Consider the following 57144-nt stretch of genomic DNA (forward strand, 5'->3'; position numbering starts at 1 on the left):
CTTCGTGCGCTGGCTGACCGGCCAGCCGGCGAGCCTGTTCGGCCTCGGCATCCCGCCTGCGCAATATATTGCACTGGCTGGAGACGAGCCCGACGGCATGGCCGCGGTGCTGCGCCAGCGGCTCGAAAAGCTCTCCTGCGACTTCGACATCCGCAACAATTATTTCGCCTGGCAGGCGTTCGGCCGCGGCTATGGCAAGGGGCCGGAAGCGCCGCTGCCGCCCTATCTGCAGCCGGACAATTATCGCGCGGTGGTCGACCGGGTCGATCGCGTCGAGGTGCGGCACCAGAATTTCATCGATTTCCTCGAAAGCCAGCCGGCCGGCAGCCTCGATCGCTACGTGCTGCTAGACGCGCAGGACTGGATGACGGACGCAGTGTTGACCCGGCTGTGGCGTGAGATCACCCGCACCGCGCGCCCCGGCTCGCGGGTGCTGTTCCGCACCGCCGCCGAGCCGACCCTATTGCCCGGCCGCGTGCCGGAGGAGATTCTCGGCCGCTGGCACTATGCCGAGGCTGAATCGAAGGGCTTCACGGCGGCGGATCGGTCGTCCATCTATGGCGGCGTGCATCTCTACACGCTGAAGGACTGATCATGGCTACCACCGTCGGCACCCATGCCGAGCGGATGGACGGGGTCTACCGCGTCCAGCGCCATTTCTATGATCTGACGCGCAAATTCTACCTGCTGGGGCGCGATGCCTGCATCGCCGGCATGGCGCCCCCGCCGGGCGGCTCGATCCTCGAGGTCGGTTGCGGCACCGGCCGCAACCTTATCCTCGCCGCGCGCCGGCATCCCGGCACGCAGTTGTTCGGCGTCGATATTTCGGCGGCGATGCTGGAAACCGCGGACAAGTCGGTGGCGCGCGCGGGTCTCGGGCAGCGCGTGATATTGGCGCAGGGCGATGCCACCGCGTTCGACGCGCAGGCGCTGTTCGGCCGCCCGGCGTTCGACCGCATCTTCATGTCCTACACCTTGTCGATGATCCCCGACTGGCAGGGCGCGCTCGACCAAGCTGCGCGTGTTCTAGCGCCCGGTGGCGCGATCCACGTCGTCGATTTCGGGCAGCAGGAACGGCTGCCCGGCTGGTGGAAGCGCTTCCTGTTTGGCTGGGTCGCGATGTACCAGGTCACCCCGCGCGCCGCCCTGAAGGACGCGCTGACGCGCCTCGCCGAGGCGCACGGGATGATGATGGAGTTCAAGCCGCTGCTGCGCGGCTATGCGTGGAGCGCGGTGCTCCGCAGGCCGGTCACCGGCGCCTGAACGCCGGCAACCGCGCGATCGTTCAACCGATCAGGTCGGCGACGATCTTGCGGAGTTCGCGGCGCGACAGCGTGCCGCGCTTGGGTGCCGGGGGCGTCTTGCCGAAGGCCAGTCCGAAGATCGGGCTGAACAGCGACATGCCGTTGGCGGTGGGATTCTGAACGCTTTGGATGTTCATGGTTCCGTTTCTCTTTATCGTTGCTTTGCCCGCGCCCTATGCGCGGACGGACGTGCAGGGGACTATGCCTGTCGGCTTGCGGCCTGCTGCATCGCTGATGTGCGAAATCGGTGCCCATCGATGAGCGCCGGGATGGCAGCTTGTGCTTGAGAGGGCCGGAGGTACCGGACCAACCGGATAGGGCGGTGTCACCCGCTATGTCCCATATGATGGGCAATCATGGTGATTTCAAGGCGGCGGTGAAATGATTGTCCGGAACGGCGGCAATGGCTATTTTGCTACCCGGATGAACAAGCCGCCCGCCCCAATGACTCCGGAGTCGGCCGCAAAGGCACGCTTCAGCAAGGAAGAGTTCCTTGCGATGGCGTCCCTCGGCGCGTTCGACGATATGAGTATTGAGCTTGTCGATGGAGAATTGGAGCGGATGAACCCGCCGATGAGCGAGCATGGCCGGCTGCAGGGTGAATTGACTTATCTCCTGCGCCACGCGCTTGCGGGCACCAGCATGGTCGTGCTGGGTGAGACCGGCATCGATCTTGGCGAGCAGACGGTGCGGAGCTGCGACGCCGCGGTGCTGTCCGCTCCGCTCGATGCGAATCGGTTGCTACGTCCGGAAGATGTGGCGCTGCTCATCGAGATCGGGTTGACGACGATCGAGCGCGACATGGGCGCGAAACGGATCGATTACGCCCGCGCCGGCGTGCCGCATTATTGGGTCGTCGATGGCGAACGGCGCGTTGTGCACCTCTTCGCCGAGCCACTGAACGGCGATTATGCCGATGTCCTTTCGATCAAGTTCGGCGCGCCGCTGACGGTGCCGGGCACCGATCGCGTGCTGATCCTATGATAGGCTGTACGCTGGTACGTCGGAACCAGGTCCAGTCCCTGCATGCGATCGAGGCGCGCGAAGCGAAGCTATCGGCGTTGCGTGACATGTTGAACGGCTCGATCGCAAGAGGCGGAGCCTATAGCGCGGCCGACATGAGGCGGCATCTCGACGCCGTTGCGGCAGAGCTGCGGTAGCGCGGCGCCGAGTAGCGACCGAGCGCGGCACTGTTGCCGAAGGCAGGCTTGGCGATGTGGATCGACAGGCCAGTACGGCGCCTGGCCCGGTGATAATCAGTTGGACAAGCTCAGTGATTTACGGGCGGAGCGAGCGAGGCAATTCGCTCGCAAGCTCTCGCCCTCACGCCGCCTTGCGCATGTCCAGCCGGCCCCAGATTTCCACCAGCGCGTTGGTCAGTTCGACCATCATCGCTTCGGTATGCGCGGGGCCGGGGGTGAAGCGCAGGCGCTCGGTGCCGCGTGGCACGGTGGGATAATTGATCGGCTGCACATACACGCCATATTCGGCGAGCAGGATGTCACTGATCCGCTTGGCCTTCACCGGATCGCCGACCATCAGCGGCACGATGTGCGTGGTCGACTCCATCACCGGCAGCCCTGCATCGCGGAACTTGGCCTTCAGCATCGCGGCGGACGCCTGCTGGCCATCGCGCTCCTCGCTCGACGATTTCAGGTGGCGGATGCTGGCGAGCGCGCCCGCGACGAGCACGGGCGACAGGCTGGTGGTGAAGATGAAGCCCGGCGCATAGCTGCGGATCACGTCGATGATCACCTGGTCGGCGGCGATATAGCCGCCCATCACGCCGATCGCCTTGGCGAGTGTGCCCTCGATGATCGTCAGCCGGCTCGCGGCCTCGTCACGGTCGGAGATGCCGCCGCCGCGCGGGCCGTACATGCCGACCGCGTGAACTTCGTCGAGATAGGTCAGCGCATTATATTTGGCAGCAAGGTCACAGATGCCGTGGATCGGCGCGACATCGCCTTCCATCGAATAGACACTCTCGAACGCGATGAGCTTGGGCACCGCGGGGTCGTCGGCCGCCAGCAGTTCCTCGAGATGCGCGAGATCATTGTGGCGGAACACGCGCTTCTCGCAGCCCGCGTTGCGGATGCCGGCGATCATCGAGGCGTGGTTGAGCTCGTCCGAATAGACGATGCAGCCGGGCAGCAGCTTGGCGAGCGTGGAGAGCGTCGCATCGTTGGAGACATAGCCGCTGGTGAACAGCAGCGCGCCTTCCTTGCCGTGCAGATCGGCCAGCTCGGCCTCGAGATCGACGTGATAGTGGGTGTTGCCGCCGATGTTGCGGGTGCCGCCGGAGCCGGCGCCGACATCGTGCAGCGCCTCTTCCATCGCCGCGATCACCTTGGGGTGCTGGCCCATCGCGAGATAGTCGTTCGAGCACCAGACGGTGATCGGCTTCGGCCCGTTATGGCCGGCGAAGCACCGCGCGTTGGGGAACATGCCCTTGTTGCGAAGGATGTCGATGAACACCCGGTAACGTCCTTCGGCATGAAGCCGGTCGATCGCCTGGGTGAAGATACGCTGGTAATCCAAGTCCAATCCCCGCGGGCCGTTGACTGTCGCGCCCCCAATTTATCTTTGATGGAGGCATATATCCGTGTGGGCAGATACGCCAGCGCAAACGATTCTCAATGGGACGGATTGTCCAACCCTGTGTGATCGGCTCAGTCGATCACAGCTCGATCAGCATCTCCAGGCCGAAGCGCGCGAGCGAGGGGGCAAGCTTACGTTCAGCCTCTCCCAACCGCGTGAACACGGCGATGCCGGGCGCCGGCTCGGTCGGCCAGGGCTGGCCCGCGGTCAGGAACGCGACGCGCCGGGCGATGCCTTCGCCGCCATGGACGAAACCCAGCGGGCGCGGGCTGGCCGCGGCGAGATCCTCCGCCACAAGCGGGAAATGCGTGCAGGCGAGTACCACCGTATCGATGCGGTCGCCGCCGGGCTGCGACAACAGGCCGTCCAACGCCGCGGCGAAAGCGGCCGCCGGCGGCGATTCGCCGCGCAGCCGCGCCTCGGCGAGATCGACGAGCGCCGCCGAGCCATGGCGCAGCACCAGGCAGTCCGCGGCCCACTCGGCCGTGAGATTGTCGACATAGCGCTGGCGCACCGTGGCATCGGTACCGAGCACGCCGATCGCGCGGGTCTTGGAAGCAAGCGCGGCGGGCTTGATCGCGGGGACGGTGCCGACGATCGGCAGGTCGAGCGCGGCGCGAACATGCGCCAGCGCGATAGTGGAGGCGGTATTGCACGCGATCACCACCAATAGCGGGTGAAAGCGCTCGACGAGGCGGCCGAGCAGCGCCGGCACGCGCGCGGCGATCTCGGCTTCGCTACGCGTGCCATAGGGATAGCCGGCCGAGTCGGCGGCGTAGACGATCGGTGCATGCGGCAGCAGCGCGCGTGTCGGCGCGAGGACCGAAAGACCGCCGACGCCCGAGTCGAAGAACAGCAGGGGGCGGCGGGCATCCATCGGCGCGGCTGTAGGGCGATGCGTGCGATGTTTGAAGCCCTTGGCCGCGCGAATGTCATTGCCCGGCCTTTCGATCAGGCTAAGACGAGCAGCACTGGATGCCGGCAAACGACTGCGCCGGCGCTGCCTTGGGGTGTTCGCGTTGTTGTCTCAACCTTGGTTCGGCGCGGCCCTCGCGCTGATCGTCGGCTATCTGCTGGGTTCGATCCCTTTCGGTGTGCTGCTGACGCAGTTCGGCGGCGCAGGCGATCTGCGCAAGATCGGTTCGGGCAATATCGGCGCCACCAACGTGCTGCGCACCGGCCGCAAGGGTTTGGCCGCAGCGACCTTGATCCTCGACGCGGCTAAGGGCGCGGCGGCGGTGCTGCTGGCGGCATGGCTGCTGCCGGGGACGGAGAATCTCGCGGCGATCGGCGCCTTTTTCGGCCATCTCTATCCGGTTTGGCTCAAGTTCCACGGTGGCAAAGGCGTTGCGACCTTGCTCGGGCTTGCGCTGGCGCTGAACTGGATGGTGGGGCTGGTCTATGCGGTGGCCTGGCTCGGCGCGCTGGCGCTCTCCCGCATCTCGTCAGTGGGCGGCATGTCCGCGGCGATCGCGGCGCCGATCGCCGCGGCAGCGCTGGGCGCGTTTGGCCTCGCCGCATTGCTGCTGCTGTTCGCACTGATGGTGCTGTGGAAGCATCGCGAGAATATAGGCCGGCTGATCGACGGAACCGAACCGAAAGTGGGCGGCGCCAAGCGTGGCTGATGGCGGGCCCGACGAGGATCGGATCGCGCGGCTGCGGCTGGCGCGCACAGCCAATATCGGCCCGGTCAGCTACCGGCAGTTGCTTCGTCGCTTCGGCGACGCGGTAACGGCGCTCGCGGCGATTCCCGATCTCGCCGCGCGGGGCGGCGGCCGTGCCCCGGTGCTGTGCCCGCGCGAGGATGCGGAGCGTGAATTCGCGCGCGTCGCGACGATCGGGGCACGCCACCTGTTCCTTGGCGAGCCCGACTATCCGGCACCGCTCGCCGAACTCGACGATGCGCCCCCGGGGCTGATCCTGCGCGGCAGCCTCGCGCTGCTCGATCGCCCGGTGGTGGCGATGGTCGGCGCGCGCAATGCGTCCGCCGCCGCCTGCCGCTTCGCGCGGATGCTGGCGCGCGGTCTGGCCGACGAGGGGGTAACGGTGGTTTCGGGGCTTGCGCGCGGCATCGATACCGCGGCGCATCTGGGTGCGATCGAAGGCGGTACCGTGGGCATCATCGCGAGCGGCATCGATATCGCCTATCCGCCCGAGAACGCCGAGCTGCAGGAGCGGATGGCACGCGAGGGGCTGGTCGTGGCGGAACAGCCGCCGGGGCGCGAGCCGCTGGCGCGCCATTTTCCCCGCCGCAACCGCATCATCGCCGGGCTGGCGCTGGGTACGGTGGTGGTGGAGGCAGCGCCCAAGTCTGGATCGCTGATCACCGCGCGGATGGCGGCGGATGTCGGGCGAGAGGTGATGGCGGTGCCCGGTTCCCCGCTCGACCAGCGCGCGCAGGGCTGCAACCTGCTGATCCGCGAGGGCGCGACGCTCGTCCAGTCGGCCGCGGACATCATCGAGGCGGTGCGCCCGATCGACCCGCGCATGCGCCAGGAGCGCGCGGCGTGGAGCGGCCCGCCTGCGATCTATGATGCCGGGGCAGCGGACCGCACGGTGGTCACCGAACTGTTGGGTCCGGTGCCGGTGCCGGTCGATGAACTCATCCGCCTGTCCGGCATCGCGCCGGCGATCGTGCAGCTCGTGCTGCTGGAACTCGAACTGGCGGGGCGGCTGGAACGCCATGCGGGGAGCCGTGTGAGCCTCAACTGAGGGGTGGGGATGGACGTATTGCGGATCGATGCCAGCCCGGTGCTGGCGCAGACCTGGGACATGTTGCGCCAGTCGCCGATGCGGGCGCTGGTTGCGCTCGCGATTCTCGGCACGATCGACGCGCTGAGCGTGGCGCTGGGCGACGCCGCCGTGCTGCTGAGCTTTGTCAGCGGCGTGCTCGCGCTGGTTTTCCAGGTGCAGATCATGCGCGGCCTGCTCGATACGCTTGGCCTGCGCGATCCGCACGCGAGAGGCGGGCTTGCGGCATTGTTCGGCCTCGGCATTCTCACCAACGCCTGCATCCTGCTTGGCCTCGTCCTGCTGGTGGTACCGGGGATCTTCCTGTTGGTTCGCTGGTCGATGTCGGCCGCGGTCTTGTTTGCCGAGGATGTCGGCCCCAGCGGGGCGATGAGCCGGAGCTGGGCGCTGACCGACGGCAATTTCGGCGGGGTGCTCGGCGCGCTTGCCGTCGTCTATGGTCCGATCCTTCTGATCGCCGTCCCGATCGTGGTGGTGAGCGAGCTGCCCTGGCCGGTGGAAGCGGCGCTCAACGTGGCGCTGGATGTGGTCATCATCGCCGGCTGGCATCTGCAGGTCGCGCTCTATTCGGCTACACAAATCGGCCAAGTGGGCAATCGCGGCATCGTCGATATCTTCGCCTGAGGTGCAACCATCCGTTCCGCCATTGCGTCGCAACCACTTGACGCCCTAGAGACCGCGCCGCCACCCTCGCGCGTACGTATGAAGGAAAAGCGCGACTGATGAATCTCGTGATCGTCGAATCGCCCGCCAAGGCGAAAACCATCGAGAAATATCTGGGCCCGGGGCATCGCGTCCTGGCGTCCTACGGCCATGTCCGCGATCTGCCGGCCAAGGACGGATCGGTGAATCCCGATGAGGGATTCGCGATGGAGTGGGAAAATTACGCCGACAAGGCGAAGCAGCTGAAGGCGATCACCGACGAGGCGAAGGACGCCGACACGCTGATCCTCGCCACCGACCCCGATCGCGAGGGCGAGGCGATCAGCTGGCATGTGCAGGAGGTGCTGAGGAAGCGCCGCGCGCTGCCGAAGGACGTCCGCCGCGTGACCTTCAACGCGATCACCAAGCCCGCGGTCACGCAGGCGATGGCGAATCCGCGCGCGCTGGACGAGGATCTGATCGACGCCTATCGGGCGCGCCGCGCGCTCGACTATCTCGTCGGCTTCACGCTTTCGCCGGTGCTGTGGCGCAAGCTGCCCGGCGCCAAGTCGGCCGGTCGCGTGCAGTCGGTCGCGCTGCGGCTGGTGGTGGAGCGCGAGCGCGAGATCGAGGCGTTCGTCGCGCAGGAATATTGGTCGGTCACCGCCGACATGGAGCAGGACGGCACCGGCTTTGCCGCGCGCCTTGTCCGCTGGAACGGCAACAAGGTCGATCGGCTGACGATCGGCAAGGCCGGCGATGCCGAGGCCGCGAAGAAGGCGGTCGAGGACGGCCGCTTCAGCGTCGTCTCGGTCGAGACGAAGCCGCTGACGCGCAACCCGCCGCCGCCCTTCACCACCTCGACACTGCAGCAGGAAGCCGCGCGCAAGCTCGGTTTCTCCGCCAGCCACACGATGCGGCTGGCGCAGGCGCTCTACGAGGACGGCTCGATCACCTATATGCGGACCGACGGCGTCCAGATGGACCCGAGCGCGATCTCCGCGGCGCGCGGTGCAATCGCCAACCGCTATGACGCCAGCTACGTGCCGGACAAGCCGCGCCAGTATCAGGCGAAGGCGAAGAACGCGCAGGAAGCGCACGAAGCGATACGCCCGACCGACTTCAACAGGGATCGCGCGGGTTCGGGCGACCATGCGCGACTCTATGATCTCATCTTCAAGCGCGCGCTCGCCAGCCAGATGGCCTCGGCGCGGCTGGAGCGGACCACCGCGGAACTGGAGGACGGCTCCGGCCGCCACGGGCTGCGCGCCACCGGCCAGGTCGTGCTCTTCTCCGGCTATCTCGCGCTCTACGAAGAAGGTCGCGACGACGAGGCGGATGAGGACAGCAAGCGCCTGCCCAAGCTTTCCACCGGCGATACGCCGGCGAAGAAGGCGGTGCGTGCCGAACAGCATTTCACCCAGCCGCCGCCGCGCTATTCGGAGGCCAGCCTCGTCAAGAAGATGGAGGAACTCGGCATCGGCCGCCCCTCCACCTACGCCTCGATCCTGCAGACGCTGAAGGATCGCGACTATGTGACGGTGGAGAAGAACCGCTTCACGCCCAACGAGAGCGGGCGGCTGGTGACGGCGTTCCTCGAGCGTTTCTTCGAACGCTATGTCAGCTACGATTATACCGCCGGGCTCGAGGAGAGCCTCGACGATGTGTCGGGCGGGCGGGCCGGCTGGCAGGAAGTGCTCGAAGCCTTCTGGCGCGATTTCAAGCCGAAGACCGCGCAGGTGATGGAGCAGAAGCCGTCCGAAGTGACGGCAGCGCTCGATGAGTTCCTCGGACCCTATCTGTTCCCGGACAAGGGCGACGGCAGCGATCCGCGGCTCTGCCCGAACTGCGGCGAAGGCCGGCTGTCGCTGCGCGGCGGCCGCTTCGGCGCGTTCATCGCTTGCTCCAACTATCCGGAATGCAAATTCACCCGCCGCTTCGCGCAGGCCGGTGCGGATGGCGCCGGTGCCGATACCGGCCCCGAACTGATGGGCACCGATCCGGAAACGGGGCAGGAGATCAGCAAGCGCTCCGGCCGCTTCGGTCCCTATATCCAGATGGGCGAGGGCAAGGAGGCCAAGCGCGCCTCCATTCCCAAGGACATCCCGGGCGACGATTTCGATCTCGACTGGGCGGTCAAGCTGCTGTCGCTGCCGCGCGAGGTGGGCAAGCATCCGGAAACGGGCAACCCGATCACCGCGAGCATCGGCCGCTATGGCCCCTATCTGGCGCATGACGGCAAATATGCCCGTCTGAAGTCCACCGCCGAGGTGTTCGAGACCGGCATGAACGCCGCGGTGGTCAAGCTGGCGGAGGCCGCCGCGGGCGGCCGCCCGGCCCGCGGCGCCGCGCGCGAACCGCTCCGCATGCTCGGCAAGCACCCGCGCACCGAGGCCGAGATCAAGCTGATGGAAGGCCGCTTCGGCCCCTATGTGACCGATGGCGAGACCAACGCGACTCTGCCCAAGACGGTCCAGCCCGAAGCGCTGACGCTTGAGGAAGCCGCGCAACTGATCGACGCCCGCGCGGCAGCCGGCCCGTCAAAGGGCAAGGCGAAGAAGAAGCCGGCGGCGGCAAAGAAGGCACCGGCGGCCAAGAAAGCGGCACCGAAGAAGGCCGCACCGAAGAAGAAGGCAGCGGAGTAGGGGGCGGGGAGCGGGTCTCCGCTCCCCTACCGTTTACCCCGAGCGGGTCTCGTGTTCTCGGCTGCGCTCGAACACCCCCTCGACTTCGCTCGGGGCGAACGGAGAGGGTGGGAGGCGCGGCGTGGAGCTGGATGGTTCGGGACAGATAAGGCTGCTCCACACCCTCCCCGTTCGTCCCGAGCGAAGTCGAGGGATCAGGTCGAGCGAAGCCAAGACCGCGGCGCCCAAGTTTCGGGGACACAATACTAAACTCGATCTCAATGCGAAGCCGCCGATCCGTATGGATCGAGTTTAGTATTATGTCCCCGAAACTTGCGAGCGTTCCGCGCCTACAGCGCCACCAGCCGCGCCTCACGGTCCGCCGCCAGCGCGCCCAGCAGCCCGCCGGCCTCCACCCGCGGGTCAAGCCGGTCGGCATCGAGCCCGATCAGCGCCAGCCCGCTCTGGCACGCGATCAGCACCACGCCCGCGTCCAGCGCTTCCTCATAGAGCAGGCCCAGGGTCGGCAGGCCTTCGGATGCGTACCATTCGTCGGCGGGATCCGTCGGCGGCACGCCGAGCAGCGCCACCGCGGCCTCGCTGAAGAAGATCCGCGCCGGATCCCCCAGCACCGCGCTCGCCGCCGCGATCATCAGCGCGGTGCGGAATTTCGCGCCATCGGGCGTCGCGAGGATGATGGTGACGCCGCTCATCGCGTCCCGCAGGCCGGGCAGCCGGGATCCTTGGGCAATGTGAGGGTGCGGAAGCGGAAGGCGAGCGCGTCGACCAGCAGCAGCTTGCCGGCGCTGTCCTCCCCGAAGCCGGTGATCGCGCGTACCGCCTCCAGTGCGGCGAGGCTGCCCATCACCCCGGTCAGCGCGCCGAGCACGCCCTGGTCGGCGCAGGAGATATCGGGCCGGTCGGGATTGCCGCCGACGAAGCAGCGATAGCAGGGCCGCTCCGCCTCCCAGCCGCGGAACAGGCCGAGCTGCCCCTCGAACTGGCCGACCGCCGCCGAAACCAGCGGCACGCGCAGGGCGAGCGCCGCATCCGCCACCACGAGGCGGGTGGCGAAATTGTCGCAACCGTCCAGCACCACGTCGGCGCCGGCGAGCAGTGCCGCGGCGTTGTCGGCCGTGATCCGCTCGCGCACCGTGACGACGCTGACATCGGGGTTGAGCCGCGCCACCGCAGCGGCGGCGGTTTCCACCTTGGGCGCGCCGACATCGGCGGTCGCGAACAAGGTCTGGCGCTGGAGGTTGGAGAGCGAGACGATGTCGTCGTCGATCAAGGTCAGCCGCCCGACCCCGGCCGCCGCGAGATACTGGATCGCCGGGCTGCCGATCCCGCCCGCGCCGATCACCACCACATGTGCGCCGAGCAGCGCCTGCTGGCCCGCGCCGCCAATCTCCTTGAGGATGATATGGCGCGCGTAACGGTCGAGCTGGTCGTCGCTCAGCGCCATGCGATCAGAACCCGATCCCGGTCGATCCGAAGCCGCCCGCGCCGCGCACGGTGTCGTCGAGATCGGCGACCTCTTCGAACTCGGCGGTGAGCACGGGTCCGGGGACGAGTTGCGCGATGCGGTCGCCGCGCGCGATCGCGAAAGGCTCGGTGCCTAGGTTGATCATGATCACCTTCACCTCGCCACGATAATCGGCGTCGATCGTCCCCGGCGTGTTGGCCAGCGAAATGCCATGCTTGAGCGCCAGCCCCGACCGCGGCCGCACCTGCACCTCATAGCCATTGGGGATCGCGATCGCGAAGCCGGTGGCGACCGCATGGCGCGCGCCGGGCGCGAGGGTAAGATCCTCGGCGGAGACCACGTCCAGCCCGGCAGCACCCTCGGTGGCGTAGGCGGGGAGGGGGAGGCCTTCGCCGTGGGGGAGGCGCTTGATGGCGATGGTGATGGTCATGGGGTTCCCTAACTTTCCCTCGCCCCGGAAGGGGAGAGGGTTGCGCAGACTTGGGCGGTGCGAAGCAGCGCCCTGGTCGGAGCTGGGTGAGGGGTAAGCGGCGCCGCATGCGCCGCGCGCGCCTCCGGCGCGCACCCTCATCCAACTTCGTCTATTCCGCTTCGCTCATAAGGCTCCGTATCCTTCTCCCACAAGGGGAGAAGGTTTAGCCGAGCGCCGCCGCGATCCGCTCCGCCAGCCGCGTGGCGACCGCACCCTTGGGCATCCGGTCCCAGCTCTCCACGCCATCGGCGGTCACCAGATGCACCGCATTCTCGGCGCCGCCCATCACATCGCCGGAGACGTCATTGGCGACGATCCAGTCGCAGCCCTTCCTCGCCAGCTTGGCGCGGGCATGGTCCAGCACATGGTCGGTCTCCGCCGCGAAGCCGACGACCAGCGCCGGCCGCCGCGGCCCGGCCGCCGAGACGCGTGCGAGGATGTCCGGATTCTCGGTGAGCGCCAATGTCGGCGGCGCATCGCCGGTCTTCTTGATCTTGTGCGCCGCTGCCGCCTCGGCGCGCCAGTCGGCGACCGCGGCGACCATCACCGCGGCATCGGCGGGCAGCGCGCCATCCACCGCCGCCGCCATCTCGCGCGCGGTTTCCACATCGATCCGCTCGACCCCGGCGGGCGTCGCCAGCGAGACCGGGCCGGCGACCAGCGTCACCCGCGCGCCCAGCGCAGCGAGTGCGCCGGCGATGGCGAACCCCTGCTGGCCCGAACTGCGATTGGCGATGTAGCGCACCGGATCGATCGGCTCGCGGGTGGGGCCGGCGGTCACGACGATATGTCGGCCGAACAAGGCGCGGTGCGCATCGGGCGCGAAATCGGGCTGGCCGGAAGGGTCTTCGGCTTCGTGCAGCGGCGAAAGGCCGGCGCTGGAAACAGCGGGCGCCGCTGCGCGCACCGTGCCCGCGAAATGCGCCTCGATCGCCGCCATGATCGCGACCGGCTCGGGCAGGCGGCCGGGGCCGAACTCGCCGCACGCCATCGGCCCCTCGTCGGGGTCGAGCAGGATGATGCCGTCCGCCTTCAGTTGCGCGACGTTGCGGCGGGTGGCGGCATGCTGCCACATCCGCACGTTCATCGCGGGGGCGGCGAGCACCGGCTTGTCGGTGGCGAGCAGAAGGGTGGTGGCGAGATCGTCGGCGATGCCGGCGGCCATCTTCGCCATCAGGTCCGCCGTCGCGGGCGCCACCACCACCAGATCCGCCTCGCGGCTGAGCTGGATATGGCCCATCTCGGCCTCATCCTTCAGATCCCACAGACTGGTATGGACGGGCTGTTCGGAAAGCGCCGCGAGCGTCATCGGCGTCACGAAATGCTGGCCGCCCGCGGTCACGACGCAGCGCACGGACATGCCCGCTTTGCGGATCAGCCGGATCAACTCGCACGCCTTGTAGGCAGCGATACCGCCGCCGATGATGAGCAGGATCTTGCGCTGGGTCATGCATCAGGCTCCGCGGCCTTCTCCTTCGCGAACCAGGAATATTCCGCGAGCGGAAGGCCGTGCTTCTCGACATAGTCATTGGAGGACTGAAGTGAATGGTCGTTCTCGGCGAGCCAGCGTGCCTGCCAGTCAGCGGAGCGATCGGTCGGCGGAGTCTTGCGCTTGGTCATCGATCTGCCTCCCGAGGTTGCAAGTCTTTTTAGCCCCGCTCACTCACCATTGTCCGGAAAAGCGCCTCCGCGTCCGCCTTTGCCTCGGCGGACAACCGGTTGGGGCGCTTCTCGAAATGCTGGTGGGCGGTTTCGAACTCCGCGTCGATGAAGATGCGGATCGGATCCGGCAGCGGGCCGGCGCCCAGTTCGCGTGTCACGGCCTTGCGTGCGATCAGTTCGCCCGCGATCTCCCGCACCTCCGCCGGCGGCTCGCATTCGTCGAGCAGGGTCGGGAAATGCATCGGCGCGATCCGGGCATCGGGATGCAGCCGCAACCAGCGCAGCGCGGCGGCCGGTCTCAGCGAATAGAACAGTTTCTTCAGCGCGACATGCTTGTGATCGGCGAAATAGGTGTTCCGCTGCCGCTCCCCCAAGTGGAGATAGTGGCGCGCAATCGCGACGCGATCGGTATGTCGCTCGGCCAATGCCAGCATCCCGTCCCGGAAGGTGGCATCGCCGCGATAGACGATCGGCGACCTCAGCCACTCGATCACCACCGCATTGCCCTTGAGCAGCAGCTTGAGCGCCTTGCCCAATTCCCAGCCGTTCAGATCCATGTCGTCGACCAGCGGCGTCTCGATCACGTCGCGCTTCTGCCAGGGCGACAGATAATCCTCGGCCCGTCGCACGAACAGGAAGCGGCAATCATAGTCGCTGTCGGGCGAGGGGAAGCCCCAGGCGCGGCTGCCGCTCTCGATCGCGAGCCGGATGTCGACATGCTCGTCGGCCGTGATGGCGTCGAGCCGGCCGTCGACCTCGGCCAGCTTGCCGCGATCGAACGCGTCGGGAATCGTCCGCAGCATCGCCGCTGGGTGCCCTAGCCCACCAGCCACATCGCAGCGGCCCCCACGACCGCCGCGACCACGGCCACCGCGCCATAGCGCCAGCCGCCGCCCAGCCGCACCACCTGCACCTCGGCCAGCGGCGGGGAGGGCGGGGCACCGCCTGCGGGCGGGAAGCGCGCCTCGATGCGGCGGATGAGGTCGGGCAGGCGCACCAGCGTCTTCACATCCTCGCGCAGCCGGTCGGCGATGGCGGCTTCGGGGCCGAGCTCGTCGCGCAGCCATTGCTGGACGAACGGGGCGGCGGTTTCCCACATGTTGATGTCGGGATCGAGCGCGGTCGCGACGCCCTCCACCATCACCATCGTCTTCTGCAGCAGCAGCAGATGCGGCTGGGTCTGCATGTCGAAGTCGCGGGTGATCGCGAACAGCCCGTCGAGCATTTGGCCGACCGACAGCTCCTTCACCGGCCGCCCGCGCATCGGCTCACCCACTGCGCGCAGTGCGGTTGCGAACTCAGCGACATTGTGGTGCGCGGGCACATATTGCGCCTCGAAATGAATCTCGGCGACGCGGCGATAATTGCCGGTGATGAGCCCGTACAGGATCTCGGCCAGCCACAGCCGCGCGCGTCGGTCGATGCGGCCCATGATGCCGAAGTCGATCGCCGCCAGATTGCCGTCGGGCAGGGCGAAGAGATTGCCCTGGTGCATGTCGGCATGGAAGAAGCCCTCGGCGATCGCCTGGCGCAGGAAGGCGCGGACCAGCCGGTGCGCGAGCGCCGCAGGGTCGTGCCCTGCCGCGATCAGCCCCTCGCGGTTGGAAAGCTTGATGCCGTCCAGCCATTCCAGGGTCAGCACCTTGCCGGTGGTGCGCTGCCAGTCGATCGCGGGAATGACGAAGCCGGGCTCCGCCTGCATGCCTTCCGCCAGTTCGGAGGCGGAGGCAGCCTCGCGGCGCAGGTCGAGCTCACGCGCGGTCCAGCGCTTGAAGGTGGCGATGACGAGGCGGGGGCGCAGACGCGACGCCTCGCCGCCCATCGCCTCGACCTGCGCGGCGGCCCACTCATAGGTGTCGATCGCGCGCGCAAAATCCTTCTCCACGCCCGGACGCAGCACCTTGACCGCCACGTTGCGGCCATCGGTGGTGACAGCGCGGTGGACCTGCGCGATCGAGGCGGCGCCGACCGGCGCCGGATCGAGGCTGGCGAACAGATCCTGCCACGGCCGGCCGAAGGATTGCACGATCTGCTGCTCGATCGCCGCGAACGGCAGCGGCGGCAGCGCATCCTGCAGCCGCAGCAGGTCGTGCGCGGCTTCCTCACCGACGAGGTCGGGGCGGGTAGCCAGCGTCTGGCCGAGCTTGATCGCGGCGGGGCCGATCGCCTGGAAGGCGTCCGCATAGGCCGGCTGCGCAGGCACCCGCGCGCCGAAGCGGGCGATGCGCGCCAGCCGGCGGACCGGCGGCGGGGTCAAGGGATCGCGCTCGATGCCCTGGAGCGCGCCGTGGCGCGCAAGGATGCGGCCCCATTTCAGGAGGCGCCAGACGTGGACGGCAGGACGAGTCAAGCGGATGCGCCTCCGGCGAAGGACACGCGCATCAGATCTTCCAGCCGCTGTGGATCGCGACGAGGCCGCCGAGCAGCGGCTCAACCTGCGTGTTCACGAAGCCGGCCTTGCCGATCATGCCCTCGAAGGTCGGCATGTCGGGAAAGCGGCGAATCGATTCGATCAGATAGCGATAGCTGTCCGCATCGTTCGCCAGCAGCTTGCCCAGCTTGGGCACCATGTGATGCGAATAAGCATCGTAGACTTCGGCGAAGCCCGGCCACAGCGTCGTCGAGAATTCGAGGCAGAAGAAACGGCCGCCGCGCTTGAGCACGCGATGCGCCTCGCCCAGCGCCTGCTGAATATGGGTCACGTTGCGGATGCCAAATGCGATCGTATAGGCGTCGAACTGGCGGTCGGGGAACGTCAGCGTCTCGGCATTCTGCTCGGACCAGACGAGACCGGTGAGGCCCTTCTTCTGCGCGCGCTTCATGCCGACGGCCAGCATGTCCGCATTGATGTCCGACACGGTTACCTGCGCGCCCGATTTCTGGATGCGGAAGGCGATGTCGCCGGTGCCGCCGGCCATGTCGAGAATCTGCTCGCTAGCGCGCGGCTTCAGCCGGCGCACAAAGCGATCCTTCCACAGCCGGTGCATGCCGCCCGACATGGCGTCGTTCATCAGGTCATAGCGGCGGGCGACGTTTGAGAAGACTTCACCGACGCGCCCGGTCTTTTCCGAAGCGTCGATATTCTCATAGCCGAAGGATACGGTGTCGGTCATCGCATGCCCTTAGCCGTGCGCGGGACGGGCGGCAAACCGAACCTTGCGCCTCTCTTCCCTCAGCATGCCCGGATCGGCTAGCGCTGCGCGATGCCCGAGCTTCCAGAAGTCGAAACCACTGTCGCCGGCCTGCGGTCGGTGCTGCTGGGCGAGCGGCTGGCGCGCGTCGAGCCGCGCCGTGCCGATCTGCGCCGCCCGATCCCCGCGGACCTGCGCCAGCGGTTGACCGGTGCCACTGTCACGTCGCTCGGCCGCCGTGCCAAATATGGGCTGATCGATACCGATCGCGGCGACACCTTGATCTTCCACCTCGGCATGTCGGGTCGCTGGCGGGTCGAGCCCGAGGAGATCGGGCGACACGACCATTTGCTGATCGAGACGGACAGCGGCCGCCGCCTCGCGCTCAACGATCCGCGCCGCTTCGGCTCGCTCGACATCGTCCGTACCGATGCGCTGGCGGATTTCGCGCCGTTCGCCGCGCTCGGCCCCGAGCCGCTTGGCGACGCGTTCGACGCCGCGCATCTGGCCGATGCCTTCGCCGGCCGAATCGCGCCGGTGAAGGCGCTGCTGCTCGATCAGCGAATCGTCGCGGGCCTTGGCAATATCTATGTCTGCGAGGCGCTGCACATTGCGAGGATCGCGCCGGACAAGGCGGGCGGGCTGATCCCGCGTGCAAAGCTCAAGGCGTTGGTGGTAGCGGTCCGCCAGGTGCTGGAAGCGGCGATCGCGGCGGGCGGATCCACCCTGCGGGATTATGCCCGGCCCGACGGCGAACTGGGCTATTTCCAGAAGCAATGGCTCGTCTATGGCCGCGAGGGCGAGGCGTGTGCGTGCGGCACGATCGTCAGTCGGCGCGTGGATAGCGGGCGATCGACCTTCTTCTGCGCGAAATGCCAGCGCTGATGGTTGACCGAATCTCTCAAAGCTGCCAATAGCGCCGCCTTCACGGTGTGGGTGCTTCCCGCGCCGCTCCCATTATTGTGAAATTTGAGGACGAGCATGGCGAACACGCCCCAGGCAAAGAAGCGTATCCGGCGCAACGGGCGTCGCGCGGTGGTCAACGGCAATCGCGTTTCGCGTATCCGCACCTTCGTGAAGAAGGTCGAGGCCGCGCTGACCGCCGGTGACAAGACCGCGGCGGTCGCTGCTCTGTCGGAAGCGCAGCCGGAGCTGGCGCGCGGCGTCGCCAAGGGCGTGCTTCACAAGAACACCGCGTCGCGCAAGTTCGCGCGGCTGACCAAGGCGGTCGCCGCACTCGGCTGACCTCTTCGTCTTTCGTTAAGAATTAAGCCCGTCGGCACGCGCCGGCGGGCTTTTTTCGCATGTGCAGCATGAAATGCGCTGCCGCGATGCCTGTCATAGAGGCAATTCGTACCGAATCCCGAAACCCTAGGTTTTCCCGCGATTCGGACGTCACCGATCCGAAACGTTAGTGAAATAATCTAGTGTTTTCAGGGAGATGAGGTGCTTTTCTAGGACTTACTAGGGGTTGAACGAGTCAACCGCCTTTATTTCATTTTTTTGACCGGAAGGCCCCTTGATCGGGGGTCGTTTGGCTCACAGAAATCGGAAGTACCCGCGGCAACGACTCACTTCGCGGGGGACAGCAGTATAGCGCGACCGGCTTTTCCGAAGGCACTGTCTTCGGTGGGGGAAGTTTTTGCGCATTTTCGAAGCGGGGATCGCGCACGTTCCGGCGCGGCAACGAGGGGGTAAATTGAGGGTGGCAGAGTTGCGTAGCGTTGTCGTCGAGCCATCCGAAGAAGCGGAGCTGGCACGCGCCTGGTCCGTGATCCGCGAAGGGTTGCGGCGTGACTGCGGTGCGCGCCTGTTCGATCATTGGCTCAAGCCGCTGGCGCTCGCCGGCTTCGCGTCCCCTGGCGTGGTCCGACTCGTCGTGCCGTCGGACTTCATGGCAAACTGGGTGAACACCCATTATGCGGAGCGGCTCGCGCTCGCATGGCGCGCGGCGAACCCCGCGGTGCGCGACGTGCAGATCGAGCGTGCCTCACCCTCCGCGACCCGGCTCTATTCGGTCGAGGCCGAGGCGGCTCCCATGGTGGAAGCATCAACGCCGGCCGAAGCGGAGCGTCCGCGCCTCTCCTCCACCTTCGATGCGCGCTACACTTTCGAGCGGTTCGTCGTCGGCGGTTCGAACCAGGTCGCGCGCACCGCGGCGGAGACGATGGCATCGTCCGCACGGCTGCCGTTCAGCGCGCTCTACCTCCAGGGCGCGACGGGTCAGGGCAAGACCCACCTGATGCACGCGATCGGCAACGCCCGTCTGGCGCATGATCCCGATGCGGTCGTTCTCTACATGTCGGCCGAAAAATTCATGGTCGAGTTCATCGCCGCGATGCGCGCGAACGACACGCTGAGCTTCAAGACGCGGCTGCGCTCGGCGGATCTGCTGCTGATCGACGATATCCAGTTCATCGCCGGCAAGGATTCGACGCAGCAGGAATTCCTGCACACGATCGACGAACTGATCGCGATGGGCAGCCGGCTGGTGGTGAGCGCCGACCGCAGCCCGCATGCGCTGGCCGATATCGACGCCAAGCTGCAGTCGCGGCTGACGCAGGGGCTGGTGGTCGACGTCAAGCCGGCCGACCTCGAACTGCGGCGCGCGATCCTGGCCGCGAAGGCGGCGACGCTGCCCGGTGGCACGATCGTGCCCGATATCGTGCTCGACAGCCTTGCACAGCGCATCTCGTCCAACGTCCGTGAACTGGAGGGCGCCCTCAACCGGCTGGTCGCCTATGCGACGCTGACCAGCCGCCCGATCGATCTCGCCTTTGCCGAGGAGGTGCTGGCCGAATCGTTCAGCGCCAACCGCCGCCGCGTGTCGATCGAGGAGATCCAGCGCAAGGTCTCCGAGCATTTCGAGATCCGGCTCGCGGAAATGACCTCGGCGCGGCGCGCCCGCGCGGTCGCCCGTCCGCGCCAGATCGCGATGTACCTCGCGAAGCGCCTGACCCCGCGCTCGTTGCCGGAGATTGGCCGGCGCTTCGGCGGGCGTGACCACACCACGGTGATCCACGCGGTACGCCAGGTCGAAAAGCTGCGCGCCAGCGACGCCGAGATCGACGCCGACGTGCGGACGCTGCTGCAGGCACTGGGGGGATGACGGGAAATGCCCCTCCCCTTCAGGGGAGGGGAGCGTCAACGGGGGCTCAATGCCCCCGTTGACGCTCTGTCCGGCGTTGCCGCAAGCTCGCTGCGCTCGCCTCCACCCCAACCGCTCCTCTGAAGAGGAGGGGCCTAGGATAAGAAAAAGGCCCCGAGCGTTTCCGCCGGAGCCTTTTTCTCGTCCGTCAGCCGGGAAACCCCGTTACCGTTACTTCTTCTCGGGTGCGATCGAGATCCGCACGGTCTCGCCGCTGTTGCCAGGGAAGCCGGTGAACATCGCATCGACGAGGTTCGGCACGATGTAGGTTAGGTTGTTGTCGCGTGAGACCGCCTTGGCGGTGCCCTCGAACAGACGCTGGCCGTCGCGACGCTCGATCTGCATGTCGAGTTCGCTCGAAAAGATCGTGTAGCTGCTCACCTGGTTGTTCCAGCCCGCGCCATACAGGAACGGGTCGTTGAAACCGTAGATGAAGCCGCGGCGGCGCGGGCCGTAGAAGCCGCCATAGGGCCAGCCGCCGCCCCAACCACCGCCCCAACCGCCGAAGCCCGGTTCGCTGACGACGCGCTCGCGACCGTTATCGACATCATAGTCCATCTTCACGATCAGGCTCGCCGAAGACGGATCGGAAGCGGCGCGATAGCCGACCGCTTCGAGCCGCTGGGCGACGAGCGAGGCGTACTGGCTGAATTCCAGCCCACCCTGCAGCTTGGGATCGGTGGCGACGATGGCGAAGGTTTCGCCCTGCGGCGCCGGCAGGCGCTGGAAGCGCGACACGTCCGCCTTGAACGGCGTGGCGCAGGCACCGAGCGAAAGCAGCGCGACCGGAGCGGTCAGGGCGAGCAGGGTTTTGCCGATGGACATGAAAACGGACCCTCGAAAATTGGATCGGCGGTAAGCCGACATCTTTATGACGTCACCTAACAGCCGATCACTGAACCACGCTTGAACGCTTGGCCGACGATATCGCTCCGTTGGTCTATTTCGCAAGGCCCAGAGCAGCATAGGCGGCGGCCAGCGTCGGTTTTGCGATCACCGCGGCCCGCTCCGCGCCATCCGCCAGGATGACGTCGAGCGCGGCGGGATCGGCGCCGAGATCGTCGAGCCGCGCCTTGATCGGGCGCAGCGTTTCCACCATCAGTTCGGCCAGCGCCGGCTTGAACGCGCCGAAGCCTTGTCCGGCGAAGCGCGCGAGCACCTGCTCGCTCGACTCGTCCGACAGCGCTGCGAAGATGCCGACGAGGTTCTTCGCTTCCGGCCGGCCCTCGAGCCCGGCGAGCTCCGACGGCAGCGGCTCCGGATCGGTCTTTGCCTTGCGGACCTTCTGCAGCACCGTGTCGGCATCGTCGGTCAGGTTGATGCGGCTCATGTCCGATGGGTCGGATTTGGACATCTTGGCGGTGCCGTCGCGCAAGCTCATGATCCGTGCGGCGGTGGCGCCAATATAGGGATCGGGCAGGGTGAACAGCTCGACGCCATAATCGGTGTTGAACTTGATCGCGATGTCGCGGGCCAGTTCCAGGTGCTGCTTCTGATCGTCGCCCACCGGCACGTGGGTGGCGTTGTAGAGCAGCACGTCGGCGGCCTGCAGCACCGGGTAGGCGAACAGGCCGACGCTGGCGCCTTCGCGGTTCTTGCCGGACTTTTCCTTGAACTGCGTCATGCGGTTCAGCCAGCCGATGCGTGCGGTGCCATTGAGGAGCCAGCACAGCTCGGCATGGGCCGGCACCATCGCCTGGCGGAACAGGATCGATTTCGCCGGATCGATGCCGCAGGCGATCAGCGCCGCCGCCATCTGGCGGATGTTGGAGGCGAGCGCCGCCGGATCGTTGTAGACGGTGATCGCGTGGAGATCGGCCAGGAAGAACAGGCAGTCGTCGCCGGCCGCGGCGGCCGCGTCCTGCATCTTCACCCAGTTGCGGATCGCCCCAAGATAATTGCCGAGATGGAGGTTTCCGGTGGGCTGGATGCCCGAAACGATGCGCATGTCTTCCTCTTAACCCTTCCTCAGAATTTCACGGCGCAGCTCGCCGGGCTTGACCGCGCCAAGCAGCACCGTGGCCGCGGCGTAGACCAATCCGCCCGCGCCGCACAGCAGGATCAGCGCAACGACCCGCTCGACGGTGCCCGCGGCCATGTGCGGATCGAAATATGGATTGAGCAGCCACAGCACCACGCCCATCGCCGCGCTGGCGGCGATGATGCGGATGCCGCGCGCCTTTAGCCGCGCATCCATCTGCAGATGCCCGCGCTTGTGGAGCGCGACATAGAGCCAGATCAGGTTGACCCAGGCGGCCGCCGCGGTCGCGATCGCGACGCCGACATGGCCGAACGGCCAGATCAATGTGAGGTTGCCGACGAGGTTCACCAGCATCGAATACATCGCGATGCGCACCGGCGTTTTCGTGTCCTGCCGCGCATAGAAGCCCGGCGTCAGCACCTTGATCAGCACATAGGCTGGCACGCCCAGCGAGAAGGCGGCGAGCGCGCCGGCGGCGCCGATCGTGTCGGCGGCGGTGAACGCGCCGTGCTGGAAGACGCCGCGAATGAGCGGCGTCGCCGAGATCACCAGCGCGACCGCCGCCGGCAGCGCCAGTAGCATGGCGAGTTCGAGCGCGCGGTTTTGCGTGCGCGCGGCAGCCGCCTCGTCACCCCCGCCGATATTGCGCGAGAGCGTCGGCAGGATCGCGGTACCCACGCCGATGCCGATCAGCCCCAGCGGCAACTGGTTCAGGCGGTCGGCATAATAGAGGTAGGAAACCGCGCCCTGCGGCAGGAAGCGCGCGGCGAGTGAGGTGGAGATCAACAGGTTGATCTGGATCGCGCCCTGGCCGATCGCGGCGGGGCCGATCAGCGCCAGCATACGCTTGACGTCGGGCGAAAGGCGCGGCCAGCCAAGCTTGAGGACAATGCCGGCCTGCCGGCACGCGAAGACCAGCCAGGCGAGCTGCAGCGCGCCCGAGACGGTGACAGCGATGGCCTGCGTCTCGGCGGTGTCGACGCTGTTGTCGCCGCGGAAGAACAGCAGCGCGCCGATCATCGCGATGTTGAGCAGGATCGGCGCGGCGGCGTTCACCCAGAAACGGCCGATCGAATTGAGGATGCCGCCCAGCAGCGACACCAGAGAGATCAGCGCCAGATAGGGAAAGGTGATGCGGGTGAGGTGGGTGGCGAGCGCGAGCTTGGCTTCACCGCCGCCTTCCGGAAAGCCGCCGGTCATCGCCAGCACCACCGGAAATGCGGCCACCATCATCACCGCGGTGAACAGCACCAGGAAGGGGAACAGCACCGACAGCACCTGGCCCGCGAAGGCGGTCGCCACGGCCATGCCGGTGCCGGGTTCCGCCGCATCACCCTCGGCGATGCGGCGGTTGAACAGCGGCACGAACACCGAAGCGAACGCGCCTTCCGCGAACAGCGCGCGGAACAGGTTGGGCAGCCGCCAGGCGATCAGGAAGGCGTCCGACGCGAAGCCGGCGCCCACATAGGTCGCCATCATCATGTCGCGGGCCATGCCGAGCAGCCGGCTGACGAGCGTCAGCCCGCCGATCGTGCCCATCGCGCGAACCAGGTTCATCGCCGGCCCCGTCCCGTTGACCGCGCCGGCGTTGCGTCAGCCGCCCCCCCGAGCGTGATCACGCGCGCCCGACGACCTCCAGGTCTTCCATCTGGTTGGCCTGCGCCTGCTGCAGATAGAGACCAGTGAAATCGATCGGCTCAAGCATCAGCGGCGGGAAGCCGCCGTCGCGCACCGTGTCCGCCAGGATGCGGCGGGCGAAGGGGAAGATGATGCGCGGCGCTTCGGCCAGCAGGAAGGGCTGGAGCTGGTCGGCCGGAATGTTGCGCAGGCCGAAGAGCCCGGCATAGGAAAGGTCGACGAGGAAGGCGACGCCATTGTCGGTGTCGGCACGCACCTCGATCTTCAGCACGACCTCGAACACGTCGTCGGCAACCGCCTGCGATCCGATGTTGAACTGCACGTCGATGCGCGGCTGGCCCTGCCACTGATAGACCGCCGGAGAATTCGGGTTCTCGAACGACAGATCCTTGACGTACTGCGAGATCACGCCGACCTGCGGCGTCGTGTCGGCGCCGTTGGACTGCGGTTCGGTGCCGGCGTTGAAGCCTTCTTCCTCGGCCATTAGAACTACCTTTTCATGCGGTTTCAGGTGCCGGTTTCTGCCGGCATGCGCGTCGGCGCGACTAGCAGGGGGGCGGGGGCAGGGCAATGGTCGGGCCCCTTGCGCAACGCTTCTGCCCCATCACGCGTTGTCGTGGTGGGTCGAGATGGGTCGCGGCATTTGAATCCTGACGCAAGCAGGCCTATGTTACCTCCATAGGTTCGGAGAATGATGTTGTACCTCGAGATCATCCTGCTGGCTGTGATTGCCGGTGTTCTGGCAGTCAGGCTGTATTCCGTGCTGGGCAAGCGCACCGGGCACGAGCAGCAGGTCGCCAAGCCGGCCGAGGAGCGGGTGGGCATGGGCGCGCCGCCGCGGCCGACGCCCGAGGTTCAGCCCGAATCCTCGAGCCTTGCCGATAGCATCATCGAGCCGCCCGCACGCGCCGGCGTTCGCGCCGTCGTCGCAGCCGAGCCGGGGTTCGATGTCGCGCGTTTCCTCGATGGTGCGCGCGAAGCCTATCGCATGGTGCTGGAAGCGTTCTGGAAGGGCGATGCCAAGGAATTGGGCTGGCTGGTTAGCGATGACGTTGGCCGGAGCTTCACCACCGCGATCGCCGAACGCGAGGCGGCCGGTCTTCGCCTCGACAACCGCCTGATCGCGGTCGAGCGTGCGACCATCGCCAATGCCGTCGTCGAGGGCCGCACCGCGCGGATCACCGTGCGTTTCGATGCCGATATCGCCGCGGTGACGCGCGATGCGGAGGATCATGTCGTCGCCGGATCGCTGACCGATGCGGTGCAGACGCATGATCTTTGGACCTTCGAGCGGGTGTTGCGCTCCGCCGATCCGAACTGGACGCTGGTCGATACCGACGAGGCGGCGTGACGCCCCTCTCTCGCGGGGCCACTGCCCTCGCGCTGATCCTGTTCACCACCGCGTGCTCGGGCGGCATCGTTCCGCCGGCAGGCGCGCCGCGGGCCCCCGACGCGCCTGCGGCGACCCCGCGCCCCGCGCCACCGCGGCCCCGGCCCGCGCCGCGGCCATCGCCGGTGTCGATTGTCGAGGCGCCCGATCCCGTGATCCGGCCGACCGCGGCGCGCCCGCTGCCGGCGGTGCCGGTTACCGAGGTGAAGGGGGCAGCCACCGCCCGTGCCGCCGGCGTCGTCGCCGGACCGCCTGTCTCCAGCCTGGGCATCGATGCAACGCGCGCCGCCGCCGCGCTGACCGCGTTCAAGTTGAGCTGCCCCACATTGCTCCGCCGCACCGATGCCTCGGGGCTTACGACGCAGGACGAATGGAAACCCGCCTGCGATGCCGCGCAGCGTTTCACCGGCGGCAATGCCGCGGATTTCTTTGCCACCTGGTTCGAAACCGCGCAGATCGGCACCGGCAGCGCGCTCGCGACGGGGTATTTCGAGCCCGAGATCGCCGCGTCGCTGCACAAGCGTTCAGGCTATGAGGTGCCGATCTATCGTCGGCCGCCCGATCTGATCGAGGCCGATCTTGGCCAGTTCACCGACAGCCTGCGCGGCAAGAAGGTGCGCGGCCGCGTCGAGGGCGCGGCACTGGTGCCCTATTATGATCGCGGTCAGATCGAGGATGGCGCCCTGGCCGGCCGCGGGCTGGAACTTGCCTGGGCGGCGGATCCGGTCGAACTTTTCTTCCTCCAGATCCAGGGATCGGGGCGGCTGCGCCTGCCTGACGGATCGATCGTCCGCATCGGCTATGACAGCCAGAACGGCCGCGACTATACCGGCATCGGCGCGCTGATGCGCGAGCGCGGGCTGCTCCAGCCTGGGCAGGCCTCGATGCAGGGCATCATGGCGTGGCTGCGCGCCAACCCGGCGGAAGGCGACGCGCTGATGCGCGAGAACAAGAGCTGGGTGTTCTTCCGCACCTTGACCGGGCCGGGGCCGCTGGGCGCGCTCGGGCTGCCGGTGACCGGCAGGGTCAGCGCCGCGGCCGATCCAGCCTTCGTGCCGCTGGGCGCGCCGGTCTTCCTCTCGATGGATCGCACCGACGCCGCCGGGCTGTGGGTGGCGCAGGATACGGGCGGCGCGATCAAGGGTGCCAACCGCTTCGATACGTTCTGGGGCGCGGGTCCGGAGGCGCGCGCGACCGCCGGCGGCATGTCCGCCCGCGGCACCGCCTTCCTGCTGCTCCCCAAGGGCAGCCTTGCCCGCATGGGCCGGTGAGCGGCCGGCGGCTGGACGCCGAGGAACGCGCGCTGTGGGCGCGCGTCACCCAGTCGGTCCGCCCCATCGATCCCCGCCGCGCTCGGCCTGTCATCCCGATTCTGCCCGAAGCCGAACCCGCGCCCGCCCGTCGCGCGGTGACGATGCCGGCCCGTCGCTCCGCACCCGCCGCCAAGCCGGTCGCCGCAGCGCCGCGTCCCGGCACCACGCTCGATGCCGGCTGGGACAAAAGGCTGCGGCAGGGCATCGTCGCGCCCGACCGGGTGATCGATCTGCACGGCTATACCGTCGCCGATGCGCATGATCGGTTGCAGCAGGGGCTGGACGAGGCGATCGCCAGCGGCGCGCGGCTGGTGCTGCTGATCGCCGGCAAGCCGCGGCCGGTGGTGCGCGGCGGATCGGGTGTTGCGGCGCGCGGCACCATCCGCGCCAAGCTGCTCGACTGGCTCGAAGTCTCCCGCCACGCCGGCGCCATCGCCGCCATCCGCGCCGCGCACCCGCGCCATGGCGGCACCGGCGCGCTTTATCTGGTGCTGCGGCGACCGAAGGAAGATCGGCGGCGGTAGGGAAGGGAGTGCGCTTGCCGCATCCGATATTCCGCGCCAGTCTCGCGGCCGGGCAGGGGGCAACCGCATGGACGAACCAGCATATCAACCGACGCGGCGTGAGATCGGCCTCGTCATCACCGCATCGTCGCTCGGCACGATGTTCGAATGGTATGATTTCTTCGTCTACGGCACACTTGCCACGCTGATTGCGCGGCTGTTCTTCCCCGCTGCCAACGAAACCGCCGGTTTCCTGCTCGCGCTCGCCACCTTCGGCGCCGGTTTCGGCGTGCGACCGCTGGGTGCGGTGCTGTTCGGCTATCTGGGGGACCGGCTGGGGCGCAAATATACCTTCCTCGTCACCATCACATTGATGGGCGGCGCCACCGCCGCGGTCGGCCTGCTGCCTACCTTCGCGCAGGCGGGGATCCTCGCGCCGGTGCTGCTGGTCATCTGCCGGTTGACGCAGGGGCTGGCGCTGGGCGGCGAATATGGTGGGGCGGCGGTCTATGTCGCCGAACATGCGCCGGACGGGCGGCGGGGCTTCTACACCAGCTTCATCCAGGCGAGCGTCGTCGGCGGCTTCATGATGAGCCTTGCCGTCGTCCTCCTGTGCGGCGCGCTGCTCGACGATGCCGCACTCGAAGCCTGGGGCTGGCGCCTGCCATTCCTCTTTTCGATCGTGCTGCTGGCGATCTCGCTGTGGATCCGGCTGAAACTCAGCGAAAGCCCGGTGTTCAAGGCGATGAAGGCGGCGGGAGAGGTGGCGCGCAACCCGCTGCGCGAGAGTTTCGACAGCCGCGCCAAGATTGGCCGGCTGCTGGTGGCACTGTTCGGCGTGGCGGGCGGGCTGACCGTGATCTGGTATTCGGCGCAGTTCCAGACGCTCTATTTCCTCCAGAATTCGATGCGCGTGCAGGATGATGCCGCGCGTATCATCGCCGGCACCGGCGCGATGCTGAGCATCGGCTGGTTCATCCTGTTCGGCTGGCTCTCCGACCGGTTCGGGCGCAAGCGGCTACTGCTGATCGGTTATGTGCTCGCGCTGATCATGATCTTCCCGACTTTCCACATCATCGCCGGCGCTGCCAATCCGGCACTGCAGGCGGCGTCGGCGCGCGCGCCGGTCGTGGTCAGCGGCAGCGACTGCCGCTATGATCCGTTCGCCGGCACCCAGGCCACGGCCTGCGGCCGCATCCTCGATCTGCTCTCGAAAAAGGGCATCGCCTATCGCAAGATCGAGGCACCCGCAGGGGCGCCGCCGCAGGTGACGATCGGCGGCACGGCGGTGGCGGTGGCCGATGCGGAGGGGATCGATGCCGCGCTCGCGGCCGCCGGCTATCGCCTCGACAAGATCGTGCCGACCTTGCCGCAGGCGCTGACGATCATCGGCGCGATCCTGCTGATCGGCGGGCTCGCGGGGATGACCTATGGCCCCGCCGCGGCCTTGCTCGTCGAGCTTTTTCCGGCGCGCGTCCGCTATACCTCGCTCTCTATCCCCTATCATCTCGGCACCGGCTATTTCGGCGGCTTCCTGCCCTTCATCACCCAGTATATCGTGGCGCGGACGGGCGATCCGTTCGCCGGCATCTGGTATGTGATCGCGGTGGTGGCGATGGGGCTGGTGGTCGCGGCGATCTGGCTGCCGGAAACGGCGGGCCGCCGACTGGAATAGCGTGCGGGGCGCCGCGCGCCTTGCCGTGCGGACGGGCGCGGCGTAGGCACCGCGGCGTGTTCCAGCTTCCTCCCGCACCGCTGCGCCTCCGCCTCGATTCCGCAGCCCTGATCGCCAATTGGCGGTGGCTGGCGGCGCGCAGCGGCGCGGCCCGTTGCGGTGCCGCGGTCAAGGCCGATGGCTATGGCCTGGGGGCGGCGGGCGTCGTCGAACGGCTGGCGGCGGCGGGCTGCCGGGATTTCTTCGTCGCGACCTGGGGGGAGGCGGTGCAGATCGCTGATGCCGCGGCCGGCCTGTCAGTCGCGGTGCTGCACGGCGTGCGCGAAGAGGATATGCCGACCGCGCTGGCGATGCCGGCGCGCCCGGTGCTCGCGACGCCCGAACAGGTGCGGCGCTGGCGCGATGCCGGCGGCGGCGCGTGCGACGTGATGGTCGATACCGGCATGAACCGGCTGGGCGTGGCGGCGGCGGATGTCGCCGCCGGCCTGCTCGACGGTCTCGCGATCGACACGCTGATGAGCCACCTTGCCTGCGCGGATGAGGATGTGCCGTTGAATGCTGCGCAGCGAAGCGCCTTCGCTGCGCTCGCCGGCCGCACCGGTGCCAAGCGGCTGAGCCTCGCCAATTCGGCGGGCATCTGTCTTGGGGCGGATTATGCGTTCGATCTTACCCGCCCCGGCCTCGCGCTCTATGGCGGCCTGCCGCGCGCCGAGGCGACGGGCGGGATCCGCCAAGTGGTGACGCCCGAGGCGCAAATATTGCAGCGGCGGCGCATCGGCCCCGGCGATCCGGTCGGTTATAATTCCACCTTCGTCGCTGATCGGCCGATGGAACTGGCGGTGGTCAATCTCGGCTATGCCGACGGCTATCTGCGCGGCTTTTCGGGCACCGGCGCCGCGCGTGCTGGCGATGCGGTGCTGCCGGTCACCGGCCGGGTCTCGATGGATCTCACCACCTTCTGCGTCGATGCTGCGCCGAGGCTCGCCGAGGGCGACTGGGTGGCGATCGACTTCGACCTGCCGGGCGCTGCGGCACAGTCCGGCCAGTCGCAATATGAGCTGCTGACAATGCTCGGCCGGCGCTATCAGCGATTGTGGGGATAAAGAGATTTTCCTCCCCGAGCGAAGCTCGGGGAGGAGATTAGGTCAGCTCAGCGCTCCACGCACATCGCGATGCCCATGCCGCCGCCGATGCACAGCGTGGCCAGGCCCTTCTTCGCGTCGCGTTTCTCCATTTCATAGAGCAAGGTGGTCAGCACGCGCGCGCCCGAGGCGCCGATCGGGTGGCCGATGGCGATCGCGCCGCCATTGACGTTGACCTTCTCGGGATCCAGGCCGAGTTCCTTGCCCACGGCCAGCGCCTGCGCGGCGAAGGCTTCGTTGGCTTCGATGAGGTCGAGATCGCCGACCGTCCAGCCGGCCTTTTCCAGCGCGCGCTTGGTGGCGGGCACCGGGCCGAGGCCCATCACCGCCGGATCGACGCCGGCCGAGGCCCAGCTCGCGATGCGCGCCAGCACCTTGGCGCCGCGCTTTTCGGCTTCCTCGCGGGTCATCAGCACCAGCGCCGCGGCACCGTCGTTGAGGCCGCTGGCGTTGGCGGCGGTCACCGAACCATCCTTCTTGAACGCCGGACGCAGGCCGGACATCGTCTCAATCGAGGCGTTGTCGCGGATATATTCGTCATTCTCGACGACGGTGTCGCCCTTGCGGCCCTTCACCGTCACCGGCGCTATCTCATCCTTGAAGCGGCCGGCGGCGCGCGCCGCCGAGGCGAGGTTCTGTGAGCGAACGGCGAACACGTCCTGCTGCTCGCGCGTCACCTGGCACTGTTCGGCGACATTCTCGGCGGTGATACCCATGTGGTAATTGTTGAACGCGTCGGTCAGGCCATCGACGATCATCGTATCGACGAGGCTGACGGCGCCCATCTTCTGGCCGGCGCGCAGCGCCTGCGCATGGTTGGAAAGCGACATGCTCTCTTGACCGCCGGCGACGATGATCGTGGCGTCGCCGTTCGCGATCGCCTGCGCGCCGAGCGCGACCGCGCGCAGCCCCGAACCGCAGACCTGGTTGACGCCCCAGGCGGGCACTTCCTTCGGAATCCCGGCCGCCATCGAGGCCTGGCGCGCCGGGTTCTGGCCCTGCGCGGCGGTGAGCACCTGGCCAAGAATTACTTCGGATACATCTTCCGGGGCCACTCCCGCCTGTTCCAGCGCGGCCATGATCGCGACGCGACCGAGTTCATGCGCGGGGACCGCACCGAACGAGCCCAGGAAACTCCCTACTGGCGTGCGCTTGGCGGCGGTAATGACGATGTCGGACATGCGGCAAATCCTTTCCAGGTACAGGAAGCGGAAGGTTCAGTGCGCCGCGCTCCTATCAGCTAGCCGGAAGCTGCGAAAGCCACTGCAGCAGCGGTTGCCAAAGCTGCTCGCGCGCGCGGCGCCCCACCACCATGCCGACATGGCCGGCGTCGAGCAGCCGCGTGGTGCCGCGCCCCAGCGCGGTCGCGGCGGGCACGATCCGGTCGCAGGTGGAAACGATGTCGAGGATCGGGGCGTCGATCGTCTCAGGGTCGACGTAGCCGCCGCCTACCCGCCAGCGGCGGCGGCCCGGCAGGTCGGCATAGAACAGATCGTCGAAAAGGTCGCGGCCCGCCGCCCAGGTCAGCGGCGCTCCCGCATTCGCCCAATCTTCGAGCGTGACGAAGGATCGTGCGGCGTCGCTCGCGGGGTCGAGTTCGCCGAAGTCGGCATATTTCTGCATCACCCGATCGGGATCGAGCCGCCAGAACGCGGCCTGCAGAACCTCGATCGGCAACAGGCCCATCGCACCCGCCGCGTCATGCACATCCGACCACAAGGCGGACATGTCTTCGCGACTCTGTGCGGGGAAGCCGGCAAAGTGCCACGGAGTCGCAATCAGCGCCAGCCCGCGCGGTCGCAGCATCGTCGCCGCTGCGACCGCGATCGTCCCGCCTAGGCAATAGCCGGCGAGCACCGGCCGCTCGCCCAGCGCCTCTACCAGCGGCACCAGCAGATCTTCGATATGGCGGGCGATGTCGCGCGCTGATTCCGCGGGCGTCGGCGTGCCCCAATCGACCAACAGGGGGCGGATTCCGTGCCCGCTCAGCCAGCGCAACATTGAATTGTGCGGCGCGATGTCGAGGATATGCGCGGGATTGATCAGCGAAGGGATGAAGACGACCGGCGGCCCGCTGCCGCCATAGTCGATCAAAGATACCCGCTCCACCTGCGAAACGACATCCGTTTTTCCATGGATTTCATCGCGTTCGGCCTGTTGATACGCTGCAAGCCCGGCCAGTACCTTGCCCGCATGCTGCGGGTCTTTCGCAGCCAGTGTACGCACCATGTCCAAAAACAGCGGGAGAGGGCGGGGGCCGTGTTGCGGTGCGGCATCAACTGATGTTATGTTTACCATGTACACCGCGGGAGAGAGAGAAAATGTCCAAAGCCGCCGCTGCCCGCGCTTCGGGCGAGTCGGATGTCGTCATCATCAAGAAGTACGCCAATCGTCGCCTCTACAATACCGAGACGTCCAGCTATATCACCCTCGATCATCTCGCGGCGATGACCCGCGAGGGTCGCGAGTTCAAGGTCGTCGACGCCAAGAATGACGAGGACATCACGCATAATGTCCTCACCCAGATCATCATGGAAGAGGAATCCCGCGGGCAGAACATGCTGCCCGTCAGCTTCCTGCGCCAGCTGATCTCGATGTATGGCGATTCGATGCAGGCGATGGTGCCGCAATATCTGGAAGCCTCGATGGAGGCATTCCGCCGCAACCAGGAACAGTTCCGCAGCGCCATGGAAGGTGCGTTCGGGGGTGGCCCGTTCGCCGATCTCGCCAAGCGCAACATGGCGATGTTCGAGGCCGCGACCAGCGCCTTTTCCCCCAAACGCGGTGGGGCCGCTCCCACGGGCGGAGCCGCTGAGGCCAAGGATGGTGAGATTGACGCGCTGAAGGCGCAACTCGCCAGCCTCCAGGCGCAGATCGAAAAGCTCGGCCGCTGATTCCGTCTGCTGGGCGCGCCTCTCGACAGGAGCGCCCGGCGGCGGCTATCGCCGCGCCATGAAGCCCGTGATCTTCGGCCTCGCCGGCGACAGCCTTACCGCAGACGAGCGTGCGCTGTTCGCCGATGCGCATCCCGCCGGCTATATCCTGTTCAAGCGCAACATCGTCGATCGCGGGCAGCTTCGCGCACTGACCGACAGCCTGCGCGATCTCCACGGCCGCGCCGACCTGCCGATCCTGATCGACCAGGAAGGCGGCCGCGTCGCGCGGATGCAGCCGCCCGAGTGGCCCGCCTTCCCGCCGCAGGGGCGCTTCGACGCGCTCTATGACGCGTCGCCGCTGGCGGCGATCGAGGCGGCGCGGGTCAACGCGCAGGCGATCGCGCTGATGCTCGCCGAGTGCGGTATCACCGTCGACGCGCTGCCGCTGCTCGACGTGCGCCGGCCGGAAGGCAGCAATGTGATCGGCGACCGTTCGCTGGGGGCGGAACCGATGCGCGTCGCCGCGCTTGGCCGCGCGGTGATCGACGGGCTTCGGCGCGGTGGCGTTGTCGGCATCGTCAAGCATATGCCGGGCCATGGCCGGGCACTGGTCGACAGCCACTTGGCGCTCCCCGTGGTCGATGCGCCCGAGGATGCGCTGGCGGAAGATCTGGCGCCGTTCGCGCGGCTGGCAGACGCGCCGATGGGAATGACCGCGCACGTCCTCTACACCCCCTGGGATGCGGACCGCTGCGCGACATTGTCGCCCACCATCATCCGCGATGTGATCCGCGGCCGCATCGGCTTCGACGGTTTCCTGATGAGCGATGATATCGATATGAAGGCGCTCGCCGGCACGCCCGCGGACAAGGCCTGCGCCGCGGTGGCCGCCGGCTGCGACGTCGCGCTCGACTGCTGGGGTCGCTTCGAGGAGATGGTCGCGATCGCGGATGCGCTACCGGACATGCGCGCCGAGTCGGTTGATCGGCTGGCGCGCGCGATGGCAACAGTGGCAGGCGGCGCGAACGGCGATTTCGGGGCATTGGTGGCGAAGCGGGACGCGTTGCTGGCGGCGGCGTAAAGCGGCCTGACTTCCTCCTCCTCCTCCTCCTCCTCGACTTCCAGCCCCCACCACGGCAGACTCTCGCGATGGTGCAACAGGACGATTCCTTCGACTTCGGCGAATTGCCGCCCCGCGCCGAGCCGCCGGCGGAGGATCGGCTGACCATCGACATCGATGGCTGGGAAGGCCCGCTCGATCTGTTGCTGGCACTGGCGCGGACGCAAAAAGTGGATCTGCGCGAAATCTCGATCCTCGCGCTGGTCGAGCAATATCTGACCTTCATCAACGACGCCAAGGCGCTCAAGCTGGAGATCGCCGCGGACTATCTCGTGATGGCGGCGTGGCTCGCTTATCTCAAATCCTGCCTGCTGCTGCCCAAGGATGCCGAGGCCGATCCCAGTCCAGAGGAATTGGCGCTGCGGCTGCAATTGCGGCTTCAGCGGCTCGATGCAATGCGCGAGGCGGGGGCACGGCTGCTCGCGCGCGATCGGCTGGGCCGCGATGTGTTCCTGCGCGGTGCGCCCGAGGGCTTGCGCACCGTCCGGCGGCTCGCCTGGGACGCCGACCTGTTCGAACTGATCCAGGCCTATGGCATGATCAAGGCGCGCACCGCGCCCGTGGTCCACATGGTCTCGCGCCGGCCGGTGATGACGCTTGAGCAGGCACTGTTGCGCATCGAATCGCTGCTCGGCGTCCGCATCGAATGGTCCGAACTGCAGAGCTTCATTCCCGACAGCCCCGATCCCGAATATCGCCGCTCCGCACTCGCCTCCAGTTTCCTCGCCATCCTCGAACTCGCGCGCCTCGGCAGGGTTGAGCTTCAGCAGGATGGCGCCTTCGCGCCGCTGATGGTGAAGGCGGCGTGAGCGAAGATGGGGTGCCGGCGGTACGGGATGAGGATGCGTTCATCGCAATCGATCGCGCGGTGGAGGCAGTGCTCTTCGCCGCGTCCGAACCGCTCACCCCGGGTGACATTGCCTTCTATCTGGGCGAGGGGCTGGATATCCGCGCAGTGCTCAGGCGACTCGCCGCGCGCTATGCCGGGCGCGGCTTCGAACTGGTTGAACGCGGCGGTCGCTGGCATTTCCAGACCGCCGGCGATCTCGCCCATGTGCTGCGCCGCGAGCGCGAGGAACCGCGCAGGCTGAGCCGCGCCGGCGTCGAGACATTGGCGATCATCGCCTATCATGAGCCCGTCAGCCGCGCGGAGATCGAGACGATTCGCGGCGTGCAGACCGCAAAGGGCACGCTCGACGTCCTGATGGAAGCGGGGTGGATTCGCCCGGCGGGAAGGCGGGAATCTCCCGGCCGGCCGCTGACTTATGCGACGACCGCAGCGTTCCTGTCACATTTCGGGCTCAAGAGCCGGCGCGACCTTCCCGGGATCGACGATCTGAAGGCGGCGGGGCTGCTCGACCCGCTCGATCTGGCGCTTGAATCGCGGGAACTGGAAAGTCCCGGCGACAGCGACTAGATAGGGCGCATAACACGGGCTGGTTTGGGCTTGAAAAGCGGCGGCGAGGCTGCCGGCAAAGGAGATTGTTATGGGTGGTCTGAGCCTCTGGCATTGGCTCGTCGTTGGTGTCGTGATCCTGCTGCTGTTCGGCAAGGGCCGCTTCTCCGACATGATGGGTGACGTCGCCAAGGGCCTCAAGAGCTTCAAGAAGGGGCTCTCCGAGGAAGACGAAGCGGCCAAGCCGACCCAGATCGAAGGCCGTCCGGCGGGCGATTTCGCTGCGGACCGTGAGCGTGAGCCGCTGAAGCGCGACGCCTGATCGGATTGCCAAGCTGGATTTGCCGCGCCGGGCCGTGCCCGGCGTCGGTTTCGGATGTCCATCGCCCGGAAAGGCGTTAGAAGCGCGCGATGTTCGACGTCGCTCCCACTGAACTCCTCCTCGTCGCGTTCGTCGCGCTGATCGTGATCGGCCCCAAGGATCTGCCCAAGGCGATGCGGGTGGTCGGCTATTGGGTCGGCCGTGCGCGTGGTGTCGCGCGCCAGTTCCGCTCCGGCTTCGACGCGATGGTGCGTGAGGCCGAGCTGGAGGAAATGGAGAAGAAGTGGAAGGAAGAGAATGAGCGGATCATGCGTGAGCATTCCGCCGCAACCTCCTTTCCCGAGCTGGACGATACCACGCCGCAGCAGCAGCCATTGGCGCTGACCGCGGATCCGGTGCCCGACGTGCCCTCGCTGGGAAAAGGCCCCTCGCTCGATAAGGGCCCGTCGCTGGAAAAGGCGGAGGATAGCGCGTCGACCGATGCACGGGGTGACGCGGACGCCGCGCCGGCTCAGCCTCACGAGGCCACGGCGGCGGCGCCGTCTCCGGCAACCGACGGATCTGATGCCGCACCGCCACCGCCCGCACCCGAAGAACGCCCGTACTGGCTCGACAAGCAAGCATGAAGGACATTGACGACAGCCGCGCGCCGCTGCTCGACCATCTGATCGAGCTGCGCAAGCGCCTCCTCTGGTGCGTCGGCGCCTTCGCGATCGGTTTCGCGCTGTGCCTCTATTTCGCCGAGCCGATCTTCGGCGTGCTGGTGCAGCCGCTGCTCAAGGCGGGGCAGGGCAAGCTGATCTACACCGACATTTTCGAAGCGTTCTTCGTCAATGTGAAGGTGGCCTTCTTCGCCGCGATCATGCTCGCTTTTCCGGTCATCGCGACGCAGCTTTGGCGCTTCGTGGCGCCCGGTCTCTATGCGAACGAGAAGCGCGCCTTCCTGCCCTTCTTGCTGATGACGCCAATCCTGTTCGCGATGGGCGCCTCGCTTGCCTATTTCTTCGCGATTCCAGTGGCGCTGCACTTCCTGCTCGGCGGATTCGAGGGCAATGTCGGCGGCGTCGAGCGTGAGGCGCTGCCGGCGATCGGCAATTATCTGAACTTCATCACCAAGTTCCTGTTCGGCTTTGGCGTCAGCTTCCTGCTGCCAGTTGTGCTGATGCTGCTCGAGCGAGCCGGCATCGTCACCCGTCAGCAGCTCGTCAGCGGCCGGCGCTATGCGATCGTCGGCGCCTTCGCGATCGCCGCGGTGCTGACGCCTCCGGATATCGTCTCGCAGCTCCTGCTCGCGATCCCGCTAATGCTGCTTTATGAATTCGCGCTGATTGCGATCTGGTTCACCGAACGCCGCCGTGTGCGCGCCGAGGCGGTTAGCGACGCATGACGGGCGTGGCCGCGCCGTTCATCGACGCGGCGAACGCGATGCGGGTCGAAGGCCCCGATTGCCAGCCCTTTGCCGTTCATGATGGTTGCGCCGTCGAGCCGCTGGTCGAGGCGGCCGAGATGTATCCGGCGATGGAGCGGCTGGTGCTGGACGCGCGCGAAAGCGTGTGGCTGGCGTTTCGCGTCTTCGATCCCGATACCCGCACGCGGTCGAACGAGGCGAAGGCGCGGGGACTGGCCGACTGGACGGCGTTGATCGTCGATGCCTTGCAGCGCGGCGTTTCGGTGCGCGTGATGATCGCCGACTTCGAACCGGTGATGGCGGATTATCTCCATGCCGGATCCTGGGCGAGCTTCCGGCGGCTGCGCGATGCCGCAGCGCCGCTCGACCCGGTGATCGCCGCACGGCTCGAGATCATGATCGTGATGCACGAAGGCGAACTCGGCTGGGTGTGGCGGCAGGCGCTGCGGCTGGCAGTGGGCGTGCGCGCGCGCAAGGTGGTAGCGAAGCTGCTCGAAGGCGATGCCGCCGATGGTGGGCTCAGCGTTCGGCCGGGGCTGTGGCGCTATGTATTGTGGCGTTCGGGCAAGCCGGCGCGGATCCGCGCGCTGCCGCTGCTGCCGCGGCTGTGGCCCGCGACCTATCATCAGAAATTCGCGGTGATCGATGGTACCGTCGCGGTTGCCGGCGGCCTCGATCTTGACGAGCGCCGCTGGGACGATCGCCGTCATCGCCAGCGTGCCGACCAGACCTGGCACGATGTTTCGGCGATCGTGCGCGGCCCGGCGGTTGCGGACGCCGCCCGCCATTTCGCGACGCTGTGGAATGCCGAACTGCCGCGCTACCGCGCCGTCGTCGCCGAATGGTCGAACGGGGCGGGAGAGACGCTGCAGCTCGATCCATTGACGGACGCGGTCGAGTTGCCGGCCCCCGCGCCTGGTGGGCATGCGCGCGTGCAGTTCCTGCGTACGCGTTCGCGCTTGTCGACCTCGCCCGTTGCATTCGGCCCACGCGCGCATGTGCGCGAACTGAAGGCGGCGCATCGCAGCTTGATCGTGGGCGCGCGCCGACAGCTTTATATCGAAGCGCAGTTCTTCCGTTCGGCGGCGGCGGCGCGCTGGGTGGTGCAGGCGCTGCGCGCGTCGCCCGAACTCGAAGTGATCATTCTCGTCGCCAACGTGCCCGAGGAAATCGCGTTCGAGGGGCAGGGCGATAATCCCGCGCATCGCCATGGCGAGTATCTCCAGGCCCGCGCGCTCAAGCGCGTCGTGCGGTCCGGCGGGCGCGACCGGGTGGGGCTGTTCACGCTCGCCAAGCGCGAAGGCGTGCGGCGCGATGAGCAGGATTTCGTCGAGGATCGTGGTACGGCGTTCGGATCGGGGCTGATCCACATCCACGCCAAGCTGCTGATTGCCGACGGCGATGCCTGCTTGCTCTCGTCGGCGAACATCAACGGCCGCAGCTTCGAATGGGATACCGAATTCGGAATGCTGTGGGCGCATGACGATGAAGGCATCGCGGCGTTCCGCGACCATCTGTGGCGGCAATTGTTCGCGAATCATCTGGATGGCAACGCGACGCTTGACGATTGGCGCCGCACCGCGCTCGCCAATGTCGATGCCACGCCGGAAACACGCAAGGGCTTCGTCGTTCCCTATCAGATCGGCCGTGCGCGCCGCTTCGGCCGTCCCTACTGGTTCGTGCCCGACGATCTGGTTTGACCATTCGGCGGGCGACCGTCGGCTTATGCGAAGTGGGTGAGGTTGAAGCGCTGAACGAGACTGTTCTGCGTCGATCTGCTCTCTGATGATCCCTTTCCCGGAAGCAAGAGCTTCGACGCTGCCTCATCGCTCCTGCGGCGAAGGGCGCTGTTGAGCCGGCATGGGCTCAGTGCGGGTCTATAGCAATGCAGCCTTCGGGAGACCCCTTCATGCTTCGGCTGGTACCGCTGCGAACGGGAGGGAGCATAACGGCTGCGGCGTGGTGTATCATCGATCCGCTGACCTATCTGCAGCCCTCCAGGCTTTGATTGCTGCCAGAACCCCTGGGCCCCGGCCTGCGCCGGGGGATTTCGGTGGGAAATCATCGCTCTCCAAGCCCGCACCTGATGGCGCGGGCTTGCCCAGGGGATTTGCCGGCAATGCTCAGTCGGCGGCGTCCTCAACGGCCTTGCCAGCCGACTGGACGTCGCGGCCGGCGCCCTCAACCGTGTTGCAGGCACTGACCAGCAGCGCACCGGCGACCATCACGATGCCAAGATATTTGCGAACCATGCGACGTCTCCTGAACCAAATAAGCGGCGCGCTCTGGCGCGCGACCGGCTGACTCAATGCGCAAACACGGCGGATGTTCCACCGGGGAAACGATCAAGTTGTTGGCAGAATTTGGAAAAAAATAAGGCCCGGATGCGTCTCGGGGGGGTGGACGCATCCGGGCCTATGTCGTGGATAGCGAGAGCGGGGGGGCAAAAGGTCGCTATCCGAAGTGTAGAACCACCACCTTCGCGATCGGTTCCGCGAAAAATGTGGGGCGCGATTATTTTTTCGCGTCATCGTCCAGCACGGCGATCTGGATCGCGAAGCCGCCTTCTTCGGCATCGCGCGCAATCGGCGAGCGGAGCTGCCGTGATAGCCCCTCGATGACACGGCCGAATCCTTGCAGGTTGATCTCTTCGAAGCGCGGCGTGACGATGAGCGCGCGCGACCGAATGGTGAGGGTGGCCCTCCCGGGCGCATCGGCGCGCGTCGCGGTGATCGCGATGGCGGCGGCACGATCGACCAGCAGCGCGAGTTCGAGCAGTTCGGTGATGAGGAAGGCCACCGCAACTGCGACGTCCTGACTGATATGGAGCGGGCTGATCTCGAGCGTGATCGTCGGTTTGGGGCCGGTCTCTGGCGCGCTGGCGCGGAAGTTGGAAGCGATCTCGGCGATCAGCGGACGGAGCGCGAGCCCCAGATTCTCTTCCAGCTCGGCATAATGGTTGCGGTGGACCACCGACAGCGCATCGACGCGGCGCTGGATCGAGGCATAGGCCGCAGTCGCGTCCTCGGACTTGGCAGAGCGGGCGTGCAGGTTGATCAGGCTGGCGACCACCTGCAGATTGTTCTTCACGCGATGATGGACTTCGCGCGTCAGCTTGGTCTGCCGGGCGAGCCCCTCCGCCATCTCGGTTTCGTGCTCGGAAACCGCATCGCCCAGCGTCCGGAAGCTCTGGCCAAGCTGGCGCAGCTCTTCGGAGGGGCCCCTGACCCGCTCGAACGTCATCGTGTCGCCCGGCTGATAGGCGGAAACCTCACTCTCGAGCCGCTTCAGCGGTGCGATCAGCAACCGGTCGACCACCAGCCAGCCGATCGTCGCCGCCGCCAGCCACATCAGCAGCGGCGTCAGCAGCGAGAGGATCTCGGCAGATGTGAAGGGCACGCGGCCCACCGTCATCACCAGCGCAAGGTCGGCGATGCCCGTGGCATGGACGACAGTGTCGGTGCGCATCAGCGGGGTGCGGACGAGATTGTCGCTAAGGTCGATCGACACGCCGTCGCCTTCCTCCTGCGCCAATGTCAGCATGTGCGGCGGCACGTATCCAACCGGTCGCACCGCCTCGCTCAGTTGCGAGCGGGGATATTCGGCAACCGCCACCGCCGCGCCGCTGCCGCTGCGGATCACCAGACGCAGCGATGCCGACCCGGGATCGATCATGGCGGTTAGCGGGGGATCGCGGGTAGTGACGAGGGGGCGCGGCGGGGCAAAGCGGGGACTGGCGCAGCGCAGTTCGCCGAGCGATGTGAACACCGCGAACCGCGGCGCGCGGCCGCTTTGCGTTTGCAGCACCGAGATGGCGAGGGCGCAGGCCTGCGGGTTGAGCGGATCGGCCTGGATCGAATCCGCCGCCTGCTGAAGCGCGGACACATCGGCGGCGATCTCGGCACCCAGCGTCCGCGCGCTTTCTGTGAGCGCTATCCGCACGATCGCGCGCCGCTCGAGATCAGCGGTGCGGCTGGACTGTGCGGATGCGAGAAAGGCGATCAGCCCTAGCGGCAGCAGGGCGATGCTGAGGATGACGAACATCTTGAAGCCGGTCGATATCCGGCTCAGGCGCCCACCCAGCGATGGTGGAGCCGCTCCATCATCGCGCGGGAGGGGTGCGGTCATCTCACGCGATTAATCGAGCTTGCCCAGGAGATCGAGCATCTCTTTCGGAATCGATTCGCCGAGCGCGCTATCATAGACGGTGCGCAGCGCGCGACCGACATCCTTGCCGTCACCCGTACTGCGCCTCGTGTCGGGCGCGGTCGAGCCCGCATCCGGGGCCGCGGCCGGCGTACCCCGTGATACCGTATTGTCCGTGCCCGATCCCAAGCCGCGCCCCCTTCAACAACAATGCACGCCCGCTCGCGACTGCGGGACCAGTTGATCCGTAATCGCGCACGGCCCATCCGCGCTGCGACATGCGTATAAAGTCCGCATCGGTGTATGAAACAAAAAAGTCGTTCGTTGGTTCCCCGTACCGGTCGCTCTTTCTTGGCGGCTTGCGCGGGGGCGGGGTTGTCATGTGGCGTCCGGGCTCCCACACAGTTTTGGAACCGCAGGAGTTATCCATCCCATGTCGCTCGGTCAGCAGTTGGTCCCACATCTTCCGTTCCTGCGCCGTTATGCGCGTGCGCTGACGGGCAGCCAGGGCCATGGTGATGCCTATGTGCGTGCCACGCTGGAGGCAATCGTTCAGGCGCCCGATCAGTTCCCCCGCGATGTCGATCCGCGCATGGGGCTCTATCGCACCTTCCAGGCGATCTGGGCGTCGACCAATATCGACATCGATGGAGAGGTCGGCGGCGCGGCGCATGCGCCGGAGACGATCGCATCTGCTCGTCTTGCGCGTGTGACGCCGCTGTCGCGCCAGGCGCTGCTGCTGACCGCGATGGAAGGTTTCTCGCCCGAAGATGCCGGCTATCTGATCGACGCGTCGCCCGAAGATGTCGACTCGCTGGTGGCCGAGGCGCTTGCGGAAATCGAATCGCAGACGCGCGCCGACGTTCTGATCATCGAGGATGAACCGATCATCGCGATGGACCTCGAAACGATCGTGCGCGATCTGGGGCACGACGTCAGCGGCGTTGCCGTTACCCGCGAAGAGGCGGTGACGCAGGCGCTTGCCCAGCGCCCCGGCCTGGTGCTTGCGGATATCCAACTCGCCGACGACAGTTCGGGCATCGACGCGGTGAAGGACATCCTGGCCGAATTCAACGTGCCGGTGATCTTCATCACCGCTTTCCCCGAACGCCTGCTGACCGGCGAGCGGCCCGAGCCGACCTTCCTGATCACCAAGCCGTTCCAGCGTTCGACGGTGAAGGCGGCGATCGCACAGGCTTTGTTCTTCGATCAGGCGACTGTTCCGGCAAACTGACGTATGGGCGGAACCGACTTCGCGGCCATTGCGTTCTTGTAACGACAGATGGCCGGGAGGCGGATGGTGGCGGACGAAGAAATTCATGTCGATAAGGAAGAAGCACGTGCCGGGTCGACCCCGCATGTCGTGCGCTACATCCTGATCATTTCGCTCACGCTCGTGATCCTGGCCTTCATTGGCATCACAATGTGGGGCGGCAACTAAATATGGCAACGGCGGCTTCGCTGGTCATCTCCGATGCGGCCGGCTATTGTGCCGAGCGCGCGAAACACCCCGGGGGACGTACTGCTTTGAACCAATCGCGCGGACATGATGATGAGGACGGCCTGGACGAGGGCGTTGCGCCCGAGCCCGTTCCGCTGTCGGACGCCGAGTTCAAGGAAGAGCTTGCGCGGGTGATCCCGCACCTGCGCGCCTTCGGCCGTTCGGTCTCGGGCAGCCGCGACCTTGCCGACGACCTCGTCCAGGAAACGCTGATGAAGGCGTGGGCTGCGCGCCACCGCTTCCAGGCGGGCACGAACATGCGCGCCTGGACCTTCATCATTCTGCGCAACCTCTATCTTTCCCAGATGCGCCGCGCGCGCTTCAAGGGCGAGTGGGACGATCTGACGGCGGACCGGCTGTTGGCGGCGCCCGCGGGGCAGGACAAGCATGTCGAACTGGGCGACATCCAACGCGCGTTGATGCACCTGCCCGAAGCGCAGCGCGAGGCGTTGATTCTCGTTGGCGCCGGTGGCTTCGCCTATGAGGAAGCCGCAGAAATCTGCGGCGTCGCCGTCGGCACGATCAAGAGCCGTGTCGCCCGTGGCCGTGCCGCGCTGGAAGCGCTGATGACTGATGGCGCCTTGCCGTCTCGCCGCACGCACTCCAACGCCCCGGGCAAGACCGCGCTCGAGGCTATCATGGACGACGTCGACAATCTCAGCCGCGAGAATTGATCGTGATGCTCTCTCTCCACGCTGGGGAGAGGGCATCTCGATCAGATGATGCTACCCTCATCCTTGCGTCGTTCAGCATCGCGCCATTCCCACCACGCCCAGCCGCGTCCGATCGCCAGCACCAGCCAGCCCCAGATGTGCATCCAGAAGCACATCGAGGTTGTCGAGATTGAGCGGTGTGAAATCGATGCGGTTGTGGCCCCGCGAATAGAGCCCGGCGCCATATCCCTGTAGCCGACCGAGTATGCTTATCTCGCGACAGGAATAGCCGATCGAGGGAAGTGTCGGCTTCCCGCCCTTTCCCGAAACGGGATCGCCTGTTACCGGCATGATCACGCCGCCGCCATAGTCCATCACGAACTGCAGCCTGGCGAACTCGGTGCCCGGTTTCAGATCCTCGATATGATGCACAGCCGGCGCGTCGGTGCGCAGCAGCGGCAGCGGATGCAGCGCGAACGACAGGATGATGATGCCGAACAAAAGGGTCGCGAAACCCCAACGGATGATGTTGATCATGTTCTTCCCCCCGAGGAATGTCCGGGGGGAGCGCTAGCCGGTCGTGGCGTGGCGGGGGGCGGTCCAGCCCTTCCCGGCACTGTGGGCGGTTTTACGCCTTCAGTACGATCTTGCCGATATGGTCGCCCGCTTCCATGCGAGCATGCGCGGCGGCGGCCTCGGTCAGGGAGAAACTGCGGTCCATCACCGGGCGCAGGCGGCCTTCCGCGACCAGAGGCCACACGCGCTGCTTCAATTCCTCCGCCACCGCCGCCTTGAACGCCACCGGCCGCGCGCGCAGCGTCGATCCGGTCAGCACCAGCCGGCGCATCATCACTTCGGCGACGCTGATCTCCGCCTTCGCGCCGCGCTGCACCGCGATCGAGACGTGGCGGCCGTCATCGGCCATCGCCTTCATGTTGCGCGGCAGATAGTCACCGCCGACCATGTCGAGCACCACCTGCACGCCGGTGCCGCCGGTGATGTCCTTCACCGCCGCGACGAAATCATCGGCCGAATAGTCGATCGCATGATCGGCGCCCAGCGCGCGCGCCGCATCGCATTTGGCGGCCGATCCGCAGGTGACGATCATCGTCAGCCCGAACAGCTTGCCGAGCGCGATCGCCATCGTGCCGATGCCGCTGGTGCCGCCATGGACGAGGACATGCTCGCCCGTCACCGCGCGGGCGCGCTGGAACAGGTTGCTCCACACCGTGAACAGGGTTTCGGGCAGCGCCGCCGCCTCGACGATATCGAACCCGTCCGGCACCGGCAGGCACTGCGCCGCCGGCGCCACGCAAAATTCGGCATAGCCGCCGCCCGCGACAAGCGCGCAGACGCGCGTGCCGACCAGCGCCGAATCGCCGCCGCCGCCGACCGCGACCACCTCGCCCGCGACCTCCAGGCCGAGAATCGAGGGCGCGCCCTTGGGCGGCGGATACATGCCGCGGCGCTGGAGCACGTCCGGACGGTTCACCCCCGCGGCGGCGACTCGGATCAGCACCTCGCCCGCGCCGGGCAGCGGCACCGGCCGCTCGACGGCCACGAGAACCTCGGGGCCGCCGGCCTCGGCGGGATCGATCGCCAGCATCGTCCGGGTCTGCATCACTGCTCCTGTTTTTGCACGCAGGGGCTTATTGACAGGACGGGCGGCACGATCAAGGTTGTGGGCATGGATCTGGACGATCTCGCCGCGCGGCGGCCCGACGACCCTCTGGTCGCTCTGGTACGCCAGGATCTCGACCCGCTGTCGGTCGACGAACTGCAGTTGCGGGTGGCCGCGCTGGAAGCGGAAATCGCCCGCACGAAGCGCAAGATCGAAGGCGCGATCAGCCATCGCTCCAGCGCCGAGGCGCTGTTCAGGCGATGAGCGTCGCCGGATCCGGATGCGCCGCGTGCGCTTCGAACGGATCCGGTTCGGCTGCGATCGAACCGGCTGCGCTTGATGTCGCGGCACCGGCACACGACATAGATGCTACGGGCCGCCCCTATCCCGGCCCGCTTGGAGTGATTTGATGCCTTCATTCGCCACTGAGCTCGAAACCACTTTGCACAATGCGCTGCGCCATGCCTCCGATCGTCGCCACGAATATGCGACGCTCGAGCATCTGCTGCTCGCGCTGATCGGTGACGAGCATGCCTCCAAGGTGATGGGCGCGTGCGGCGTGAACATGGGCGAGCTCAAGGATGCGGTGACGCTCTACCTCGATACCGAGCTCGATTCGCTCAAGGTCGAAGGGCAGACCGATCCGTCGCCCACCGCCGGTTTCCAGCGCGTTGTCCAGCGCGCCATCCTTCACGTCCAGTCCTCGGGCCGCGACGAGGTGACCGGCGCAAACGTGCTCGTCGCCCTGTTCAGCGAGCGTGAGAGCTATGCCGTCTATTTCCTGCAGCAGCAGGATATGAGCCGCCTCGATGCGGTGAGCTTCATCAGCCATGGCGTTGGCAAGGGCGGCACCGCCCCCGAGCCGCGCGAGGTCAAGGGCGCCGAGGAGGAGAAGACGCAGAAGTCCGAGGCCAAGGGCGGCAAGGCCGAAAGCGCGCTCAAGCAATTCACCGTCGATCTCAACGAGAAGGCGAAGAAGGGCAAGGTCGATCCGCTGATCGGCCGCGGGCCGGAGGTGGACCGCACCGTCCAGATCCTGTGCCGCCGCTCGAAGAACAACCCGCTCTATGTCGGCGATCCCGGCGTCGGCAAGACCGCGATCGCGGAAGGCCTGGCCCGCAAGATCGTCGAGGGCGACGTGCCCGAGGTGCTGCAGCAGGCGGTGATCTACTCGCTCGACATGGGTGCGCTGCTCGCGGGCACCCGCTATCGCGGTGACTTCGAGGAACGGCTGAAGGCGGTCGTCTCTGAACTTGAGAAGCTGCCGCACGCGGTGCTCTTCATCGATGAGATCCACACGGTGATCGGTGCCGGCGCCACGTCCGGCGGTGCGATGGACGCGTCCAACCTGCTGAAGCCCGCGCTGTCGGGCGGCACGATCCGCTGCATCGGATCGACCACCTACAAGGAGTTCCGCAACCACTTCGAGAAGGACCGCGCGCTGCTGCGGCGCTTCCAGAAGATCGACGTCAACGAGCCCAGCATCGAGGATACGATCAAGATTCTCGCCGGCCTGCGCTCGGCGTTCGAGGGGCACCACAACGTCAAATACACCCCCGATGCGATCAAGTCGGCGGTGGAGCTGTCGGCCCGCTACATCAACGACCGCAAGCTGCCGGACAAGGCGATCGACGTGATCGACGAAGTCGGCGCGATGCAGATGCTGGTGGCGCCCAGCAAGCGCAAGAAGACGATCACCTCCAAGGAGATCGAGGCGGTGATCGCGACGATGGCGCGCATACCGCCGAAGTCCGTATCCACCGACGACAAGAAGACGCTGGAGACGTTGGACGCCGATCTGAAGCGTGTCGTGTTCGGCCAGAATCTCGCGATCGAGAAGCTGTCGAGCGCGATCAAGCTCAGCCGCGCGGGGCTGCGCGACCCGGACAAGCCGATCGGCAACTACCTGTTCACCGGCCCCACCGGCGTCGGCAAGACCGAGGTTGCCCGCCAGCTCGCCACGATCCTGGGCATTCCGCTGCAGCGCTTCGACATGTCCGAATATATGGAGCGCCATTCGGTCAGCCGGCTGATCGGCGCGCCTCCGGGCTATGTCGGCTATGATCAGGGTGGCCTGCTGACCGACGCCGTCGACCAGCAGCCACATTCGGTGCTGCTGCTCGACGAGATCGAGAAGGCGCATCCGGACCTGTTCAACATCCTGCTGCAGGTGATGGACAACGGCAAGCTGACCGACCACCACGGCAAGACCGTCGACTTCCGCAACGTGATCCTCATCATGACGACCAATGCCGGTGCTGCCGAAATGGCCAGCGAAGGCATCGGCTTCGGCGCGATGAGCCGCGAGGATGCGGGTGACGAGGCGATCAAGCGGATGTTCACGCCGGAATTCCGCAACCGTCTCGATGCGGTCGTGCCGTTCGGCTATCTGCCGCCCGAGGTGGTCGCCCGCGTGGTGGACAAGTTCATCCTCCAGCTCGAACTGCAGCTGGCGGACCGCAACGTCCACATCAACCTCGACGACGACGCCAAGGCGTGGCTCACCGCCCGGGGCTATGACAAGCTCTATGGCGCTCGCCCGATGGGCCGCCTGATCCAGGAGAAGATCAAGCAGCCGCTGGCGGAGGAACTGCTGTTCGGCAAGCTCGTCCATGGCGGCGAGGTGAAGGTCCACCTGAAGGACGATGCGCTGGCATTCGAAATCGTGTCGGCCGCCCCCAAGATGCCCAAGAAGGGCGGGGGCAAGAAGGTGGAGACGTCGAAGGCGTGACGACGACCCGCAGTGCAGTTGCGCGAAGCGCCGCTGCATTGCGGGTCATATGTTTTTGGCACCGTCCTTCACGGAGTCCTGAAGGCTCCGCAGAACGCTTCGATGTCCGAAACCGCGGTTGATCGCTAAGTGATCATGTAAGCCCGTAAGGACAGCCTGCCGCCGAGCATTGATCACTTCGTTTCTGGGCGCCAATTTCAACGCGGATCGATAGGCAAGTTCCGCGGAATCCGGCTGGCCGGCGTTGATGTGGATATCGCCGAGGATCATCCAGTCCAATGGATCGAACAGGTTCTTCGACACTGCCATGCGCTGAGCATCGGTTGCGAGATTGAGGTCACGAAGATCGAGTGCCGCGTCGCGGATGACGAGTGCCACCCCGCGCGCGCATTCCAGTTCCCGCGATTTGATCGTCCAGATCGACTGAATGGCCGGCAACCGATGAAGATCCGCGAGTTCGTCGACCAGATCGATCAACAGGTCGTCAGGAAGGCGCGTGCCGATCAGGGCCGCCCAGTCGTCGAAGCGCGCACCGAAATCGTCGCCCATGGCGGCGCTGATCAACCAGAATATGTCCCTCCCATGTCTAATGATGTTTGCGACATTGCCGAAATACGCGCCCAAGCCATGACGCTCAGCGCGCGCGAGGCGATGGAACATGCTTAGCGAGCCGGCAGGTCCGAACCGTGCGGACGCGACGATCTCGATAAACCTGACCAGCGAGACTCCGGCCAGCCCCAGCGCGAGCGTCTGTGCATCCTCGGCATTAGCGCGGGCATCGATCGCGCCAAGCTTTTGCCCGGCGGCTTCGACGTCATGCAGTGCGGATCTCAGGCGGTTGGCGTCGAAAGGCTGCAGCAGCGCATTGATCAGATCTTTACACGCAGTTCGTGCTTCGTCACGCGCCACGAGGGGGTCGGTGGCAGATAATGGCGCCACCTCCATCACCCGTTCCGACTCCGGGTCATGCGCTGCGATGCTGGCCAGATCGGTCAATTCATAGACCGCGGCCTCAATCGCGGACGATGGCACGGAGATCACGGCTGGAACCGGATCGAATCCCGGAACACCGTACGCCAATGCTGTAGCGGATTGCCAGCGGCGATCCTCCTGCCCGAAGCCGCGATGAATGAAAGCGATATGAAGCAGCAGGTCCGCTTCGGCGTCCATGCCACGTTGTTCCGCCACTGCCGCACAATCGAGCAGTGTCTGGACGTCACGTGGGCGATCGAGCGCGGCCAAAAGTTGAGGGAGCGCGCCGATCGCTTCCACAGCGTGTCTCGCCGGTAGAGTTGCCGACATATCGGTACGCGTCGCCAAGGGAAGGGAGGGCATCACGCCGGCCAAACCGGTAGAATCATGCCGCGGCGCCTTCGGCTATGGGTTTCTCCGCCATCAGCGCGGCGAACACCTCTTCCGGCTTGATGTGGCGAAGGCAGGCGAAGTCCTTTGCACATTCTTCAGCCCGGGTGATGGCGCAGCCCGCGCACGGAATGCGGCGGCTGATGATTGATCCGGCGTTTTCCTGCCCCCACTCGTTCCAGTTCAGCCGCGCCATGTGCAGGCTGACGGCATGCGTGCCGCGCAATGCAGCAAGATGCTTTGGCCCGGAATCATTGCCGACGAAGCCCTGTGCGAAGCTCAACATCGCATCAAACTCGTCGAATGACATCTTGCCGACGATGCGCAGCAATCGCGGGTGCGACAGCTGCGTCTCGGAAAAAGAATCATAGGCCGCAGCATCGTCCGCCATGACGACAATCTTCAACGCTGTGCGCTCAAGGATCAATGCCACCAGCGCGGCAAAATGCGGCCAGCGACTGAATGCCAGACGGGCGCCCGTATGCAGGACGACATATTCGTCTGCCCGACCGATGCCGAACCGCTTCAAGATCGAGCGGGACAGATCGTCGCGTTGGACGGGAACCGTCCCGCTGTCGATCATCGTCGCCAGCCGGTCGATCAGTGCCACCGTATTGCCTGATGGCGGCGTGCGTTCCAGCGCGTTGACGGGATCGCGCGCATGACTCTCATAGCCGGCCGACAGCCATGGCGAGATTCGCTCGTTGAAACCGTAGAGAAAACGCGCTCCGGAGAGTTTGAGCAGCGGCCGGGAAGCGGAACTCTCGCTGAGGTCGATGGCCAAATCGAAATCGAAGGCGGCGAGCCGGGATTTCAATGCCACTTGGTCTTGGGGAGACATCACGCGGCGGCCTCCACCGGGTACCTCGGGAAAGTCTATCAGGATGATGTGATCAAATAGCCCCAACGAACGGGCGAGGTCAGCATTGGCGCCGGTCAGCAGCCCGACCAATTGCGCATCGGGCAGCAACGCTCTCAGCTTTCTGAGCGCTGGCACGGAAATGACGAGATCACCGAGTTGGTCGACCCGCTGGATCAGCACGTTGCGCGGCGCTTCGGCGAAAATCGATCGGCGGGCTGAACGGATTGCGCTTGGGGCGGCGTTGATCGCTACTTCCAGGCCTTCGCCAAGGTCGTCGAGCGGGCCGACCACGGCATCCGAGTCGGGATGATCCGCCGAATGCAGTGCCGGGTGCACCACGATCATGTCTTTCCACGAAAAGGCGCCCGCTTTGCCTCTGCATCGAATTTCGAGATTGTAGCAGCCGGAGCCGTACTGCGAGAAATCGTGCCAGATATTGAAGGTGGTTTTGTCCGTCACCTCCACGCCGACCGATCCTGCCCCCGCTTCGGCGGAATCGAACACTGTTTCGCCATCGATCAGCATGACGACCGCCATGTCGCTTCCGGCGCCGATGCAGTGGCCGCGCACCGCTTCCACTCCGCGCATGACGCGCGCGCCCCAATGGCCGCGTACGTGGCGCGCCCCTACATGCAGCATTTGGATTCCGGGCATGCGCATGCCGGAAGATAACTTTTCCCGCGGGAAAAGTTCAGGCGCGAGCTGACTGATATCAACCGGTGTGACCGCCGCAGCGGTATCGGTCGGGTCCGGTTCGGCGGCGGCAAGCTCGCGCTCGGCGTCAGCGAAATCGGGCTTCAGTTCAAGTGCGCGGCGATAGGCCTCGACGGAGAGGTCGGGACGTCGTGCAACCTTGTAGAAATGGCCGAGCTGCAGCGCGACATCGGGATTGTTTGGCGTGAGCCGCTTCGCGGCGAGATAATGATGCTCGGCGCCCGCCAGATCGCCCATCTCCTTCATCATATGCCCGCATTGCATATGAATGCGGGCACGGCGCGGGGCGAAGCGGAGCGCTTCTTGATAAAGCGCTGCCGCGATATCCATCCGCCCTTGGTCTCGCGCGAGACCCGCGCGTTTCGAAAGGCCATGGGCGACGCCCCAGGGTGTCAACGCGAAGAGGCGCAGGGCTGCTGCGCGCACTGATTTCATCATGGGGTTCGGCCGATCGGGCAGGTCGCGCAACATGGCATGGAAAATGAGCCTGCGCCTTCAGAGGTGCTTCATCACGGCGTCATAGACTTCCTGCGTGCGGATGTCGGCAATACACGTGAAATCCTTGCCACATTCGTCGGCCTCGTGGAAGATCAGGCAACCCTGGCAGGGCACCTTGCGGCTGATGATCGATCCGAGGTTCTCCTGCCCCCATTCTGTCCAGTTGATCCGTGCGGTGAACAGCGTCACGGCCGGCACACCGCGCAAGGAGGCCAGATGCTTCGGCCCGGAATCGTTGCCGACCAGCACTTTCGCAAAGCTGACGAAGGCGTCAAAATGGGCGAAGGGCAAGCGTTGATCTAGGTAGATCACGCGCGACGACGCAAGCAGTTCGGGTGAAAATGTCGCCCTGACAGCGGGATCTTCCGTCATCATGACGATCTTCAAGTCAGTTTTAGCAAGCAGCATGGCCGCCAGCGCGGCGTAATGCGGCCACCGGCTGAAGATGATGCGCGCGCCCATATGCAGAACTGCATAATCCTCGGCGACATCGAGGCCGTAGGACGTGAGCATTTCACGTGTGAGATCCTCGCGCCGGATAACGGGCGCTGATTCCTTCAACGCCGCACCCAGAGCCTCGATCATCGCCAGCACCTTCGTTGAATGCGGCACGATATCGAGGCCGCTCCAGCGATCGTGGCTGTTGAACGTGAAATCCGTCGTCAGCCACGGCCAGTCGCCGCCGCCAGGGCCATAGGTGAAGGCCGCGCCAGACAGCATCAGCAATTCGCGGGAAACGTTCGACTGGGCGAGATCCATCGCGATATCGAACGCATAGGGCGCCAATTGCGAGCGCAGGGCCTCCTGCGCTGCGATCGGCATCAAGCGCCGCCGCTCGACGGTGTCGTCCGGGAAGTCGACGACGATGATCTCGTCGAACAGGTCGAGCGTGCGGGCGAGTTCGGCGTTGGCGCCGGTCAGCAAACCCACGATGCGCGCGCCCGGCGCGATCTCGCGAAGCCGCCGCATCGCCGGCACGGACGCCACCATGTCGCCGAGCTGGTCTGTCCTGAGCACCAGAATATTGCGTACGCCGTTCGGGAACAGCGTGCGCCTGGCATCACGGACCATGCTCGGCCGTGTGCGGATCTGTTCGTCGATCAACCGCGAATCGTTGCGATCGACATTCACGAGGGCGTCAGAATTAGGATAGTCTGATTCCGCCACCGGATCAGCGACGACGATGCGGTCGTGGTGTGAGCGCGTCTTGCCGTCGGCGGTGAACAGCCGGATTTCCAGGGCGTGCAGCCCGCGCGTAAAGCGCGTGAAGTCGAGCCAGATGTTGAACACATATTTGCGCGTGCGCTGCTCGTCACGCTCCAGATGGACCTTGAACCCGCCCTTCACCGGGCCGCGATAGATCGCCAGCCCGTCCAGCAGGATCTGCGCCTCCACGATCGGTTCGCGCGCGATCGCGAAGCCATGGATCGCCTCGATACCCCGCATGGTCCGGCGGATGCCCCAGAAGCCCGATTCGCGCCGTCCCAGCCGCTTGAGGGCGATGCGCTCCGCATGCATCGTCAGCAGTTCATCAGGCGATTTCGGCGCCAAGTTGGGCGCCAGCCGGCCGATCTGATCGGCCCGGCTCAGCGCCAGAACCTCGCCTCGGAAGCTGGACAACGCGTCCAGCGCGGCAGGATGGGCATAGTCGATATCAGTTGCCGAGGGCATGGCGCCGCCACCGGACCAGCCCTGTTCCTGCAGATTGGCCAGTTCGGTCTTCGGCTCCGCCCAGTCTGGTGACAGCGCCGCTGCGCGGCCATATTCTTCGGCCGCCTGCTCGATATCGCCGAACGTCTTGTAGAAATGCCCCATCTGCAACGCGAGATCGGCATCCTTGGGCAATTGTTCGCAGGCCGCCTTGTAGTGCCGCAGCGCCGCTTCGAGATCCCCGGATTCCTTGCGCATATGGCCGCACTGCACGCGGAGATGGGCATGGCTTGGCCGCAGCCGCGAGGCTTCCTCGAACAGCGCTGCCGCCTCGGCATGGCGGCCGGCATCGCGGGCGGCATCGCCGCGCGCGATCAGCTGTCGTGAGAGCTTGCGCGTGCTGAGCGGCAGGCGTTGAGCGATCTGGCGGATCATCGAGCGACTTCCTGACGGGCGGGTGGTCCGCTGCGCGCGATCAGCGAGCTGGTAGAATGGCCATCGGCGAAGCTGGAAAGCAGCACCCGGCCGCCCCGCGCCTTCACGATATCGGCACCGACCACCTGATCCTCGGAATAGTCGCTGCCTTTCACAAGAAGGTCGGGTTGGAGCGCCTCGATCACCTCGCGCGGTGTGTCCTCGCTGAAGAGGATGACTGCGGCGACCCCCTTGATCGCGCCCATCACCGCCGCGCGCGCGCGTTCGTCCTGGATCGGACGGGTGCTGCCCTTCAGCCGGCGCACGGAGGTGTCCGCATTGAGCGCGACGATCAGGCGGTCGCAATTGGCCGAGGCCTGGGCGAGCAGCGACACATGCCCCGGATGGAGCAGGTCGAAACAGCCGTTGGTGAAGCCGACGGTCAGTTTCTCCGCCTCCCACCGCCGCCGCAGCGCAGCCGCATCCTCGAGAGAGAGCAGCCGGCCATCAGCGATGTCCGAACCGCCGCCGTCGGACAACTGGGTCGCCGCGAGCTCGTCCCGGCTCACCGTCGCCGTACCGAGCTTCGACACGACAATGCCGGCGGCGTGATTGGCCATCCGCATTGCCTCGGTCACGGGCGTGCCCGCGGCCAGCGCCGCGGCCAGCACCGCGACGACGGTGTCGCCGGCACCTGAAACGTCGAACACGTCCTGTGCGACCGTCGGCAGATGGATCGGTGTGCCCTGCCGCGGGAAGAATGACATGCCCTTCTCCGACCGCGTGAGAAGGATATCGGCGCCTGTCGCTTCATGCGCGCGCGCAGAGGCGGCAGCTGCCTGCTCGTCGGTTTCGCACGGATGCTGGGTGGCGTCGCTCAGCTCCTTGCGATTCGGGGTGAGGATGGTCGCGCCCCGATAGGCTGCGAAATCCCTTCGCTTGGGATCGACCAGAACCTTCTTCCCGGCCGCGTTGCAATGGTCGATCACGGCACGCAGCAGGCCGGGCGAACACACGCCCTTGCCGTAGTCGGAAACGAGAACGATGTCGGTCCGGTCGATCGCATCGCGCGCCGCCGCGATGAGTCTCTGTTCGACGCGGGGCGTGAGCGCGACGATATCCTCATGATCGACGCGCACGATCTGCTGATGCGCGCCGATCACGCGCAGCTTGCGCGTAGTGCGTCGATCGTCGGTGGCGACGAGCCCGCTGCAATCCACTTCGCCGACGATTTCAAGGCAGCGCAGCAGGTCTTCGCGGATCGCATCCTGCCCGACTAGGCCCACCAGGCTCGTGCGAACGTCAAGCGCGGCAAGGTTCGCCGCGACGTTCGCCGCGCCGCCCGGCACGGATTTTTCGGAAAGCACCCGCATGACCGGAACGGGCGCCTCCGGCGAGATGCGACTGACTTCGCCTGACATGTAGCAGTCGAGCATGACGTCACCGATGACGGCAACGCGAATGGAGGGGAACTGGTCCAAATGGATATTCATGACGGATCCGGACATGATGGATTATTCGGCCGCGACAGTCGCGAGGGGTTCATTCGCGAACAGCGCATCGGCTTCGGTGGCGGCGAGTGTCAGATGATAGAGCGAACTCGCCGGGATGTGGGAGACCGTCGGTTCGAGCATTGAATCGAGCTGGTCGATCCAGCCACCGGTGAACGGCTTGTCCAAGAAATGGGCGAGCAATGCCCCCGCCGCCGCATCGGCAAGGCCGCGCGCTTCGTGATCGCCGGCCTGGTAACGGACGCCTGCGGCCTTGATTGCCTCGGTGTGCGGCCAGATGCGGTGGGAGGATTTGGCGATGCTCCGGTCGACCCCGCGCAGTTCATCGACGATGACGCCGCCGGCGAGGACACCGTGCGCTCGCGCCACGGCGTAGAGCGGTTCGGCGAATGCGATCGACCGCATGCCCCCCAGGCGTCGATACTCGGCAAGCAGCCAGACCCATTCGAAATGATGACCGGGCTCGACCGCGTCGCGCTTGGCTTCATCCTGGTGCGGCGCCCAGTCCTCACCGAAATATTCCAGCAGCACGTCGTGCCGCCGGTCGAACAGGCGGGTATTGAACAAGTCGATCAGCGCATCGGCACGCGCAAGATATCCGCGGTCCGATGCCGCCTGGTGCAGAAACAGGCAGGATTCGAGCAGATGCATCAATGGATTCTGCCGCTTCGTCCCGTCCGCCGAAGGCACCGCATCGAACAGGCCGCCATGAACAGGGTCGGTCAACCGGCTGTCTATGAAGCGCAGCACCGCATCGGCTTCGTCGAGCCATGCCTTGTTGCCGTCGAGCCGGAAAAGTGCGGCCAGCGCGAACAGGATGAAGGCGTGTGCATAGGCATCGCGGACGCTCGATCCGGCGGTGGACCCTTCCGCCAAAGAGAAGCTGACGCTGGTGATTCTGCCATCGCGGAGCGCAAATTCGTCTAGAACATGGCGCATCGCGCGTTCGGCAAGCGGCGCCCCGTCAGCATACCAGCCGCGTCGGGCGGCGTCTGCATAGACGTAGATCTGTCGAGCCTGCACCATGGCACGATGCGGCACCGATACGGGACGTCCATTCAGATCGAGCCGTTCGTGAAAGCGGCCCTTATCCGCATCGAAACCCAGTACTGCCCAACGCGGGATCGCCACGTTGCGCACCCAATGGACATAGCCTGCGATCGGGTCGCGCGGCGACCTTGCTTCCGTTACTGGTGCCTTGTTCGTCATCGCATCAAGCCCGCGTGCCGGCAGGGGCGGCGTGGCTGGCGAGGGCGTGGCGCACGGTCGCCGCGAGATCGCAGGTGTTGGTATCGACGAGGATGCCTGCTATGCCCGCTGCCTCGGCCGCGGCGATGTCTCGCGGGTGATCGCCGATCATGAAGCTGCGCTGCACGTCGATGCTCCATTCCTTCATCGCGCGCAGAATCATTCCGGGCTGGGGTTTGCGATCGAAATGTTCGGTAGCAAAGCGCGGAACGCTGCCGTCAGGATGAAATGGGCAATAATAGAAATCGTCGATATGTGCGGCGTTATCTGCCAGGACTGCATTCATATGCTCGTGAAACAACTTGACGTCCTCTTCTCCGAACAGTCCCCTCGCAACGCCTGACTGGTTGGTGATGACGATCACCCGATATCCGGCGGCGTTGAGCAGACGCACCGCCTGCACGGCCGTCCGCGTGAATTCCAGGTCCTGCGGACGGTAGACGTAGCCGCGATCGATGTTCAACACTCCGTCCCGGTCGAGAAACGCCGCCGGTGAACGCCCCATGGTGGAACTCAACCCAAACTCCTAGTTCGATGCGCGCTCATGCTGAAGCCGGAGCGGGAGCTTGTAAACACGTCATTCAGAAACGGAAAGTCGCCTAACGACCTGCGCAGTTTGGTGGACCGGCGTGGCGGGCTCTTCATCGAAAATCCCATGCAGGTGTTGCGCCGGATCAGCTAACCAGCCATGGCTCGCGGGATCGCATCTCCTGCGGGTCGATGGATAGCGCAACGTCTGTGCTATTCATGGCGCTATTCGATGAGGATTGGAGAGTCTGTGCTCAGTGGAAATCTCGGCCATCACGATTCTGTTGATGGCAAGCAATGTTTGTTGACGAAGCGGGGCGACGCCGGCCACGCGCTTACCGGACCCTATGAAAAAGTCCTGCCCGGCCAGTATCGCGTGTCGTTCGAGGTGGCGCTGCGCACCCGCGTTACAAGCGAAGACGATCCTGTTTGCGTCGTGCTTGACGTGACGACGCATAACGGCGCCGTCACCTTGGCGCAGCGGGAGTTGCGCCAGTCCGAACTCGATACGCAGCTCGGCCGGTTTGATCTTGATTTCACCCTGCACGCTCTTCGGGAGCTTGAATATCGCGTCTATGCGACCGGTGCGGCAGCGCTGACTATTAGCGGCGAGGCGCGTGTCGAGCACCTCGGCGAGGCTGGCGCGATGCCGGAGATCGATGTCTACAAGCACAGCAACGATCCTGTAGAGATCGGCCATCAGGTGCGCGCGGTGCTGCGCTTGCTGCGGCCCTATGCATTGAAGGGCGTCGGCAAGATCCGTCTCGGCAATCTCTGCGATGGTGGCTATGTTTGCGTCGATGATTTCGCTGGATTGGATACAGCGCTATCGTTTGGCATCAATGACGACATCACGTGGGATTGCGCGGCCGCCGATCGCGGCATGACCATCCATCAGTTCGATCACACCGTTGAGGACCCTGCGCCGACCGACGGCAGGATGATTTTCCACAAGAAGATGATCACGCCAAACGAAAGCGAGACCACGCAGAACATCGCGGGCCTTGTGCGGCGGCTCGATAAGGGCCTTCAGCGGCCTAATATGATGCTGAAGATGGATATCGAGGCGCATGAGTGGGAAGTCATGCATTCCACGAGCGCAGAGGATCTGTCCCGTTTCTCG

General features: G+C 66.2%; 57 protein-coding genes (2 of these 57 only partly in view). 29 read left to right on the forward strand and 28 right to left on the reverse strand.

What is annotated here, in order from left to right:
• Both FHS96_RS22545 and FHS96_RS22550 read left to right on the forward strand, forming a co-directional pair.
• On the forward strand, positions 1–592 hold the final stretch of the coding sequence (locus tag FHS96_RS22545) for a BtaA family protein (protein ID WP_429597231.1). Its footprint begins 623 nt before the window's first position; 592 of the gene's 1215 nt are visible here — the last part of the coding sequence; its start codon lies beyond the left edge, outside the window; its stop codon occupies positions 590–592.
• A gap of 2 nt (positions 593–594) precedes the next feature.
• Positions 595–1263: a class I SAM-dependent methyltransferase gene (locus FHS96_RS22550; protein WP_429597234.1), complete on the forward strand. Its 669-nt coding sequence runs from the start codon at positions 595–597 to the stop codon at positions 1261–1263.
• A 22-nt stretch (positions 1264–1285) separates the two neighbouring features.
• Here FHS96_RS22550 and FHS96_RS22555 read toward each other — a convergent pair whose 3' ends face one another.
• A complete protein-coding gene (locus tag FHS96_RS22555; RefSeq protein ID WP_429597237.1) occupies positions 1286–1441 on the reverse strand; it encodes a hypothetical protein in 156 nt (51 codons plus the stop codon).
• Between the two features lie 244 nt (positions 1442–1685).
• On the opposite strand from FHS96_RS22555, the gene FHS96_RS22560 reads away from it, so the two are divergent.
• Positions 1686–2288: a Uma2 family endonuclease gene (locus FHS96_RS22560; RefSeq protein ID WP_429597240.1), complete on the forward strand. Its 603-nt coding sequence runs from the start codon at positions 1686–1688 to the stop codon at positions 2286–2288.
• 339 nt (positions 2289–2627) lie between these two features.
• Here the strand turns inward: FHS96_RS22560 and hemA are convergent, their stop codons facing one another.
• On the reverse strand, positions 2628–3842 hold the full coding sequence (hemA, locus tag FHS96_RS22565) for a 5-aminolevulinate synthase (protein ID WP_429597243.1): 1215 nt from the start codon (positions 3840–3842) through the stop codon (positions 2628–2630).
• Positions 3843–3981: 139 nt separating this feature from the next.
• The gene (gene murI / locus FHS96_RS22570; protein ID WP_429597246.1) at positions 3982–4779 is read right to left on the reverse strand and encodes a glutamate racemase; all 798 of its coding nucleotides are present in this window, start codon (positions 4777–4779) and stop codon (positions 3982–3984) included.
• 142 nt (positions 4780–4921) lie between these two features.
• On the opposite strand from murI, the gene plsY reads away from it, so the two are divergent.
• The 4 genes from plsY (at position 4922) to topA (ending at position 9940) form a co-directional block, all read left to right on the forward strand.
• Positions 4922–5527, forward strand: a complete 606-nt coding sequence (gene plsY / locus FHS96_RS22575; protein WP_429597249.1) for a glycerol-3-phosphate 1-O-acyltransferase PlsY — start codon at positions 4922–4924, stop codon at positions 5525–5527.
• Complete coding sequence (dprA, locus tag FHS96_RS22580) at positions 5520–6614, forward strand: DNA-processing protein DprA (protein WP_429597252.1); 1095 nt, start codon at positions 5520–5522, stop codon at positions 6612–6614. The genes plsY and dprA overlap by 8 nt, the downstream gene beginning before the upstream one ends.
• A 9-nt stretch (positions 6615–6623) precedes the next feature.
• Positions 6624–7277, forward strand: coding sequence for a hypothetical protein (locus FHS96_RS22585; RefSeq protein ID WP_429597255.1), 654 nt, complete (start codon positions 6624–6626; stop codon positions 7275–7277).
• A 98-nt stretch (positions 7278–7375) separates the two neighbouring features.
• Positions 7376–9940 carry a type I DNA topoisomerase gene (topA, locus tag FHS96_RS22590; RefSeq protein WP_429597258.1) on the forward strand — a complete coding sequence of 855 codons (2565 nt, stop codon included), beginning with the start codon at positions 7376–7378 and terminating at the stop codon, positions 9938–9940.
• A gap of 329 nt (positions 9941–10269) precedes the next feature.
• Here the strand turns inward: topA and FHS96_RS22595 are convergent, their stop codons facing one another.
• The 8 genes from FHS96_RS22595 to FHS96_RS22630 form a co-directional block, all read right to left on the reverse strand.
• The gene (locus tag FHS96_RS22595) at positions 10270–10632 is read right to left on the reverse strand and encodes a peroxiredoxin (protein ID WP_429597261.1); all 363 of its coding nucleotides are present in this window, start codon (positions 10630–10632) and stop codon (positions 10270–10272) included.
• Positions 10629–11384, reverse strand: coding sequence for a HesA/MoeB/ThiF family protein (locus FHS96_RS22600; RefSeq protein ID WP_429597264.1), 756 nt, complete (start codon positions 11382–11384; stop codon positions 10629–10631). The genes FHS96_RS22595 and FHS96_RS22600 overlap by 4 nt, the downstream gene beginning before the upstream one ends.
• A 4-nt stretch (positions 11385–11388) precedes the next feature.
• On the reverse strand, positions 11389–11835 hold the full coding sequence (gene dut, locus FHS96_RS22605) for a dUTP diphosphatase (RefSeq protein WP_429597267.1): 447 nt from the start codon (positions 11833–11835) through the stop codon (positions 11389–11391).
• Positions 11836–12040: 205 nt separating this feature from the next.
• Complete coding sequence (locus tag FHS96_RS22610; protein ID WP_429597270.1) at positions 12041–13327, reverse strand: bifunctional phosphopantothenoylcysteine decarboxylase/phosphopantothenate synthase; 1287 nt, start codon at positions 13325–13327, stop codon at positions 12041–12043.
• On the reverse strand, positions 13324–13497 hold the full coding sequence (locus FHS96_RS22615) for a type II toxin-antitoxin system CcdA family antitoxin (RefSeq protein WP_429597273.1): 174 nt from the start codon (positions 13495–13497) through the stop codon (positions 13324–13326). The genes FHS96_RS22610 and FHS96_RS22615 overlap by 4 nt, the downstream gene beginning before the upstream one ends.
• A gap of 29 nt (positions 13498–13526) precedes the next feature.
• Positions 13527–14342, reverse strand: a complete 816-nt coding sequence (locus FHS96_RS22620; RefSeq protein WP_429597276.1) for a nucleotidyltransferase domain-containing protein — start codon at positions 14340–14342, stop codon at positions 13527–13529.
• Between the two features lie 14 nt (positions 14343–14356).
• Positions 14357–15889, reverse strand: a complete 1533-nt coding sequence (ubiB, locus tag FHS96_RS22625; RefSeq protein ID WP_429597279.1) for a 2-polyprenylphenol 6-hydroxylase — start codon at positions 15887–15889, stop codon at positions 14357–14359.
• 31 nt (positions 15890–15920) lie between these two features.
• The gene (locus tag FHS96_RS22630; protein WP_429597282.1) at positions 15921–16652 is read right to left on the reverse strand and encodes a class I SAM-dependent methyltransferase; all 732 of its coding nucleotides are present in this window, start codon (positions 16650–16652) and stop codon (positions 15921–15923) included.
• Between the two features lie 90 nt (positions 16653–16742).
• On the opposite strand from FHS96_RS22630, the gene mutM reads away from it, so the two are divergent.
• From mutM to dnaA, 3 genes are all read left to right on the forward strand, one after another.
• Positions 16743–17555: a bifunctional DNA-formamidopyrimidine glycosylase/DNA-(apurinic or apyrimidinic site) lyase gene (gene mutM, locus FHS96_RS22635; protein WP_429597285.1), complete on the forward strand. Its 813-nt coding sequence runs from the start codon at positions 16743–16745 to the stop codon at positions 17553–17555.
• A gap of 96 nt (positions 17556–17651) precedes the next feature.
• Positions 17652–17915 (forward strand): 30S ribosomal protein S20, encoded by a 264-nt coding sequence (gene rpsT, locus FHS96_RS22640; protein ID WP_429597288.1) that lies wholly within the window; start codon positions 17652–17654, stop codon positions 17913–17915.
• Positions 17916–18384: 469 nt separating this feature from the next.
• Entirely contained in the window at positions 18385–19779 is a 1395-nt protein-coding gene (dnaA, locus tag FHS96_RS22645; protein WP_429597291.1) for a chromosomal replication initiator protein DnaA, read from the forward strand.
• 210 nt (positions 19780–19989) lie between these two features.
• Here the strand turns inward: dnaA and FHS96_RS22650 are convergent, their stop codons facing one another.
• The 4 genes from FHS96_RS22650 to secB form a co-directional block, all read right to left on the reverse strand.
• Positions 19990–20643, reverse strand: a complete 654-nt coding sequence (locus tag FHS96_RS22650) for a DUF4136 domain-containing protein (protein WP_429597294.1) — start codon at positions 20641–20643, stop codon at positions 19990–19992.
• Positions 20644–20758: 115 nt separating this feature from the next.
• Positions 20759–21766, reverse strand: coding sequence for a tryptophan--tRNA ligase (gene trpS / locus FHS96_RS22655; protein WP_429597297.1), 1008 nt, complete (start codon positions 21764–21766; stop codon positions 20759–20761).
• A gap of 9 nt (positions 21767–21775) precedes the next feature.
• Positions 21776–23356 carry a murein biosynthesis integral membrane protein MurJ gene (gene murJ / locus FHS96_RS22660; protein ID WP_429597300.1) on the reverse strand — a complete coding sequence of 527 codons (1581 nt, stop codon included), beginning with the start codon at positions 23354–23356 and terminating at the stop codon, positions 21776–21778.
• 58 nt (positions 23357–23414) lie between these two features.
• The gene (secB, locus tag FHS96_RS22665; RefSeq protein ID WP_429597302.1) at positions 23415–23921 is read right to left on the reverse strand and encodes a protein-export chaperone SecB; all 507 of its coding nucleotides are present in this window, start codon (positions 23919–23921) and stop codon (positions 23415–23417) included.
• A 213-nt stretch (positions 23922–24134) separates the two neighbouring features.
• On the opposite strand from secB, the gene FHS96_RS22670 reads away from it, so the two are divergent.
• The 5 genes from FHS96_RS22670 (at position 24135) to FHS96_RS22690 (ending at position 29421) form a co-directional block, all read left to right on the forward strand.
• Complete coding sequence (locus FHS96_RS22670; protein ID WP_429597844.1) at positions 24135–24788, forward strand: Tim44/TimA family putative adaptor protein; 654 nt, start codon at positions 24135–24137, stop codon at positions 24786–24788.
• Positions 24785–26098 (forward strand): murein transglycosylase A, encoded by a 1314-nt coding sequence (mltA, locus tag FHS96_RS22675; protein WP_429597304.1) that lies wholly within the window; start codon positions 24785–24787, stop codon positions 26096–26098. Before FHS96_RS22670 ends, mltA begins: the two co-directional genes overlap by 4 nt.
• Positions 26095–26664 (forward strand): Smr/MutS family protein, encoded by a 570-nt coding sequence (locus FHS96_RS22680; protein WP_429597307.1) that lies wholly within the window; start codon positions 26095–26097, stop codon positions 26662–26664. Before mltA ends, FHS96_RS22680 begins: the two co-directional genes overlap by 4 nt.
• A 67-nt stretch (positions 26665–26731) precedes the next feature.
• Complete coding sequence (locus FHS96_RS22685; RefSeq protein ID WP_429597309.1) at positions 26732–28318, forward strand: MFS transporter; 1587 nt, start codon at positions 26732–26734, stop codon at positions 28316–28318.
• Positions 28319–28374: 56 nt separating this feature from the next.
• On the forward strand, positions 28375–29421 hold the full coding sequence (locus tag FHS96_RS22690; RefSeq protein ID WP_429597312.1) for an alanine racemase: 1047 nt from the start codon (positions 28375–28377) through the stop codon (positions 29419–29421).
• 47 nt (positions 29422–29468) lie between these two features.
• Here the strand turns inward: FHS96_RS22690 and FHS96_RS22695 are convergent, their stop codons facing one another.
• Together FHS96_RS22695 and FHS96_RS22700 are read right to left on the reverse strand one after the other, a co-directional pair.
• Positions 29469–30641, reverse strand: a complete 1173-nt coding sequence (locus tag FHS96_RS22695) for an acetyl-CoA C-acetyltransferase (protein ID WP_429597315.1) — start codon at positions 30639–30641, stop codon at positions 29469–29471.
• Between the two features lie 55 nt (positions 30642–30696).
• Positions 30697–31689 (reverse strand): alpha/beta fold hydrolase, encoded by a 993-nt coding sequence (locus tag FHS96_RS22700; protein ID WP_429597318.1) that lies wholly within the window; start codon positions 31687–31689, stop codon positions 30697–30699.
• A gap of 92 nt (positions 31690–31781) precedes the next feature.
• On the opposite strand from FHS96_RS22700, the gene phaR reads away from it, so the two are divergent.
• From phaR to FHS96_RS22740, 8 genes are all read left to right on the forward strand, one after another.
• Entirely contained in the window at positions 31782–32354 is a 573-nt protein-coding gene (phaR, locus tag FHS96_RS22705) for a polyhydroxyalkanoate synthesis repressor PhaR (RefSeq protein ID WP_429597321.1), read from the forward strand.
• 58 nt (positions 32355–32412) lie between these two features.
• On the forward strand, positions 32413–33417 hold the full coding sequence (gene nagZ, locus FHS96_RS22710) for a beta-N-acetylhexosaminidase (RefSeq protein WP_429597324.1): 1005 nt from the start codon (positions 32413–32415) through the stop codon (positions 33415–33417).
• Positions 33418–33485: 68 nt separating this feature from the next.
• Entirely contained in the window at positions 33486–34265 is a 780-nt protein-coding gene (locus FHS96_RS22715; protein ID WP_429597327.1) for a segregation and condensation protein A, read from the forward strand.
• Positions 34262–34873, forward strand: coding sequence for an SMC-Scp complex subunit ScpB (gene scpB / locus FHS96_RS22720; protein ID WP_429597330.1), 612 nt, complete (start codon positions 34262–34264; stop codon positions 34871–34873). Before FHS96_RS22715 ends, scpB begins: the two co-directional genes overlap by 4 nt.
• 70 nt (positions 34874–34943) lie before the next feature.
• Positions 34944–35174, forward strand: a complete 231-nt coding sequence (locus FHS96_RS22725) for a twin-arginine translocase TatA/TatE family subunit (RefSeq protein WP_429597333.1) — start codon at positions 34944–34946, stop codon at positions 35172–35174.
• Positions 35175–35263: 89 nt separating this feature from the next.
• On the forward strand, positions 35264–35800 hold the full coding sequence (gene tatB, locus FHS96_RS22730) for a Sec-independent protein translocase protein TatB (RefSeq protein ID WP_429597335.1): 537 nt from the start codon (positions 35264–35266) through the stop codon (positions 35798–35800).
• The gene (gene tatC / locus FHS96_RS22735) at positions 35797–36561 is read left to right on the forward strand and encodes a twin-arginine translocase subunit TatC (RefSeq protein WP_429597338.1); all 765 of its coding nucleotides are present in this window, start codon (positions 35797–35799) and stop codon (positions 36559–36561) included. The genes tatB and tatC overlap by 4 nt, the downstream gene beginning before the upstream one ends.
• Positions 36558–38282, forward strand: a complete 1725-nt coding sequence (locus FHS96_RS22740) for a phospholipase D-like domain-containing protein (RefSeq protein WP_429597340.1) — start codon at positions 36558–36560, stop codon at positions 38280–38282. The genes tatC and FHS96_RS22740 overlap by 4 nt, the downstream gene beginning before the upstream one ends.
• A 423-nt stretch (positions 38283–38705) precedes the next feature.
• Here FHS96_RS22740 and FHS96_RS22745 read toward each other — a convergent pair whose 3' ends face one another.
• From FHS96_RS22745 to FHS96_RS22755, 3 genes are all read right to left on the reverse strand, one after another.
• Entirely contained in the window at positions 38706–38807 is a 102-nt protein-coding gene (locus tag FHS96_RS22745) for an entericidin A/B family lipoprotein (protein WP_429597846.1), read from the reverse strand.
• A 289-nt stretch (positions 38808–39096) separates the two neighbouring features.
• Entirely contained in the window at positions 39097–40710 is a 1614-nt protein-coding gene (locus tag FHS96_RS22750; RefSeq protein WP_429597341.1) for a sensor histidine kinase, read from the reverse strand.
• 9 nt (positions 40711–40719) lie between these two features.
• Complete coding sequence (locus FHS96_RS22755) at positions 40720–40917, reverse strand: NepR family anti-sigma factor (protein ID WP_429597343.1); 198 nt, start codon at positions 40915–40917, stop codon at positions 40720–40722.
• A 244-nt stretch (positions 40918–41161) separates the two neighbouring features.
• Between FHS96_RS22755 and FHS96_RS22760 the strand changes: the two genes are divergently transcribed.
• From FHS96_RS22760 to FHS96_RS22770, 3 genes are all read left to right on the forward strand, one after another.
• The gene (locus FHS96_RS22760) at positions 41162–41962 is read left to right on the forward strand and encodes a response regulator (RefSeq protein ID WP_429597346.1); all 801 of its coding nucleotides are present in this window, start codon (positions 41162–41164) and stop codon (positions 41960–41962) included.
• Between the two features lie 66 nt (positions 41963–42028).
• On the forward strand, positions 42029–42169 hold the full coding sequence (locus tag FHS96_RS22765; protein WP_429597349.1) for a hypothetical protein: 141 nt from the start codon (positions 42029–42031) through the stop codon (positions 42167–42169).
• An 86-nt stretch (positions 42170–42255) separates the two neighbouring features.
• Entirely contained in the window at positions 42256–42903 is a 648-nt protein-coding gene (locus tag FHS96_RS22770) for a sigma-70 family RNA polymerase sigma factor (protein ID WP_429597351.1), read from the forward strand.
• A 72-nt stretch (positions 42904–42975) separates the two neighbouring features.
• Here FHS96_RS22770 and FHS96_RS22775 read toward each other — a convergent pair whose 3' ends face one another.
• Together FHS96_RS22775 and FHS96_RS22780 are read right to left on the reverse strand one after the other, a co-directional pair.
• The gene (locus FHS96_RS22775) at positions 42976–43419 is read right to left on the reverse strand and encodes a hypothetical protein (RefSeq protein ID WP_429597354.1); all 444 of its coding nucleotides are present in this window, start codon (positions 43417–43419) and stop codon (positions 42976–42978) included.
• A gap of 91 nt (positions 43420–43510) precedes the next feature.
• On the reverse strand, positions 43511–44503 hold the full coding sequence (locus FHS96_RS22780) for an NAD(P)H-quinone oxidoreductase (protein ID WP_429597357.1): 993 nt from the start codon (positions 44501–44503) through the stop codon (positions 43511–43513).
• 66 nt (positions 44504–44569) lie between these two features.
• On the opposite strand from FHS96_RS22780, the gene FHS96_RS22785 reads away from it, so the two are divergent.
• Entirely contained in the window at positions 44570–44767 is a 198-nt protein-coding gene (locus FHS96_RS22785; RefSeq protein WP_429597360.1) for a DUF1192 domain-containing protein, read from the forward strand.
• Between the two features lie 145 nt (positions 44768–44912).
• Positions 44913–47234, forward strand: a complete 2322-nt coding sequence (gene clpA / locus FHS96_RS22790; RefSeq protein ID WP_429597363.1) for an ATP-dependent Clp protease ATP-binding subunit ClpA — start codon at positions 44913–44915, stop codon at positions 47232–47234.
• A 45-nt stretch (positions 47235–47279) separates the two neighbouring features.
• Here the strand turns inward: clpA and FHS96_RS22795 are convergent, their stop codons facing one another.
• The 6 genes from FHS96_RS22795 to FHS96_RS22820 all read right to left on the reverse strand — a co-directional run bounded on the left by FHS96_RS22795 (position 47280) and on the right by FHS96_RS22820 (position 56010).
• A complete protein-coding gene (locus tag FHS96_RS22795) occupies positions 47280–48506 on the reverse strand; it encodes a hypothetical protein (RefSeq protein WP_429597366.1) in 1227 nt (408 codons plus the stop codon).
• Positions 48507–48591: 85 nt separating this feature from the next.
• On the reverse strand, positions 48592–50643 hold the full coding sequence (locus FHS96_RS22800; RefSeq protein WP_429597369.1) for a glycosyltransferase family 9 protein: 2052 nt from the start codon (positions 50641–50643) through the stop codon (positions 48592–48594).
• A gap of 24 nt (positions 50644–50667) precedes the next feature.
• Complete coding sequence (locus FHS96_RS22805) at positions 50668–52755, reverse strand: glycosyltransferase family 9 protein (protein WP_429597372.1); 2088 nt, start codon at positions 52753–52755, stop codon at positions 50668–50670.
• Complete coding sequence (rfaE1, locus tag FHS96_RS22810; RefSeq protein WP_429597375.1) at positions 52752–54227, reverse strand: D-glycero-beta-D-manno-heptose-7-phosphate kinase; 1476 nt, start codon at positions 54225–54227, stop codon at positions 52752–52754. The genes FHS96_RS22805 and rfaE1 overlap by 4 nt, the downstream gene beginning before the upstream one ends.
• Before the next feature lie 21 nt (positions 54228–54248).
• A complete protein-coding gene (locus FHS96_RS22815; protein WP_429597378.1) occupies positions 54249–55454 on the reverse strand; it encodes an AGE family epimerase/isomerase in 1206 nt (401 codons plus the stop codon).
• A 4-nt stretch (positions 55455–55458) separates the two neighbouring features.
• Entirely contained in the window at positions 55459–56010 is a 552-nt protein-coding gene (locus tag FHS96_RS22820; RefSeq protein ID WP_429597381.1) for a D-glycero-alpha-D-manno-heptose-1,7-bisphosphate 7-phosphatase, read from the reverse strand.
• Positions 56011–56325: 315 nt separating this feature from the next.
• Between FHS96_RS22820 and FHS96_RS22825 the strand changes: the two genes are divergently transcribed.
• Positions 56326–57144 carry the 5' portion of a hypothetical protein gene (locus FHS96_RS22825; protein WP_429597384.1) on the forward strand. 297 nt of this gene lie beyond the right edge of the window, so the window shows 819 of its 1116 coding nt (coding positions 1–819); the start codon lies at positions 56326–56328; its stop codon lies off the right edge, out of view.

The organism is Sphingomonas zeicaulis (assembly GCF_050433225.1).
Classification (GTDB): Bacteria; Pseudomonadota; Alphaproteobacteria; order Sphingomonadales; family Sphingomonadaceae; genus Sphingomonas_D; species Sphingomonas_D zeicaulis.

Coding starts and splice junctions, on each gene's coding strand:
- FHS96_RS22550 (WP_429597234.1), top strand. CDS start 595: ATGGCTACCACCGTCGGCACCCATGCCGAGCGGATGGACGGGGTCTAC.
- FHS96_RS22555 (WP_429597237.1), bottom strand. CDS start 1,441: ATGAACATCCAAAGCGTTCAGAATCCCACCGCCAACGGCATGTCGCTG.
- FHS96_RS22560 (WP_429597240.1), top strand. CDS start 1,686: ATGATTGTCCGGAACGGCGGCAATGGCTATTTTGCTACCCGGATGAAC.
- murI (WP_429597246.1), bottom strand. CDS start 4,779: ATGGATGCCCGCCGCCCCCTGCTGTTCTTCGACTCGGGCGTCGGCGGT.
- FHS96_RS22585 (WP_429597255.1), top strand. CDS start 6,624: ATGGACGTATTGCGGATCGATGCCAGCCCGGTGCTGGCGCAGACCTGG.
- topA (WP_429597258.1), top strand. CDS start 7,376: ATGAATCTCGTGATCGTCGAATCGCCCGCCAAGGCGAAAACCATCGAG.
- FHS96_RS22595 (WP_429597261.1), bottom strand. CDS start 10,632: ATGAGCGGCGTCACCATCATCCTCGCGACGCCCGATGGCGCGAAATTC.
- FHS96_RS22600 (WP_429597264.1), bottom strand. CDS start 11,384: ATGGCGCTGAGCGACGACCAGCTCGACCGTTACGCGCGCCATATCATC.
- dut (WP_429597267.1), bottom strand. CDS start 11,835: ATGACCATCACCATCGCCATCAAGCGCCTCCCCCACGGCGAAGGCCTC.
- FHS96_RS22610 (WP_429597270.1), bottom strand. CDS start 13,327: ATGACCCAGCGCAAGATCCTGCTCATCATCGGCGGCGGTATCGCTGCC.
- FHS96_RS22615 (WP_429597273.1), bottom strand. CDS start 13,497: ATGACCAAGCGCAAGACTCCGCCGACCGATCGCTCCGCTGACTGGCAG.
- FHS96_RS22620 (WP_429597276.1), bottom strand. CDS start 14,342: ATGCTGCGGACGATTCCCGACGCGTTCGATCGCGGCAAGCTGGCCGAG.
- FHS96_RS22630 (WP_429597282.1), bottom strand. CDS start 16,652: ATGACCGACACCGTATCCTTCGGCTATGAGAATATCGACGCTTCGGAA.
- mutM (WP_429597285.1), top strand. CDS start 16,743: ATGCCCGAGCTTCCAGAAGTCGAAACCACTGTCGCCGGCCTGCGGTCG.
- rpsT (WP_429597288.1), top strand. CDS start 17,652: ATGGCGAACACGCCCCAGGCAAAGAAGCGTATCCGGCGCAACGGGCGT.
- FHS96_RS22650 (WP_429597294.1), bottom strand. CDS start 20,643: ATGTCCATCGGCAAAACCCTGCTCGCCCTGACCGCTCCGGTCGCGCTG.
- trpS (WP_429597297.1), bottom strand. CDS start 21,766: ATGCGCATCGTTTCGGGCATCCAGCCCACCGGAAACCTCCATCTCGGC.
- murJ (WP_429597300.1), bottom strand. CDS start 23,356: ATGAACCTGGTTCGCGCGATGGGCACGATCGGCGGGCTGACGCTCGTC.
- secB (WP_429597302.1), bottom strand. CDS start 23,921: ATGGCCGAGGAAGAAGGCTTCAACGCCGGCACCGAACCGCAGTCCAAC.
- FHS96_RS22685 (WP_429597309.1), top strand. CDS start 26,732: ATGGACGAACCAGCATATCAACCGACGCGGCGTGAGATCGGCCTCGTC.
- FHS96_RS22695 (WP_429597315.1), bottom strand. CDS start 30,641: ATGTCCGACATCGTCATTACCGCCGCCAAGCGCACGCCAGTAGGGAGT.
- FHS96_RS22700 (WP_429597318.1), bottom strand. CDS start 31,689: ATGGTGCGTACACTGGCTGCGAAAGACCCGCAGCATGCGGGCAAGGTA.
- phaR (WP_429597321.1), top strand. CDS start 31,782: ATGTCCAAAGCCGCCGCTGCCCGCGCTTCGGGCGAGTCGGATGTCGTC.
- nagZ (WP_429597324.1), top strand. CDS start 32,413: ATGAAGCCCGTGATCTTCGGCCTCGCCGGCGACAGCCTTACCGCAGAC.
- FHS96_RS22715 (WP_429597327.1), top strand. CDS start 33,486: ATGGTGCAACAGGACGATTCCTTCGACTTCGGCGAATTGCCGCCCCGC.
- FHS96_RS22725 (WP_429597333.1), top strand. CDS start 34,944: ATGGGTGGTCTGAGCCTCTGGCATTGGCTCGTCGTTGGTGTCGTGATC.
- tatB (WP_429597335.1), top strand. CDS start 35,264: ATGTTCGACGTCGCTCCCACTGAACTCCTCCTCGTCGCGTTCGTCGCG.
- tatC (WP_429597338.1), top strand. CDS start 35,797: ATGAAGGACATTGACGACAGCCGCGCGCCGCTGCTCGACCATCTGATC.
- FHS96_RS22740 (WP_429597340.1), top strand. CDS start 36,558: ATGACGGGCGTGGCCGCGCCGTTCATCGACGCGGCGAACGCGATGCGG.
- FHS96_RS22745 (WP_429597846.1), bottom strand. CDS start 38,807: ATGGTCGCCGGTGCGCTGCTGGTCAGTGCCTGCAACACGGTTGAGGGC.
- FHS96_RS22750 (WP_429597341.1), bottom strand. CDS start 40,710: ATGACCGCACCCCTCCCGCGCGATGATGGAGCGGCTCCACCATCGCTG.
- FHS96_RS22760 (WP_429597346.1), top strand. CDS start 41,162: ATGTCGCTCGGTCAGCAGTTGGTCCCACATCTTCCGTTCCTGCGCCGT.
- FHS96_RS22775 (WP_429597354.1), bottom strand. CDS start 43,419: ATGATCAACATCATCCGTTGGGGTTTCGCGACCCTTTTGTTCGGCATC.
- FHS96_RS22780 (WP_429597357.1), bottom strand. CDS start 44,503: ATGCAGACCCGGACGATGCTGGCGATCGATCCCGCCGAGGCCGGCGGC.
- FHS96_RS22785 (WP_429597360.1), top strand. CDS start 44,570: ATGGATCTGGACGATCTCGCCGCGCGGCGGCCCGACGACCCTCTGGTC.
- clpA (WP_429597363.1), top strand. CDS start 44,913: ATGCCTTCATTCGCCACTGAGCTCGAAACCACTTTGCACAATGCGCTG.
- FHS96_RS22800 (WP_429597369.1), bottom strand. CDS start 50,643: ATGTTGCGCGACCTGCCCGATCGGCCGAACCCCATGATGAAATCAGTG.
- FHS96_RS22805 (WP_429597372.1), bottom strand. CDS start 52,755: ATGATCCGCCAGATCGCTCAACGCCTGCCGCTCAGCACGCGCAAGCTC.
- rfaE1 (WP_429597375.1), bottom strand. CDS start 54,227: ATGAATATCCATTTGGACCAGTTCCCCTCCATTCGCGTTGCCGTCATC.
- FHS96_RS22815 (WP_429597378.1), bottom strand. CDS start 55,454: ATGACGAACAAGGCACCAGTAACGGAAGCAAGGTCGCCGCGCGACCCG.